Raw genomic sequence first — 53983 nt, 5'->3', positions numbered from 1 at the left:
GAGTGACTTGCGCGCCGCCACAATCGAACCGAGCGCCGCCGTCACCGCCCAACGATGAGGGTCGGTCTCGGTCAGCCGAGACAGCAGGTGCTGGCCGGCACCCTCCAGCACAGTGACGGGGCCAACGAGATCGGCCACTTGATACGTCGCCGCCTGCAACAGCGCGGACATGTCAGCGTCCATCAGAACAACATCCCTTCAGGTACCGGCACCGCGTGCCGAATGTGATCGGACCCAACGAGAGTCAGGCCGCGTGAGTATCGAGCCGCCGCCGCCAGATACAGGCCGGCCTCGGGCAGAGTGATCGGTTCGCACCGACGAATCGGTGAGTTGTACATGTTGGCGAACAGCACGGTGTCTCGGTTGTGAGCAGCGGTCGATACAACGAACGATGCAGTCTCGGGGCGTGGTCCGGTGCTGTGCTCGAAATCGAAGTCATGTTCCGCACATACGGATTCGACTGCCTTCACTATCGAGGGCGACGAACTGTAGAGACGTACAACGATCGTGCTCACCTATTGCTCCTTCCTATGGTTCCGAGTGGGTCACCCAACCGAAGACGGAATGGGGGCCTTGCTTGGGGACCTCCCAAGCCACCTCCCAAATTTCCGAACCCCGTTTGTCCGCGCCAACGCCTCTAGCCTCACGTCCACTGGGACGCAAGGCCTTTCAGGTATTACCCACGTCGCAATGATCAGTTGCGGGCAGGTCCCAGCAGCTAGTTCTGCCGAGCTTCGTAAGGGTCCACATGACTAGAGCGGTCGGTTAACGTCGGACTCACCAGATAGCGACGTACAGCCGTTTATGGGGATTTATGGCGCTGCGGCATCACCGTCCAACTGAGAGGGATACGCAAGCCTGTTCATCGCATCGCGGCAGTCACGGCACACGTGCGGTACGGGAATGATTCGCTTCGGGTTGAACGGGCGCTCGCACACGTCGCACACGACACGCTGCAAACGGTCTCCGTGGTCGATCATCGAGCCACTGCCCAACGAGCAGTGTTATGACTGGTCTTGCATGCTGCGCACCGGCAGCCGTACGCGTTGTAGGCAGTGGTGGTGCCGTGGCGCGCTGTGGGATGAACGAGCACGCCGGCCACGTCGATGCGCTCCGCACGCCGTGCAGAGCGGAATGCAGCCTGGACAGCAGCGTTCGCCGCCTTGCACTCGACACAGCGGCAAGCACGATTGGTGTACATCGAGACCGTGCCGTGCTCGCTCATGGCTTGTCTCCAGCCGCTGTCTGCCAGTAGTGCGCACGGTCGAGCTGGTGGGCCTGCTCGATCGTGTCCGACTCCACGTAGGCCAACTCGGCGCGCCTGTAGGCGGCAGCAGCGAGCACCTGGCATTCGTGAGCCGTCAGTGCAAGCGTGCGGAGCGCGGCCCGGTCGTCGGGATCTGCGGGGTGGCTTCTCACAGTTCGCCGGCCATCGTCGTCCAGAACGACCAACGGCGCGTCGCCCTGAGCTTCTGCTCGGGCGACGCGCCATCGGTCTCACCAACTGACAGAGCCAGCTTCGCCAGCCCCTCAGCTTCGGCTCGTGTCAACCCCAGGCCACGAGCCGCGTCTACTGCCGCCATCGAGACGACAGGCCACCTGTTCGCCATCACAGCAGCCAGCCACCGGGAAGGGGCCGCTGATCGCTCACCTTGCGGATCGGCACCAGATGCGGACCACGGACACCGAGCACGACGGCGCTGTCCTCGCAGCCGAGCCACCAATACTCGACGTCGATGCCGTTATCCATCGCCACGGAGAAGGGGCACTCACGGACATCGCGGCCGCTCTCGATGCACTGGTGCGAATGCAGAATGTAGACGCGCTGGTCTTCCGATACGGCACGACCAAAGTGCAGATTGCGGGCACGGGGAGCGCCGACGATCTTCTCGATGTCCTCGGCCGGCACGATCTCACTCATCCCTGACCGCCCGCCAGGACGTAGCCAGCCAACAGAGCGAGCAGGATGCACGCGAAGCCACACGACGGCAGCAACCACCACAGGAACGCCTTACGGGCCAACTCGCGCAACTGCGCGCCGGTGGGCCACTGCGGGCGGGCAGTCGGCGTCACGTACCGGCCGGCCATCAGGTGATCGGTCATCGCGACACCGCCGGCATCAGAGCGGCGACGTCAGCAGGGTCGTATAAACGAGCACCTCGCTCGCCTGGTCCCTGCACAACCGGAGCGAGTACACCCCGCTGGACGTAGCGATTCACAGTTGCGACCGACTTCCCAAGACGGGTCGCCACTTCTGCGGTGCTCAGATAGGCATCAGTTGGCATGCCGCACAGCATTGCGCATTTGAGCAATCAGCGCAAGAACGGTGCGCAACGTGTCGCATTGCCACTTGTCGTACCTAGCGCGTAAGGTTGCGCACATGACTAGAGCAGTTATCAGTGGGGTGGTCCCGACTTGGAATCTCGCGGACCGACTGGTGAAGGCGCGTACGCACGCAGGGCTGAGCCAAACGGAGCTGGCCGAGGCCATCGACTTGGGCCGGCGATCCATCACAGGCTACGAAAACGGCGTACGTGAGCCACGACGGCCAGTACTGCTCGCATGGGCTCTGGCCACGGGCGTAGATCAGCAATGGCTGATGTACGGCAGTGACCAACCGTCCGATCCGGACGGTGCTGGTGCCCCCAGTAGGACTCGAACCTACGACCTGCGGATTAAAAGTCCGTAGCTCTACCAACTGAGCTATAGGGGCGCGGCTCGAAAGTGTAACGGGCCGCGCAGCGCCGACGGCATGTACCCCCGACACTGCTACCGATGGGTCAGCGTCCGAAGCTGCTGCACCCGCTCGGCGCAGGAATGCCGGCCAGACGGTCGTCGATCCAGGCGAACGCACCGGGTATTCCGGTCACCGCGACGACGAGATGCTCGCCGACGTATTCCTCCAATCGGACGCTCGCGCCGTTGGCGCACCACTCGTCGTACAGGTTCTCGGCCCCTTTCGCGGGTATCCAGAACTCTTGCTGCCCGTGATAGATGAAGACGGGGACGGTCGGTGTCCTGTCTCCACCCATGCGTGTCGACGCGATGATCTGCTCGGCGATCGGCGTCCGATCCACGTCCGGAATGTCCGAAAGAGCTTGTGCTGGAATGGGAGCCACCAGGCCTCCCGGGGCGGTGAGATAGATGCACATGTCCTTGGCGATGGTGGCCAGGCGCAGACCGTTGGCGTTCATCAACGAGAACATCTCGGGATACTCTCGGGCGACTCCGAGCGTGGCCGACAGGAACAGTGTCGACCCCACCGTTCCGTTGAGCGAGTGCAACAGAATGCGGTAATCGGTGGGTGCACCGCCGAACGCCACGCCGACGAGATTCACGTCCGGGGCGTAGGTGGGAGCCAGCTGCGCGGCCCATCCGGAGGCGATGGCACCCCCGGAATATCCCGTCGCGGCGATCGGAGACTCTGCGGGCAAGCCCAGCTCGGGCAGTTTCACCATCGCGCGGAGGGCGTCCAGGATGGCGTGGCCCGCCATCGGTCCCGCCGCATATCCTTGCCGCGGCCCCTGATGATCGGTGACGACGACGGCGTAGTTCTTCGCCAGGAACGACTGCACCGGAACGATCTCCGGCGCGATTCCGCGAGGGAGGGTCCACGACGGAGCGCAGGTGTTTCCGAGTGAGTCGATGGCCATGTTGTACGCCACTACCGGCCGGCTACCTGGTCCCGTCCACGGTGCCGAGGGCACGATGATCGTGGTGACACCCGTGACCGGCCGATCCTTGGAATCGTTGGTGCGGAACAGGATTTGCGTCGACCTGACGGGGGTGAACAGCGGCCCGACGGTGACGGGTCGGGTTGCCAGGACGGACCCGGGTGGTTGCTGTTCGTAGCCGGCGGGCGGATCGAACCAGGGCTCGCCGAGCGGGGTGGGCAAGTAGAGGGCAGAGTCGGGAACGGGGGCCACGAAGTTGCCGAAGGGGTCTGCGATCGCCGTGCTGGTTGTCGGGATCAGCAGAAGCGAGACGGCGAAAAGTGTTGTCATGGAACGAAATATTCGGACCGATCCCCTCATGGCGTGCACTCGTTTCCGATAGGCAGAGCCGGATGTGTGATGCAGCTCACAGTAAGCCGATGCGATCGCGAGGGATGTGCGATATGGCGAAAGTGTCGAAAACGTTATCTGCTGGTCTCTTCGATATCGATTATCCAACTTGACATTTGACCGTAGTCGGCAAACTTGTGTGCGTAAGGCGCTGGTGTGCAATAGATTTGACACGCTAACGAGATTGGCGAACCAATTGATCTCGAGACTTGTTATGGGCAAATATAATTCGGCTTTCAACTGAAAGCGAGGCAGGTGCCCGAGACTGTCGGGCAACGCGTCGACGGTTTCGTTCTCTAGGTGTCGATCGGGCGATGCGCGCGCTTTCGGCCTCGGATCCGGTGACGGCACGGGTGGTCGCGGTAGAGGTGCGGCGCGGTGGAGGTGTGATGAGGACAGGTGGTTGTCGATGGGTGGTACCCCGGTAGTGAAGCGGCTCGAGTGCGCACCCCCTGCAGCGCACTCGAGCCGCGCAGACCATACCATCAGGCTTGTTTTGGTTGCCTAATCAAATTTTCTGTCGGCGGTGCCCGTCGAACCGAACCGCTGGTGAGTCGACTCGTGTGTCGTTCGGGTGAAGTACTCTCTATCTGTACTACCTGTGGATACGCAGGGCGCTTGGGCTCGGAGGCACGAAGTAAATGGCACAACAGGAGCGCGCACGGCGGACCCGGGCGGCCATCGTAGAGGCGGCGGCGGCGGAATTCGCCAAGCGTGGATACGCAGCAGCATCCGTCAACACCATCTTGGAAGGCTCGAACGCCACCAAGGGTGCGATGTATTTCCATTTCCAATCCAAGGAGGATCTGGCCAGAGCGGTGCTCGCGGCCGGGTTGGATCGGTATGTGGCGATAACGGAGAAGTGGGCCGACACCACCGCACACCCCTTCTATGTCATCCGGGGCATCGTGGACGACATAGCGCAGAACTTCCAGAACGACGTGATCGTGCGTGCCGAATTCCGGCTGATAGTCGAGCCCGAGTTCTACGCCGAGGTGCATTCCGGCGGCGGTCGAGTATGGGGAGCGCAAGGTCACAAGCAGGCCGAGCGTGCTCTGGCGATGGGGGACCTCAAGCCGGAGTTCGACGCGGCCAAGTTCGTCCGCGTGCTCGCTGCGTCGATGGCAGGCCAGCGCTACATGTCCGATCTGGTGGCCGACAACGCGGATCTGCGCGAGCGGTTCGAGGAGTCCGTCGAGGTCGTTCTCCTGGCCATGGCGTCCGAGCGTTGGCTCGCGGAATTCAAACTGCACGGGTGGGAGCACTACGGCGAAAACTGCGCGAAAACCACCTCTGACCTGCCGGTTTGAGATTTACAGCGAAAGTGTCCTAAGCTATCCCAGCTCCCAACGGAACGCCGTTGAGGGTAACGTCGAAGCAGTTCGGCGGGCCCCCTTCGTCTAGCGGCCTAGGACGCCGCCCTTTCAAGGCGGTAGCGCGGGTTCGAATCCCGTAGGGGGTACGTAGGAAGAGATCGGTTTGACAACCCGGTCGGCAGTACAGCAGTCTTCGTCTCGCTCTTCACGAGGTGCGGATTTGCAGTTCGGAGAGTTACTGCGCTAGAAATAGCGCGGCAACAACAGCAAGGCCCTGTGGCGCAGTTGGTTAGCGCGCCGCCCTGTCACGGCGGAGGTCGCGGGTTCGAGTCCCGTCAGGGTCGCAACTTCGGTGCGAAACCACCGACATTGCGATGGCATTGTTTTACCGGTGCCGCCCGGCCAGGTAGCTCAGTTGGTACGAGCGTCCGCCTGAAAAGCGGAAGGTCGCCGGTTCGATCCCGGCCCTGGCCACCACGGTTTTGGATCGACATGCACGATGAAAGCCCCTTCCGTCATCGGGGAGGGGCTTTTTCGTGGTCACGACGCCTCCGTGCCGAGACGACAGCACTCGTCGAGCGATATGGTCGACGCGTGGACGTGATCGATCGAGCGCAAGAGGATCTGGCGCGTGGAGACACCATCGGTGCTCGGGATCGGCTCGTTCGCGCCCTGCATCGGAACCCGGCCTCGCCGGGCATTCTAGAACTGCTCGCGTACACCCATCTTGTGCTCGGCGACCGCGCGGCCGCAGGCGCAGCATGGTTCCTCACCGACAAATCCGACGACGATCCAACGGCGTCGGCTGCATTCGCCGCACTGCAGAGGCAGTACCGGTCACCGTTGGCCCTGGCCGAGGCCCTTCCCATCCACGCGCCCTCGGACTGGTATCCGGGCCGGGCTCGGGTCCGCCTCGAACGACTCGAGGCCGCTGTCGAAGCCAACGGTCAGCGCTGGGTGCCGCCGCGTGACGTCGTCTACTTCGACGAAGACGGGCTGAACTCCGACGACTTCTACGGATCGGACGGCGATCAGGACGACGCGGAGTACGACCGCGCAGGGTCGAGTTACCGAACGGTGCGGCAGCGCGCGATCGCGGCGACCATCGTCATCGCCATTGCTGCCACCTCGGCATCGGTGGTCCTGGCGCTCGTCTTCGGCTGATGCCGGTTCACGGACGAAGTATCCGACGCCGGGCGTAGAGTCGCGAAAGAAATTCCGGCCGACGATCGAGGGTGACGAGTTTTCATGGGCACAGCGAACGGCGCGCCGTCACCGGCTCCGCGAGACGACAACTATGCCGTCAACCTCGAACAGGCGAGGGTCTTCGCCCGAGGATTGGCCGAACACATTCAGACGTGCTCGGCGTCCATCGAAAGCGCACAGTCCAAGGCATTTCGAGCTCGCGCGGACCGCGCAGAATCCCGAGCCCGAGCGTTCGAGTCCGAGGCGTCGACGCTCCGGGCCGAGCTCTACGAGATGTATCGCCATATCGATGCGATGACGGCCCGGTTTCCGGAACTGCGCACCGACCCGGCTGTGCGCGGTTAACCGGTCTGCGTGGGTCAGACCGCCGCAGAATCGGTGACCGAGCCGAACGTAGCCTCGGCACCGCGTCGGCCGAGGGCCGAGCCCCACACCGCGTACACAGCATCGGTGGTCGAGGATCGCTCGATATCGCGGCCCTCGGCGACGGTGATGAGCGTGCGGGAGAGCTCGAACAGACTGACCCGGTGATTTCTCGCGGTCGTGAACAGCTCGTCGATGGCGTCGGCAACGGATCCACCGTGGATCCCGATGAGCACTCCGGTTGCGATGTCCACGTGGGTGCGAGATGCAGGCGATTCGGGAAGTCTGTCGGTCATCTTTTTCCTCGAGATGGTGTGGTCGGTGCGGATGACCGAAGCGGATCCTGGCGTCGAGCGGGCTTCACTGTCTCACACCGACATGACATTTCATACCGTCGGTTTCGCCCGCACGTGCATCCGCTCGCCCTGGGGTCCGAACAGGCTCAGCAGCTCCACCGGCCGGTTCCCGACGGCACCGAACCAGTGCGGTACCCGGGTGTCGAATTCTGCTGCCTCACCGGGTTTCATCGTCAGATCGTGCTCGCCGAGAATCAGCCGCAGGGTGCCGTCGAGCACGTAGAGCCACTCGTACCCCTCGTGCGTTCTGGGGCGAGGCTCGGAGTCCTCGGGTCGGACCAGAAGTTTGTAGGCCTGCAGTCCGCCCGGGCGCAGAGTCAGGGGAAGAATTGTCACGTGTTCGCGAACGGTGGCCGTCGTACGCACCCGAGGGTCGGCGACAGGCGGCGCAGTCACCAGATCGTCGAGCGCCATCTGATGGGCCCGGGCTATCGGCCACAGGAGTTCCAGGCTCGGTTTGCGGTCGCCGGATTCGAGACGTGAGAGCGTGCTGATCGAGATTCCCGTGGTCTCGGACAGTGACGCCAGGGTGGTGTTCTTCTCCATCCTGATGCGTTTGAGGCGGGGACCGAGGCCCGCGATGACCTCGTCGAGGCTTGCCGCTGCTTCCTTCATCCCTGTATTGCAGTTTCAGCAAACGAATTTGTCAAGTCTTACAGGGGTGGACCGTCGAAAACTGCCCGTGGACGGCGGCGGACGGCACATACTCGCTTCATGACCGCTCGTGCTGGGCGCGTACGACGTAGGGGCGTGATTCGTGACGCCTACGGTAGCCCCGCGTCCGAGGCCTTCATGGTCGTGGCCATTGCGACCATTCTGATCACCAGGGCGTACCTGGAGGCGACCCATTACCCCCAGGTCGGTGGCAAGTCGCTGCACATCGCGCATGCCCTGTACGGCGGCGCGGCGATGATGTTGGCTCTGCTGGTCGGCTGGATGTTCATCGGGTTCGGCGTTCGAGTGTTCACCGTGCTGCTCGGCGGTGTCGGGTTCGGGTTGTTTCTCGACGAGGTGGGCAAGTTCGTCACCAAGGACAACGACTACTTCTACGGCCCGTCCTCGGAAATCATGTACGTCCTGGTGGTCCTGCTGTTGGTGTTCAGCAGGATCGTCCGCGAGTTCCGTCGGCCCTCCCGGGGCGAGTCGCTGGCCAACGCGGCAGCGATCGCCGCCGATGGCGTCGGGCACGGACTCCCCGATCACCGCCGCGACTGGGCGCTGCGGATGCTCGTGCGGGCCGAGGCGGAGGGAGCCGATCCGGACACCGTGGCCGGCATCAGGATGGTGCTCGGCACCTGTGGTCGGTCGACGTCACGCACCCATTCCTTGCGTCAGTTCGTTCCCCGGCTGATCCCGGCGTTCTTCACCAGTGCCCGGTGGGTTCCCGTCGTCGGCTGGGGGCTGGTTCTGATCTCCGGTGCAGGCGTCGTGTTCGGGATCGTCGAACTCGTTCTCGGAGACCTGCACATCGATCGCCGAGACCTGACGATCGACGTCGACGGAATGGGCATCGCCAGCGGGATCCTGTTCGTCAGTGCGTGCATCACGTTCGCCTCGGCGCTCCCGGCGATGCTGCGGTTGCGGAAGGACGGTCAGCTCTGGCCGCTGCGCACCCTCCGCGTGTCGGCGTTGATCTTCACCTTGCTCAACGCGTTGGTGGATTTTGCTCAGGAGGGTTTCACCGCGCTGGGGAACGTGGCGATCGGACTGTTCGCGCTCGCGGTCATCTCGCATCGCATCACGGTGCGCACCACCGAGATCATGGAGAACTCGGTTGTGCTGCAGGAGGATCGAGACTCCGATTGCTCTCGAACCGTCGGATCAGACCAGTGAGGGGATCGACGAATTCGATCGAACGGGCCAGCAGCCGGAGCGGATCGGAGTAGTCGTCGCCGGCGACCTCACGGAACGAGGGATAGAAGTTGTCGCCGACGATCGGAATACCCAACGAGCACAGATGAACCCGAAGTTGATGCGTCTTCCCGGTACGGGGGTGCAGTCGATACAGGCCATAGGACCCGACGGTGTCGATCAGGTCCACGAGTGTCTCGGCATTGGGTTCGCCCGGTACCTCCACGGCCTGAAGAACGCCGCGCTCCTTGACGATTCGACTGCGCACCGTCAACGGGAACCGGAGTTCGTGAGCGAGTGGGGCGATCGCCTCGTACTGCTTGGTGATGGTGCGTTGAGCGAACAGCTCCTGGTACGGCCGGCGAGCCTGCTGCCGCACGGTGAACACCAGAACCCCCGCGGTGAGCCTGTCCAGACGGTGCGCCGGGCTCAGCTCGGGCAGGTCGAATCGGCGTCGGAGCAGAACGAGGGCCGAGCGAGCGACGTATGCGCCGCGCGGAGTGGTGGCCAGAAAATGCGGCTTGTCGACCACCAGTAGATTCTCGTCGCGATGGAGGACGTCGAGGGAGAACGGAACCGTCGGCTCCACCGGCGGGTCGCGGTAGAGGTAGATGTCCGCACGTGGCCTCGCGACCGTCGCCGAATCGATGGGTATGCCTGCCGCGTCGACGATTTCGCCGCCCGCCACCTTCTCGGTCAGCCTCGCCGCGTCCTGCGGAAACCGTGCACACAGGTACTCCAGCACGGTGGCCCCGGTTGCGATCTCGGGCATCCGGACCCGAGTGGGGTCGAGGCCGTCGCGCAACGGCAGGGGAGCGGCGGGCATGGTCACGACTGTAATCGGTCGACATGGAAACACCCCGGCCGGAAATTCCGGCCGGGGTGTGGTCTGCGGTGGAACCGTTCGGGTCCGACCTAGATGGTGACGACCATCTTGCCGGTGTTCTCGCCCTTCATCAGACCGATGAACGCCGAGGGAGCGTTGTCGAGACCGTCGACGACCGTCTCGTCGAATTCGATGGCACCGCTGCCCAGCCACTCGGTCATCTTCGTGCGGAACTCCTCGGTGACGTGCGCGTAGGAGCCGACGATGAAGCCCTTGAGCGTCAGCTCCTTGCCGATCGCCAGCGCGAGGTTGCGCGGAGCGGGAGTCGGCTCGGTGGAGTTGTACTGAGCGATGGCTCCGCACATGGCAATTCGGCCGTACTTGTTCATCGAACCGATGGCGGCTTCGAGGTGCTCGCCGCCGACGTTGTCGAAGTACACATCGATGCCGTCCGGTGCCGCCGTGCGGAGCTGTTCGGCAACCGGGCCGTCGTGGTAATCGAATGCTGCGTCGAAACCGAGCTCGAGCAGGCGGGCGACCTTGGCGGGAGATCCGGCACTGCCGATGACGCGGGAAGCGCCGAGCGCCTTGGCGATCTGGCCGACGAGTGACCCGACTGCTCCGGCAGCGCCGGAGACGAAGACGACGTCACCCTCCTTGAACGAGGCGACCTCGGTCAGCCCGGCGTATGCCGTCGTTCCGGTCATTCCCAGTGCACTCAGGTAGGCGGATGCTTTCGCGGCCGAGAGGTCGACCTTGCTCGCTCCCTTTCCCGGGACGATGGCGAGATCGCGCCAGCCCTTGCCGTGCAGAACCGCGTCGCCCACCGCGAAGCCCTCGGCCTTGGACTCGACGATCTCGCCGACGGCACCGCCGTCGAGCGGGGCGTCGATCTGGAACGGCGGGACGTAGGACTTCACGTCGTTCATCCGACCACGCATGTACGGATCGACCGACATCACGATGTTGCGGACGAGGATCTGCCCGTCCGCGAGCTCGGGGAGATCGACGACCTCCGCGCGAAAGTTGTCTTCGGTCGGCCAGCCTTGTGGGCGGGACGCGAGGTGAATTTCGTGTGCCTTCATGGTGTTTCCTCTTACTCGTCTTCGGTGACTGTGACGGTGACGTCGATGTTGCCGCGGGTGGCGTTGGAGTACGGGCACACCTGATGGGCCTTGTCGGCCAGGGCCTGCGCGTCGTCGCGGCTCAGGTTCGGCAGCGTCACCTCGAGGGTGACGGCGAGCTGGAAGCCGCCTGCGTCGTTGGGGCCGATGTCGACACGAGCGCCGACGGCCGAATCGGTGACGTCGGCCTTGTCCTGGCGCGCCACCATCTGCAGTGCGGAATGGAAGCACGCGGCATAGCCGGCGGCGAAGAGCTGCTCGGGGTTGGTGCCGTTGCCGCTGCCGCCCATGGCCTCCGGGATGGCGAGGTCGAGATCGAGACGTCCGTCGGAGGTGCGGGCGTGACCATTGCGGCCCTCTCCGGTCGCGAGGGCTTCGGCGGTGTAGATGGTCTTCATGATTCTCCTTCTGTCGGGCTCGAATCGGGGTGATGCAGAGCGCTCGTCAATGCGTCGAGCGCTTCTTTGAGTCTGACGAGATCGTCGATTCCCATGCCGGTCTTCTCGGCCAGCTTGCGTGGGATGTCGAGTGCCTTTGCGCGCATGGCGCTTCCGGTCTCGGTGAGGTGGATCTCGACGCGGCGTTCGTCGGTGCTCAGGCGTCGACGCTCGATGAAACCGAGGCCTTCGAGTCGCTTGAGCATCGGTGAGAGAGTGCCGGTGTCCAGGTCGAGTTCGGCGCAGATCTCCTTGACGCCGCGCCCGTCCTTCTCCCACAGCACCAGCAGCACGAGGTACTGCGGATACGTGACGCCGAGCTCGTCGAGCATCGGGCGATACACCGCGGTCGTAGCCCGCGATGCGGAGTACAGCGCGAAGCACACCTGACGGTCGAGTGCGAGTTCGTTGGTCACGGGAAGAACAGTAGTGCACGGTTAAGTTGTGCGCAACCTATCTCGCCGAGGTGCATGGAACTTCGTAGTGGGCTACGAAGTTCCATGCACATGGGGGTCAGCCCTGCAGGGCGCTCTTCAGGCCGTCGAGCACGATCGTTGCCGCAGTCGGGCCTGCATTGAGGTACCACGGGTCGTCGTCGACGCGCACGATGTGGTTCTCGGTGGCTGCGCTCATGCCGGTCCAGAGCGGGTTGGTGGTGTACGACGCGGCGCTCGAATCGGCTCCCGCGTCCTGGCTCGATACGAACACCCAGTCGGCGTTCGCGAGCTGAATTTCCTCCTCGCTGAAGTCCTGCGAGGTCTTGTCGAACTGCTGACTTTCCGGCCGTGCCAGACCGGCGTCCCAGGCGATGTAACCGGCGAACGAGGGGACGCCGAACACTCGCGCTCGATCCGCGGTGAAGCGGACGAAGGAGACCGTAGGGGTGCCGCTGGTGCCGGCAACCGAGTTACCCAGTGCTGCAGCGTCGGAGGTGAAGGTGTCGATGAAGGTCTGCGCCTGCTCGGTTCGGCCCAACGCGTCGGCCAGCAGTAGGAAGTCCTGCTTCCAGTTCACTCCGGTGCCTTCGGTGAGCACGGTCGGCGCGATGGTCGAGAGCGTCGGGTAGATGTCCTCGGAGCCGGTCTTGTTCGCCAGGATGAGGTCGGGTTCGATGGCGGCGATGGCCTCGATGTCGACGTCCTGTCGGTTACCCACATTCACGAATTGCGTCATCCGGTCCGCGTACTGGGGGAACGAGAAGCTGATGTAATCGGGCACCAGTTCGGCTCCGTCGCCGTACGCGACTCCGGTCGGTACGACGCCCAGTGTGAGGGCTGCGTCGAGCTGACCGGTGGCAATGACGACGACCTTCTTCGGTTCGGCAGGGATCTCGGTGGAGCCGCCGAAGTGGCCGACGGTGCGTGGGAACACTCCGTCGGCCGCTCCCGAACCCATACCGTCGGGGATGCCTGTCGGTCCCGGTGCGTCCGTCACGGCGTCGACGGTGGCAGATTCTGCGCTGGTGGAGGGCGAGGCTGTCTGCTCGGCGGTGCCGCCGCAGGCGACAGTGGTCAGCGCGGTGACTGCGGCGATCGTGGTGGCCAGGAGTAGACGTTTCACTTCGTTCTCTTTCACAGGACGGGCGTAGGCAGGTAAGCCTAGCCTGTACCTCGCGACCGAGGTGAGCGGAACTTCGTAGCAGGGGTCGAAGTTCCGCTCACCTGGGGTCAGCGCAGCGCGGCCGCCGCCTGCACCATGTTTCTCAACGACCGCTCCACCTCGGCCAGGCCACGGGTCTTGAGTCCGCAGTCGGGATTGACCCAGAGTCGTTCGGCTGGAACGGCTTTCAATGCCGCCCGTAGCGATTCGGTGATCTCGTCGACGCTCGGCACCCGCGGTGAATGGATGTCGTAGACGCCGGGGCCGACACCGAGGTCGAATCCGACGGAGTTCAGGTCGTCGAGTACCTCCATGTGCGAGCGGGCCGCCTCGATCGACGTCACGTCGGCGTCCAGGTCGACGATCGCGTCGATGATCTCACCGAACTCCGAGTAGCACAGATGCGTGTGAATCTGAGTGTCGTCGGACACCCCGGATGTCGAGATCTTGAACGATCGCACGGCCCACTCCAGGTACGCCGTTGTATCTTTCGAGCGCAGCGGGAGAAGCTCACGAAGGGCAGGTTCGTCCACCTGGACGATGCGAATCCCCGCTCCCTCCAGATCGATCGTCTCGTCGCGAATCGCCAGGGCGATCTGGGCTGCGGATTCGGCCAACGGTATGTCGTCTCGGACGAACGACCACGCGAGAATCGTCACCGGGCCGGTGAGCATGCCTTTGACCGGCTTGTCGGTGAGCGACTGCGCATACTCGGACCAGTGCACGGTCATCGGTTTCGGACGCGAGACGTCGCCGTACAGAATCGGCGGTCGGACGCATCGAGATCCGTACGACTGGACCCAGCCGTTCGACGTGGCCGCGAAGCCACTGAGCTGCTCGGCGAAGTACTGCACCATGTCGTTTCTCTCGGGTTCGCCGTGGACCAGCACGTCGAGGCCGATGTTCTCTTGCAGTGCAACGACATCGGCGATCTCGGATTGCATCCGGGACACGTATTCGGCGTCGTCGATCTCACCGGTGCGCAGGGCTGCCCGAGCGAGTCGAATCTGTGTGGTCTGCGGATACGAACCGATGGTGGTCGTCGGCAACGACGGCAAGTCCAGTCGCACAGCCTGAGCCCGGCGGCGTTCCTCGGCCGGGGTGCGGTCGACGGTAATTCCCGCTTCGAGACGTGCCCGAACGGCCGCGTCGTGCAGACGAGGGTCGGTGCGACGAGTCTCGAAAGCAGTCCTGGCCTGCTCGAGCTCGGACGACACCGATGCGGTCCCATGTCGTAGTGCCCGGGCGAGGACGGACACCTCGGCAACCTTCTCGGCACCGAAGGCCAACCAGGATCGGAGCGGATCGACGATGTCGGTTTCTCCGTCGAGGGTGTACGGAACATGCAGCAGCGAGCACGAACTCGACACCGCAAGCGTGCCGGCACTACCCAACAGGCTCGCCAAGGTTGCCAGCGCCTTGTCGAGATCCGACCGCCAGATGTTGCGCCCGTCCACGACGCCCGCGACTATGTGCTTGCTCGCGAGCGCAGGTACCACGGCAACGTGCTCCACGGTGCCCGGCACCGTCAGATCGATCGACAATCCCTCGATGCCGGTCGACGCGAGCACGGGCAGTACGGCACCGAGGTCACCGAAGTACGACGCCAGCAATATGGCAGGCCTCGTCGACACCGCGCTCAGGTAGTCGTAAGCCTTCTTCGCACAGTCGATCTCGCTCTGGGTGCGATCGGCCACGAGCGCAGGTTCGTCGAGCTGGACCCACTCCGCCCCGGCATCGGCGAGGTTGGTCAGCAGCTCCGCGTACAGCGGCAGAATCTCGTCGAGGCGGTCCAGTAGCGGGGCGCTGCTGCCGACTGCCTTCGACAGCAACAGGAACGTCACCGGTCCTAGGACGACCGGTCGAGCCGGGACATCGAGCGCGCGAGCTTCTTCGAGCTCGGCGAGCACCTTCTCGGGGTGCAGGGAAAAGGTTGTCGCGGGGGAGATTTCGGGCACGAGGTAGTGGTAGTTGGTGTCGAACCACTTGGTCATCTCGAGTGGTGCGACGGTCTCGTTGCCTCGGGCGGCGGCGAAACAGCGGTCCAGCTCGCTGTCGATGCTCCGAACCCGCTCGGGTAGTGCACCGAGCATGACCGCGGTGTCGAGCACGTGGTCGTAGTACGAAAAGGTGTTCACCGGAACGGAATCGAGTCCGGCGGCGACGAGTTCTCGCCAGGTGTTCTCGCGCAATGTCCGCGCAACGGATTCGAGTGCGGGTGCGTCGAGCGTTCCGGCCCAGTAGGATTCGACAGCTTTCTTCAGTTCTCGGTTCGGTCCGATACGGGCCGAACCGAGCACGGTGGCGGTGAATTCGATACTCACGGTAGTTCTCCAGGTGACTGCTGCATCGATGGCGCACCGCCTTCTCGGGCGCGCGCATCCCGGAGAGCCCCACGAGCAGCCGTACCAGGGTTACGCGCCCATTCCACGAGGCGGTGAACCGCTGCGCACGGCGTGCACAGCACAGACGGCAGGTATTCGGACTCGCGGGCACGTGGACGAAGAGCCCACTCCTACTGGCCGTCGCTTCCCGAAGAGGCCTCTTCAGTGCTGTTGACGGCGGTCGTTCCTGCATACCGCTGCGGGACAGTCCCGGATTCTCACCGGGTTCCCTCTCACGACGCGCCGGAACTTCCGCGCATCGCTTCGGCGCCGTGGTGAACTTCGGGGCTCCTCATGACCACCTGGCGAACCGACTGCAGGGACGAGCATAGATGCATCGTCGGCGCGTCTGTTACGGTGCTCTCCATGCAGCGCACGTATTTCTGGTTTAGCAGGCCGGCCCCGGGTGGGTCAGCCAGCGACGCCATGCGCTGACCTCCACCCCACGAGCCGGATACAGACCGGCTCGAAGTGCGCGTGGAGCATGCTGAGTCGGCCTGGGAACAGGAAACCCTCTCATGACGCTCTCTCTGGACACCCCGTCACTCGATGATCAACGGACGATCAGTATCAGTCCGCTGGTTGCGCCGTCGGTGTTGCGCCGCGAACATGCCGTGGACGACGCGATCTCCGCGACGGTCCGCTCCGGACGCTCCGGCGTGGTCGACATTCTCGACGGCCGCGACGATCGACTGATCGTCGTCGTCGGCCCGTGTTCGGTGCACGACACCGATGCTGCCCTCGATTACGCGCGGCGCCTCGCTGCCACGGCAGCCGAACTGGGCGATCGACTGCACATCGTCATGCGGGTCTACTTCGAGAAGCCCCGGACGACGCTGGGATGGAAAGGACTGATCAACGATCCGCACCTCGACGGCAGCTTCGACATCAATTCCGGACTACGGGTGGGACGCCAACTGCTGCTCGATATTTCGGCGCTCGGCCTGCCTGTCGGATGCGAGTTCCTCGACCCGATCACTCCGCAGTACATCGCAGATCTGGTGAGCTACGGCGCGATCGGTGCACGGACCGCTGCGAGCCAGGTTCACCGCCAGCTGTGCAGTGCGCTGTCGATGCCGGTGGGGATCAAGAACTCCACCGAGGGCGACGTCCAGGTGGCGGTCGACGGCACCCGCGCCGCCGCGGCGAGCCATGTCTTCCCCGGAACCGATCTGGACGGCCAGGCAGCGCTCGTTCGGACCGTCGGAAACCCGGACTGCCACGTCATTCTCCGCGGGGGCGTCGACGGACCGAACTACGATGCCGAATCGGTCGCAGATACCGTGGCGCGCCTGCGTAAGTCGGGTCTGCCGGAGCGCGTCGTCATCGACGCCAGTCACGGCAACAGCCGCAAGGACCACAACAAGCAGGTCGACGTGGTCACCGACGTGGCCGGCCGAGTCGCAGCAGGCGAACACGGCATCGTCGGGCTCATGCTCGAAAGCTTCCTGGTGGCGGGGCGTCAGGATCTCGAACTCGGCCACCGCGACGACCTGGTGTACGGGCAGTCGATCACCGACGCCTGCCTCGACTGGGACACCACGGCAACACAATTGAACGTGCTGGCCGCGGCGGTCGACAAGCGTCGGGCATCGAACCCTGCGCATTGAAAAACCCAGCGCGTCAACGAACCCCGCGCGGTCGGAACTGCACGCTGATGCGTGGGCCGATCGCGCGGGTGGACTTGGGAATCGCATGCTCCCACGTGCGCTGACACGAGCCTCCCATCACCACCAGATCGCCGTGCCCGAGCGTGAACTTGAGCGACGTACCGCCGCCGCGGGGCCGAAGCATGAGTTGTCTTGTCGCGCCGAGTGAGACGATCGCCACCATGGTGTCCTCGGTCGCGCTGCGGCCGATGTTGTCGCCGTGCCAGGCGACGCTGTCGGAGCCGTTGCGGTAGTAGCACAGCCCTGCGGTGGCGAACGACTCACCGAGTTCGGCGCGGTAGTGGTCGTCGAGCGCGTCACGCGCCTCGTACAGTGCCGTGTGCGGCCAACGCTCGTGTTCGGCGTAGAAGCGGACCAGGCGTGGCACATCGACTACACGGTCGTACATCTGCCTGCGTTCGGCGCGCCAATCGACGTCGGTCACCAGCGAGTCGAAGAGACGGGTATCGGACAACCATCCCGGGCGCACGTCGATCCAGGCACCGAGCGTCAGCTCTCGTCGGGTGACGGACTGCAGCGACCCGACGCCACCGTCGTCGTCACCGAACAACGAGCCTTGCATCGCGAGCGACATGCATCGACTGTATCGAACAGGTGTTCCCATTTACACTGTGCGGCGGTATCTTCGTCGCATGGGCTATCGATTTCAGGTCGTCGTGGACAGTGCCAACCCTCATGCGCTGGCGAAATGGTGGGCACAGACGCTGGGTTGGCAGTCCGAACCCAGCAACGAGGACTTCATTCGCGAGATGGTCGCTGCGGGTCATGCTCGCGAGGAGGACACGACCACCTTCGAGGGCGTTCTGGTGTGGCAGGCGGGCGCGGGAATCGTCGATCCCGACTCGCCCGGCTCCCCGCGGGTGCTGTTCCAGTCGGTAGCCGAGCCGAAATCGGTGAAGAATCGGTTGCACCTCGACATCCGCGTCGGTGACGAGCGTGAGTCGGTGGTGACGGAACTCGAAGCGCGGGGTGCGGCGGTACTTCATCGGGGAAATCAGGGTCCCAGCGTCTGGATCACCATGACCGACCCCGAGGGCAACGAGTTCTGCGTCAACTGAGACGGTACGAGCCGGGGGTCTGACCGGTCCAGCGCTTGAAAGCACGGCGGAACGCGCTGGGCTCGGAAAAGCCCAGGCGAGCCGAGATGTCGTCGACACTGTCCCCGCGGCTCAACCCGGAAATCGCTGCATCGCGCAGCACTTCTTCGCGCAGTTGGTTGATCGAGGTGCCCTCCTGCCGAAGCACACGTCGAAGGTGCGGAGGGCTGATGTTGAGCATCGCCGCGATGTCCTCGGTTCCCGGTGCGCCGCCTTTGAACCCGGTTTCGAGCGCTCGGCGAACCTGGCTCGACGCGGTGCTGTCGTAGTCTCGGGACGAGAACAGCAGATTGGGTGACTCGGCCAGATACTCGGCGAGGGTCTCCTCGGTCTGCACTATCGGTGCTCGCATCACCGCGCTGTCGAATTCCAGTGTGGCACGGTCGGTTCCGAACTCGACATGCGTCCCGAAGATGGAGTCGTACATTTTGCCGGCCTCGGGCCCGGGAAGCGGGTACGGCAGTTGCACCGACAGCAGTTTGACGCGGTTGCCGATGAGCCACGCCGCGAAGCGGTGCAGCAGAATCAACAGGAAGTCGGTGAGCAAGCGTTCGGCGAGGGCGTTGGCTTCCGGGCTCAGATGAGTCGTGGGCGTGACGTGCACCGTCAACACCGTGGAGTCCTCGGTGCGGTCCAACGTCATGGGGCGAACCGGAATCAGCACCCGCATGGTCTCGGACATCCTGATCAGAGCCGCCCAGAGGTTCTCCGAATGAATCAGGGTCTGACAGATCACGCGAAAGCTGCCGCGCCGCACAGGTACTGCGGCAAGGCCGAACAACTCGTCGCCGGTCATCGCCCAGACCGCCTGGGTGAAGGCCGTGACTTGGCGGGTGGTCAGCCGTTCCGCCGGGTTCCCGAGAATGGTGGGCCCGATCCCGGCCATCGACAACGGGTAGGTCAAGTCCATCCCGCCGCTCGTCGCGAGGTCGACGGCCTGTCGGACGAAATACGCCGGGATCGTCGGTTGCGGAGTCACAATCTCCGTAACCTCTCGGCTGCGTCGGCGAGTACCTCGTCCTGCTTGCAGAAAGCGAAGCGTACCAGGGACTTCCAGGGAGCTGGTTCGTCCACGAAGGCCGTGACCGGAACCGCTGCGACGCCCACCAGATCCGGCAGGGAGCGGCAGAATTCGTACGCGTCCCCACGCCCGATGGGCGCGACGTCGGCGCACACGAAATATGTTCCCGCGCTGTACTTCACGTCCGCGCCTGCGGCGTCGAGTGCAGCCGAGAGCGTGTCCCGCTTGCGCTGCAGGCCGTCGCGCATCGAGGCGATCCACGGCTGCTCGTGCTCGAGGGCATAGGCGACGGCAGGTTGGAAAGGGGTACCGCCGACGAAGCTCATGAATTGTTTGGCGGCGCGCACGGCATCGATCAAGTGGGCCGGGCCCAGCGCCCAGCCCGTCTTCCACCCCGTTGCGTTGAAGGTTTTCGCCGCACTCGAGACGGTGACGGTGCGCTCGAACATCCCCGGCAGTGTCGCGATCGGCGTGTGTACTGTGCCGTCGAACGTCAGGTGCTCGTAGACCTCGTCGGTGAGGACGAGCAGGTCGTGTTCGACGGCGATCTCGGCGATGCGGATCATGGTGGCGCGGTCGAAGACGGTACCGGTGGGGTTGTGCGGGGAGTTGACGATGAGCATGCGTGTTCGGGGACCGACGGCACGATCGAGGGCCTCGGTGTCGACCGTCCACCCGTTGCCGTCGGGAACCAGCGGCACGGCGGTACGGGTCGCTCCGGCAAGGGCAATGGCGGCCGCGTAGGAGTCGTAGAGCGGCTCGATCAGCAGCACCTCGTCGCCCGGCTCGATCAGGCCGAGCAGTGATGCCGAGATCGCCTCGGTGGCACCGACGGTGATCAGTACCTGCGAGTCGGGGTCGTAGTGCAGCCCGAATCGCCGTTCCCGGTCGGCGGCGACGGCGCTGCGTAGCACCGGCATACCGGGGCCGGGGGAGTACTGATTGAGTCCGTTCGCGATGGCCTCACGTGCGGCCTCGAGCATGGCAGGCGGCCCGTCGGTATCGGGAAAGCCCTGACCGAGGTTGACGGCATTCTTGGCCACCGCGAGAGCGGTCATTTCGGCGAATATCGTCGATGCGAACGGGCGCAGGCGCGCCACGGTGCGCGAGGGCGGCATCTCGGACATTCGTCCAGCGTAGTTCACCGGCCGGAACCGGTCTTTCGTCCTGCGTCTGTACTGTGCCTGTCATGCGATTCGGATTGTTCGTTCCACAGGGGTGGCGCCTGGATCTGGTCGGTATCGACCCCGCCCGGCACTGGAATGTGCTGCGTGACCACGCGCTCGCCGCCGAGGCCGGTCCTTGGGAGTCCCTGTGGGTGTACGACCACTTCCACACAGTTCCCACCGCAACCGACGAGGCGACCCACGAGGCATGGTCGCTGATGTCCGCACTGGCTGCGAGCACCTCCCGGATCAGGCTGGGGCAGATGTGCACTGCGATGTCGTACCGCAACCCGGCCTACCTCGCCAAAGTTGCTGCCACGGTGGACATCATTTCCGGCGGACGCGTCGAGATGGGCATCGGCGGCGGCTGGCACGAGCACGAGTTCCGCGCCTACGGCTACGGGTTTCCCTCTCCGGGTGAACGATTGGGTCGGCTCGACGAGGGCGTGCAGATCTTCAAGCAGGCATGGACGACCGGCGAGGTGTTCCTCGACGGAAAGCACTACCAGATCGACGGTGCCGTGGTGCGGCCGCTGCCGCTGCAGGAGGGTGGAATCCCGCTGTGGATCGCGGGCGGGGGCGAGAAGGTCACTCTGAAGATCGCCGCGAAGTACGCCAACTACACCAACTTCGATGGAACCCCCACCGGATTCGCCGCCAAATCGGCTCTGCTGCGCGAGCATTGCTCCACCGTGGGTACCGACTTCGATGCCATCGTCCGCTCGGCGAACTACAACGTCGTCATCGCGGCGACCGAGTCGGAAGTGGAAGACAAGCTACGCGCCCTGGAGAGTCGGCTCACCGATTACGTGGGTGCGGACAAAGCCGAAGGAGCCCTGACGGCGTTCCGCGGCATGCCGGCCGTCGGAACCCCAGAACAGATCGTCGACAATCTGACGGCGCTGCAGGAGCAGGGGATGACGTACGGAATCTTCTACTTCCCGGAAGCTGCCTACGATCGCTCCGGAATCGAACTCTTCGAGCGCGAGGTCATCCCGGCTCTCCCGTAGCTCGTCTCAGGTCGTCGGGAAGATCTGCCGGGTCGATGAGCAACTGTTGGTTCTTTGCCTTGCGTACCTTCTCGGACAAGCCGATGTTCGCGTGCAACAGCGCCCACTCGCCCTCGGGGATCTCGTCGGTTGCGCGCGCGAGAACCGTGGTATCGGGAGTGCCCCAGGCGATGGGCATCGCCGAGACCAACTGCCACGTTCGCCCGCCCGTGTTCGCGCCGCGGTCGGCGAGAACCGACACCGAGGGCACCTTCGCTCCCCGCTCCATCGCGTGGCCGGGCAGGGCTCGCACGACCCGGGTGATCAACACGTAGTGCGGATCTTCGACACCCGGCTTCGCGATGTCGACCAAGGCCAGCAACAGCGCTCCGTCAGGTAGTTTCTCGGCCACCATCGCAGGAACCAGATCGCCTGCAGCATATTGCGATTCGATGGACCCCATCTTGCGCGGTGCCCACAGCATCACCCACAGTGAGGTGGCCGCGCCGATGCAGAACACGGCACCGAGGATGTACGACCACGGGGTTGCGATCCAGATGAACCACACCCCCAGGGCAGTAAGGATAACGGCAGTGAGCGCCGCCGAGGCGCGCAGCCGGCGAAGCTCGGTGAACGTCTCGTTCACCGACTTCGCGTGGGCTACGTCTACTGGGAACTGGAATCGGCGCACACAACTATTCCTAGCACGCCGCCCATGCCGACAGAAGCGTCAGATCGCCGGACCGAGCAAGTCGTCCGCGTCGGTGATGCGGTACGCGTACCCCTGCTCGGCCAGGAAACGCTGACGGTGCGCGGCGTACTCGGCGTCGAGAGTGTCGCGCGACACCACCGAGTAGAAATGGGCCTGACCGCCGTCGTGCTTGGGTCGGAGCAGTCGGCCCAGTCGCTGCGCCTCCTCCTGTCTCGATCCGAATGTGCCCGAAACCTGTACTGCGACAGATGCTTCGGGTAGATCGATCGAGAAGTTCGCCACCTTGCTCACCACGAGCGTCTGAATCTCGCCCTTGCGGAACGCGTCGAACAGCACTTCACGTTCCTTGTTCTTGGTCGAACCCTGAATGACCGGAGCGTTCAGGGCCTCACCGAGCTCGTTCAACTGGTCGAGGTACGCGCCGATCACCAGCGTCGGAGCGTCCTGGTGTTTGGCGAGGATCGACTTCACGACGGCGATCTTGGTATGAGCCGTCGAGCACAGCTTGTAGCGCTCTTCGGGTTCGGCCACGGCATACGACATGCGCTCGGCATCGGTGAGAGTGACGCGAACCTCGATGCACTCCGCCGGTGCGATCCACCCCTGCGCCTCGATGTCCTTCCACGGCGCGTCGTATCGCTTCGGGCCGATGAGCGAGAAGACGTCACCCTCGCGACCGTCCTCGCGGACGAGCGTTGCAGTAAGACCGAGACGTCGACGCGACTGCAGATCTGCCGTCATGCGAAACACCGGGGCGGGGAGCAGGTGGACCTCGTCGTAGATCACCAGACCCCAGTCGCGGGAATCGAACAGTTCCAGGTGCTTGTATTCACCCTTGGTGCGACGCGTGATCACCTGGTACGTGGCGATTGTCACAGGGCGAATCTCTTTGCGCTCTCCCGAATACTCGCCGATCTCCTCCTCGGTGAGCGAGGTGCGCGCGATCAGCTCGCGCTTCCACTGCCGACCGGCGACGGTGTTGGTGACCAGAATCAGTGTGGTGGCCTTGGCTCGTGCCATCGCCGCTGCGCCGACCATCGTCTTGCCCGCGCCACACGGCAGTACGACGACGCCCGAGCCTCCGGCCCAGAACGAATCCGCCGCCATCTCCTGGTAGTCGCGCAGCGTCCAGTTGCCGCCCTCGGTGTCGAGTTCGATGGGGTGAGCTTCGCCGTCCACGTATCCGGCGAGGTCCTCGGCAGGCCAGCCGATCTTGAGCAGCATCTGCTTGAGGTGGCCGCGCTCGCTGGGATGGACGATGACGGTGTCCTCGTCCACCATGGCACCGAGCATCGGCGCAATCTTCTTGTGGCGCATCACTTCTGTGAGCACAGCGCGGTCGAGACTGATCAGGGCCAGGCCGTGGATCGGGCTCTTGACCAACTGCAGTCGGCCGTAGCGTGCCATGGTGTCGACGATGTCGACCAGCAGCGGCTGCGGCACCGCGTAACGCGAGAAGTTCACCAGCGCGTCGACCACCTGCTCGGCGTCGTGGCCCGCAGCGCGCGCGTTCCACAGGGCCAGCGGGGTGATGCGATAGGTGTGCACGTGCTCGGGGGCACGTTCGAGCTCCGCGAACGGTGCGATGGCCGCCCGCGCTGCACCCGCGAGTTCGTGATCGATCTCGAGCAACAGCGTTTTGTCGGACTGAACGATCAGCGGGCCGTCGGTCACGGTTCCTCCTAGAGACTTCCGCCGCGCCCGAAAGAGCGCAACTTCTCCATTGTCCACAGGTAGGGGCGCGCGTGCACGTGAGCGTCGAACTACTCGACCAGAGCGACCGACGTTATGCGATGCAGGGTGAAGCGGCGAACCCCTCCGGTAGCGGGATCGAAGGCGTCGAGTTGGCCGCCGCCGATGCTGATCGGATCGACGATCCGGTGGGTCGCGACACCCTGTGCATCGACGTAGCCGATGCTGACGCTGCGTTTGACCTTGGCTGCGGTCTGCAACAGCGTCATCGTCGCGGTGCTGCTGGCGCGAGACCCGTCGGCGCGCACCACCGTACCGCCGTTGCCTGCCGCCCGGTCGGCCGCGCGCATCCCACGCACCAACGAACCCAGCTGTTCCTCGGTGGGAACAGCCGGAGTTCGGAACGTCTGGCGTGGCCGCCGCGCCGATACCCGCGACCCGCGGGCGCGCAGATCGACGATGGTTCCGGACGAGTCCTCACCTGCAGGCGCGAAACCGGCCCCGGCCAGCACCGTGAGCACCTCGGCGAGCGGGGCCTGCGAGATCGCGACGGTCGGGGCGAGGGCTCGAAGGGCCAGCGATTCCGCCGCCGGGGACGCCATCACCTCCGCCAGCAACGCCGGATCTTCGCATCGGACGAACGACGCGGCGACGCCTGCCCGCAGCCGACCGTGTCGACGCGCCACGTCGTCGATGAGATAGGTCAAGGCCTGCGGCACCGGTGTGCGTGAGTGGGTCGCGAACAACGCGTGCAGCTCGGACGCGCTCAGTCCCACATCGAGGGCGCGTCGCAGGCTCGTGTCGCTGATCCGGTACATCGTCGCTGCGCCTGCGGATTCGACGTCGGCGACCAGTTCGATCCGATCGTGCAGGTCCGGCTCGAGCGGACCGGGTGCCACCAGCGTGAGGTCTGCCTGCACCAGGACGTAGTCGATGGGCTCGGGCAGGGCCGCGCGCATGTCGGCCTCGGCGTTGCCGTCGTGCAGCAGCGATCGTCCCGGGGTCGACATCGCTCCGCGGCCGACGATTCCCAGCGCGGTTGCTTCGGCGATGACGTGTCCGACGGGTGTGACGCCGAAGCGTCCGGACCATCGGGGACGACGCCACGCCAGGATCCGGGCGAGATCCGCCGGCTGGGCCGAGTGTCCGCTGCCGAGTTCGGTGAGCAGTTCCAGGATCATCCGTCGATCCCGCGGTGCTGCCGGAGAGCGAACTTCCTCGGACAGGGCGGCGATGGGCTTGTCGTTGGGGTCGCGCATACCGATGACCCACGGCGCCCGCGGCACCTCGAGCCAGGCGGAGGCGAGCGTGTGCCAGCGGGCCGCCGGGGCAGCGGTGAGCCAGGCATCGACCGCCGGTGTGGGAGCCCAGTAGTCGTCGCCGGTGTCGGATGCGGGAACCGGGTCCGGTGTTCCGCTGGAGATCAGATGCGCTGCCGCCAGCAGTTCGATGAGGATGCTGACTCGGTCGTCGTCGAGGCCGGTCGCCTTGGTGATCTTGCGGAGCTCGCGCACGCCGAGTCCGCCTGCCTTGAGAGCAGGAGCAGGCGACGCGGAGAGGGCTTCGATGATCAGGACGCAGTGCCTACCCAATTCGAGGGCCTCGCCTGCGGCAGCGGCATCGACGTCGGTGAGCGACTGTGTCGTGGTGGCGAGCTTCGGCTCGGCGAGCGACCGTGGATCGGACATCGGCTCGCCGCGCAGAATCTGCCCCACCTGGACGGGCAGTTCGACGGTTTGCTCGTCCAGCCAGATCAGCAGGCCGGCGGCGAGCAGCTTCTGGACCGGCCGGTCGGGCGGAGTGCCCGGTGCCGCGTCTCGGGTGCGGCCGGTCGGGGACGATCTGGCGAGGGTGTCGAGCAGATTGCGTTCCCCCTCGCCGAGTTCGGCGAGAGCTGCGGTGATGTGCGACTCGGTGAGATTGTCGACCGGATCGAGCGCGCGTCCGATGCGCCACGGCACGGCGTCCGCGGCGGTCGCGCTGATCCGGAGGCCGGACGCGTCGCCCCACACCAGCAACCGCTCGCGGAGCTGGGCCAGCGCCTTGTCGACGCTCTTGGCCGGTGCCCGTTTCGCCACGACGGCCAGTAGTGCGGTGCGAGTGACCGGCCGTTCGTAGGCCTCCTCGATGGCGAGGATCTCGAGGACGGTCAAGGCGAGTGTGTCGAGGGTGTCCGCGGTGTGCAGAATCGACCGTCGCTGCTCGGCCCGTCCGGCGAGTACGGCCAGGGAGGCGGGCGGCGGAGCGGTCAGATCCGGACGCAGCGACATGGCCTTGATCAGCTCGGCGTCGGAGCGAGCTGCGATCCACTGCGGTAGATCGGGGGGCGTGTCGGTGTGTCGAGGCACAGTCGTGTCGGTCATCGTCTATCAGATTAGAGACCTGGGCTGGTGCTCGCCGCAGTGCAGGTGTCAAAATAGGCGCATGGTGAACAAGTCGAAGAAGCCCTATGTCGATCCAGGCTGGCCGGACACCGCTCGCGGTGACCACGCGGTGACCGAACTCTCGTCCGCTCGATCGGGTGGCTTGTCGCCCTTCGGCGAGGACACGGAGTTCCCGCTGCCCGTCGAAGACCTGCCGTACGCGCATCCGGTGACCGTGGTCAACCGCTAGCAAAGGCCACGCAGTACCGAAAAAGCCCCCGACGATGTCGGGGGCTTTTTTCGTACGAGATGCGAACCGTCGCGGGCGCTTACTGGGGCAGGAATGCCTTGTTGGCCTGGTAGAAGTTCACGACCTGCGGATCGAGCTGAATGCCCTGCGCTGCGTTCTGGACGAACGAGGCGATCGCCGGATCGTTGGTGAGGTTCTGGACGGCGGTGACGATGCCGTTGACGACCTCGGCCGAGCTGTCGACTGCCGGGATGGACGACAGATCGGGAAGTGCGGGAACTTCCGGTGCCTTGGGGGTGACCGGAACGCTGCGCTCGGTCGGCGCGCTGCTCAGGCCGAGGCTCGAGGAGCAGGACGGCCATGCGCCCCAGCCCTGCGAGTCGAGGACCTTCTCGGCGACTGCGATCTGCTCTTCGCGGCTGGCCTGGTTGGCCGTGGCTGCGTACTGCTGGCCGCCGTGTGCGTTCCAGGTGCTGGGGGAGAACTGCAACCCGCCCTGGAAGCCGTTGCCGGTGTTGATGCCCCAGTTGCCGCCGGCTTCACACTGTGCAAGGCGATCCCAGTCGGAATCCGGTGCCGCGTTCGCGGTGCCGGTGAAGGCGATGCCCGCGGTGCCCATGATGGCTCCGGTGACAGCAACCTTCGCGACGGTCTTGCCAGTGGTGCTCGGCTTGCGATGACGTCCGCTCATACGAGTTGAAATCCTCTCCACACGCGCCTGCGAGGTCAGCTGTCGGGTTCGGGCTGAGAGGTAGCCCGGCCTTTTCGCTCATTCGTCTCGAATGGGCAATTGGGCTTCACCCCAAGGGAAGTCGGTGCAACTTCGTGAGTTGCGACAACTTCCCGGTTGTCCGTGGAGGACGTGGGTCCCCCGTCCTCGTCCCCTGGGTGATCGTCGAGGGTGTTCCGGTATCCGCGGGACGAGGTTTGGCGCTGCGGACCGGAGTTCGGCCGAACTTTCCGGCCGCTGCTGACCGTACTGAAATTCCCGGCTTACGTCACTATTTGGTAACTGTCGATTTCGCGGCGTCGTCTCGAGCACATTTCGTACCTCTTTCGGGCCTCTCGCGTCCGCCCAGCTAGTGGGCGTTGCGGGCAGTGAACCCCGGTCCGTTGCCGGCCTGTTACCTCAGCGTTATGTGATGGAAGTCACAGGCAGCGAGAGTCGTCCGGAAAGTCACCGAACGGCAACGATGTCTTTGCCGAGGGGCATCAGAGATACGGGGATCAACTTCAGGTTCGCGATCGCGAGTGGAATGCCGATGATGGTGATCGCCATTGCGACAGCGGTGACCACATGAGTGAGCGCCAACCACCAGCCGGCGAGGATCAACCAGAGCACGTTCCCGACGAGCGCGCCGGACCCGGACCCTGGCTTGTCGACGATCGTCGACCCGAACGGCCACAGTGCGTACACACCGATACGGAACGACGCGATGCCGAACGGGATGGTCACGATCAGGATGCACAGCAGAAGGCCGGCGAAGAAGTAACCGATGGCCAGCCACAGCCCACCGAAGACCAGCCAGATGATGTTCAGGATCAATCGCATGATCTACCGAGCCCGCCGTCCGGACGCCAGCGCGTACACCAAAGCCAGCACGAACCCGGCCGGTGCCGAGAACATGGCCGTCAGATACAGGCTCAGCGGGGGCTTGGAGTCGGAGAAGATCGGAAACAGCAGGATCGCGACGATGGCGACGAGGCCTATCGCGAACAGTGCGAGCGCGATGCGCAGCAGAACGGTGCTGCTCTTACGGGTCGGTGTGTCCACGTGCACCACGGTAGTGCGAAGTGCGGGGTGCGAAGAACTCGAATGCTTCATCGGTACTCACCGCGCTAGACTGGTGTATTCGCGTCCTACGTTTTCGTGGGGCGCGAAATTTGTGCAGACCGCAGGTCCGAACATCGGGCCGGCGGACAACGAAACGACCGACAGCAACAGATGAACGGGTGAGCTCAGTGCCGACCGGCAAGGTGAAGTGGTACGACGTCGACAAGGGATTCGGATTCCTCTCTCAGGAGGAAGGCGAGGACGTCTACGTGCGTTCTTCGGCGTTGCCGGAGGGCGTCGAGGGCCTCAAAGCCGGTCAGCGCGTCGAGTTCGGAATGGCCGCGGGCCGTCGCGGACCACAGGCGCTGAGCTTGAAGGTGCTCGAGCCTGCACCGTCGGTGCGGCAGAACACCGGCAGCACGCGCCGTGAGCCCGTCGAGCGCAAGCACACACCCGACGAGCTGCACGGGATGGTCGAGGACATGATCACACTGCTCGAGGCGACGGTGCAGCCCGAACTTCGTAAGGGGAAGTACCCGGATCGCAAGATCGCGCAGCGAATCTCCGAGGTCGTTCGGGCCGTCGCCCGTGAGCTCGACAGCTGACATCCACCGAAACTACGGGCGGGTGCCGATCGACCAGATGGCGTGGCTGACGAACCCTTCCTGATTGGTATCGGTGTCGATGATGCCGGTGGGCAAGCGCACCTCGATGCCGAGCAGCGTCCGGTTGCTGTCGTCCTTCGTGGGAACCGTGACGCTCAGCTTGGTGTCCGGCTCGTTGAACTCGGTGTTCTCCACCACGTCGCCACTGTCGTCGCCGTAGACCACGGCGAGCACCCACGGGGCTGAGTAGATGGGGGCGGGTAGCGAGAGCTGCACCGTCCTGGCGTTGCCGACCTGGACCTCGGTGGTCTCACCGACGTTGGTGCACAGTGGGTCGCTGACAGCGCAGTACAGATACGGCTCCACCACGACGGCGCGGCCGTTGGCGTACGCGGTGACGGTCGGTTCCTTCTCCGGTGCTCTCCCGATCAGCAGGGCGAGCACCGCGACGAACGCGACGGCGATGACGACGAGACCGGCGACGGTGATCGCCGCGATCTTCTTGGTGCGGGGAGCGAGATTCACTTGGTCACGTTTTCGCCGAAGGAGCCGTCGGACATTTCTTGTTCGACGTGATCGGGGCGGTTGCCGCCGAAGCCGGGTAGGAGCGATCTGCCGCGGTAGGTGAGGAAGGTCTGCACGAGGCCGATCGTAAGCAACACCGACACGACGGTGAAACCGAGCCAGTATTCGGTGGGGAGCAGCACCCCGAGCGTGCCGCCCAGAACCCAGCACAACTGCATGACGGTTTCCGATCGGCCGAATCCCGACGCGATCGATTCCGGCGGCAGATCGGCCTGCAGCGACGCGTCGAGGGAGACCTTGGCCAGCGCGCTGGCACTCGACGCCACCAGCGCTGCCACGGCTGCGGTGAGCAGGCTGTCGGTGATCGCAGCGACGACTGCCACTACCGTCACCGCGATGGTGCACCGTAGGACCACCAACGACGGCCGGCCGAGCTTGATCCTGGCACCGAGCGCGTTACCCGCGAAGTTGCCGAGACCGGCGGCGGCTCCGACGAGTCCGAGCATCGCGGCCTGCTGCAGCGGCTCGTGTTCGGTGCGGGATTTGGCAACGAACGCGATGTAGAGCGTCAGGAAGCCGGTGAGGATGCGGATGGTGCCGTTTCCCCACAGTCCCACGATGACGGCACGTCCCAGGGGCTGTCTACGGTTCTTCGCTTTGCTCGGCGGCGTGCGGCGCAGATTTTCTGTCGGGGCACTGCTCCCGGCGAAGTCGCTGCCGTTGTGCTGGTCGGCGTGGTAGCTCAGGGTGGCCGGCACTTCACCCTCGGTGATCTCCACCCAGGACGGGATCTGCATGCTGAGGTAGCCGCCGAGCACGGTGATCGCGGCGACGAACCACAGCGCGCCGGGTGAGCCTGCGAAGAAGGCGATGCCGCCGGCGACGGCCCCTGCCGCGATGGTGCCACCGAGCAGACCGAAGACGGTGAGCCGGGAATTGACGCGGACGAGGTCGATCTCCGGCGGTAGCACCCTCGGTGTGACCGCACTCTTGAGGACTGCAAAGGACTTGCTGAGTACGAGCATCCCCAGGGCAGCGGGGTACAGCACCCAACTGTCGAAGTTGAACACCAGCACTACCGCCAGCACGGTGCGCAACCCGAACGATGTGGCCAGCGCGATGCGTCGACCGTGTTGAAGGCGGTCCAGCAGCGGTCCGATCAACGGTGCGATCAGCGCGAACGGCGCGATGGTGATGACGAGATAGAGCGCGACCTTGGTCTTGTCCTCACCGGTGGCCGCAGAGAAGAACAGTGTGTTGGCCAAGGCGATCGCCAACGCCGCGTCCGACGCGAAGTTGGCCATGGTCGCGTAGGTCAGTGCCGTCAGCCCGGACTTGTCCGCACCGTCGGCTTTGGCAGCTCGCTGGAACGACGCGATGCCCTTGCCGGTGAGCTCGCGGCCGCGCATGGCGGCGACGCGAGTGACGGTCAGCTTCTTCGGCATGGGTGGAGGCTTGCGAGCGCCGGTCCGGCCACGCGGAGCGGTGATCTTCTCGGTTCGCGGCGGATGCAGCGGCGGCAACGGTTCGCGGCGACTCGGAACATGGGCGGAGTGAGCAGGTGCGGGCGGGTAGTTGGCCAGACCCGGATGATCCGAGTGATCAGGAGCGGAGCCTGCGGAGTGACCGGACACGCCGTTCTGTTCGGGGTCGTCCGCACCCGGTGGGGTGTGGGGGAGACGGGGATCGGTCACGGGGTCAATTCTGTCCTACGGGCGCGGTATCGGTGAATCGCACCTCGAAGATCTTGGGCCAGAATTTTCCGGTCACGAGGAATCGGTCGGTACCCGGAATCTGTGCAATGCCGTTGAAGACGTCGGCTCCGCCTCGATCGGAGTCGGACATCGAATTCCACAGCGGTGTGCCGTCGATGACGGCCGTCACTTTGCCGGTCTCGGGGTCGATGCGCATGATGTCGAATGTCTGCCACACATTGGCGTAGATCGAGCCGTCCTCGGCACATTCGAGCTCGTTGAGCCGTTCCACCGGATTGCCGTCGAGTGTGACGTCCACCGTGTCGACGGCGTCGAAAGAGGTGGGGTCGCGGAAGGTCAGGGTGGATGTGCCGTCGCTCATGACGAGGCGGTCGTCCGGTTTTCCTCGACCTTCGGTGCAGAGTCCCCAGCCTTCGCCGTCGTAGTTCACTCGACGCTGCTCGGTCAGGGTGTCCCGGTCGCGGGCGATGGCGACTCCGTCTTGCCAGGTGATCTGCCACAGGGTGTCCCCGTCGACGGTGATCCCTTCGCCGAACAGGTCGGACGGCAGATCGACCCGCTCCAGCTCGGTCATGTTCTCGAGTGAGGTGCGCCTGACGAACGACGAGCCTTCCAGCCCGGTGCCCTCGTAGAGCACGTCACCGTCGATTTCGAATCCTTGAGTGAACGCGTCGTCGCCGCGGTCGTATTCGCGCACGACGTCTGCAGTCAGGGTCTGCACCGAGTCCGAGGTCGTCGGAGCTGCGGTCGTCGATCCCGATGGCGACGAGCAGGCGGTGACCGCGAGTGCAGAGATCAGGACGGCGGCGAAGGTACGAGCGCGGACGGTCATTGCATCCATGATGGCAGCCCGAACTGGGCGTCACCGAGTCGATGCGGCAAACTGAATGTGTGAGTTTCGTATCTTCTCCAGAGCTCGATTCCATCCGCCCCGTCTTGACCGATGCCGTGGACCTCGCGCGGCAGGCTCTGCTCGACCTGGGAGAGGGAGGTGTCGGCGAGTATCTCGGGGTCACCGTCGAGGACGCCAGCGCGGCCACTCACCGGTTCGCCAGCGATCTCGAGGGCTACCGAGGGTGGCAGTGGGCCGTCGTGGTCGCGGCCCCGGAGGACGCCGACCGCGCCACGGTCAGCGAGTTGGTTCTGCTGCCGGGCCCCGACGCTCTGGTGGCACCGTCCTGGGTGCCCTGGGACGAACGTATCCGTCCCGGCGATCTGGGACCTGGCGATCTGCTGTCTCCACGGCAGGACGACCCACGACTCGTGCCGGGTTACGTCAGCTCCGGTGATCCCGCCATCGACGACGTTGCCGGCGAGATCGGTCTCGGTAGAACGAAGGTCACCAGCCTCGAAGGACGTCTCGACGCCGCCCAACGCTGGCACGACGGCGATTTCGGTCCCGATGCCGAGATGGCCAAGGCCGCGCCGTCGACCTGTGGGCTGTGTGGCTTCTACCTACCCATCGCCGGATCGTTGTCTGCCGCATTCGGTGTGTGCGGCAACGAATTCGCCGCCGACGGGCGCGTGGTGCATGCGGAGTACGGCTGCGGAGCGCATTCCGATACCGAACTGCCCACCGGAGCAGGATCACCGCAATTCGAGCCGTACGACGACGCGGCTCTCGACGTCACCGTAGCGCCGACGCCTCCGGCCGAGACAAGTACTCCGGTCGAGGCGACTGCGTCGGACGAGACCGCTTCCACGGGCGAGACCACCGACAGTGTGGACGGGTCCGACGGATCGACCGAGGGAACAGAAACGTCGGCCGAGGCCGAGGCCGAGGCCGTGCAGGTGGAGGCAGTTCAGGAAGCAGACGTACCGGCCGGTGAAACGGCTCCGGTATCTACCGAGTCTGTGGAACCCGAGGTGGCCGATGAGACTGAGCACGAAGAGGATTCGGTATCGCCGAGCTGATCGACCCGTTCGATACCGGGTCGCTGCGCGAGTCGATTCTCGCGGCCTGGGGTTCGTCGCCCACGCGACTTCGTGAGGATTCGGCGTCCGAGTCGGATCTGGCGCGCGGAGGCTACCGCGATCGGCTGTTGACCGAGCTCGCGCAGAACGCCGCGGACGCGGCGTCGCGGGCGGGTGTTTCGGGACGGTTGGCTGTCTGGACCGATGACGCCGGTTCCATTCACATCGCCAATACCGGTGCTGCGCTCGATGTTTCCGGTGTACATGCACTGACGGCCCTGAGAGCGTCGGCCAAGTCCGCTGCAGATGGAGGCGTCGGGCAGTTCGGAGTCGGTTTCACCGCGGTGCGATCGGTGTCCGACGAGATCGAGGTGCGATCGCTGGGCGGCGGGGTGCTGTTCAGTGCGCGGCGCACCTCGGCTGCGCTGCGCGAGCGCGGGATGGCCATGCCCGAGGCGGGCGTGCCGGTATTGAGGTTGGCGTGGCCGGTGGCGGAACCGCCCGCTGCGGGGTTCGACACGGAGATCGTGTTGACGCCGCGAACGGATGCGGACGCGGACTCCTTTGCGTCCGGATGTTCGGACGAGGCCGTGGATTTGCTTCTCGAACTCGAAGCGCTGGACTCGATCGAGATCGAGGGCGTTGTGATCGACTGTGTCAGAACGACACTCGATGCCCAGAGTGCCGACATCGCGATCGGATCACGAACATGGCGACAGTTCACCACCCCTGCCGCGCGCTGGCTGGCTCCGGTGGTCGACGGTCTACCGGTTCCTGCGTCACCCGACGTGTTGCGGGCTCCCACCCGATCGGACGAGCTGTTGTCGTTGCCCGCGTTGGTGATTGCCGATGTGCCGATGCAGCCGGACCGGCGGCGCGTGCTGCCGGGTGCCTCGTTCGATGCGGTGGCACGCGGGTACGCAGAATTCGTAGCGTCACTGCCTGCGCCGTCGCGGGTGACGTTCGTGCCCGAGGTCGGATTCGCTCGAAGCGAGGTCGATGGGCAGTTGCGAGAGCTGATCTTCCGCCGATTGTCCAGTGCGCCATGGCTTCCCGGTGCGCACGGACGCGACCTCGTACCCGAGCGGTCGAATGTCGTCGCGGACGCCTCCGAGGAACTCGCCTCGGTGCTGATCGACGTCGTACCCGATCTGGTCGACGCGACGCTGTCGGGAGCGCGCCACGCGTCGGCGCTCTCGGCAGTGGGGGTGCACCGGATCGGATTGGCCGGGCTGGCGGAGATGCTCGGTGGCCTGGATCGCGAGCCGCAGTGGTGGCAGCAGTTGTACGACGCGTTGACGCCCCTCGTCGTCGACGGTGTTGCTGCGGAAGAGCTTGCTGCCCTGCCTGTTCCGCTGGCAGATGGCCGCACGGTGACCGGTGCACGAACAACGGTGATCGGCTCCGACGCCTCGGCAGCGGTGACGTGGGTGCGTCTGGTGCATCCGGGTGCAGTGAGTCCGCTGCTGACGCGGCTCGGTGCCCGCGCGGCAACTGCATTCGAATTGCTGACGGACCCGGCCCTCGAGGCGGCACTCGACGATCTCGACTGGGACAGCCACGACGACGTCGAGACTCTGGTGAATGCCGTTCTCGCCCTGGCCGCAGAGGCGGGTGAATTGCCCGGCTGGATCGGCGGCCTGCCACTCGAAGACGAGCACGGCGAGCTGCGCAGTGCCGACGAATTGTTGCTTCCCGGAGCGCCGTTGGCGAAGCTGCTGGTGCAGGATTCACCGTTCGGCGTACTCGCGCCTGCGGTGGTGACGAGGTTCGGTGAACGGGCGCTGCGCGCGGTGGGCGTCGGGTGGGGTTTCTCGGTGGTACGCGACGAGCTGCCGACGGGGCCCGATCACGACCTCGACGACGAGTCGGCGTGGTGGTCCGGCCTGTCCGCGGAACCGGACACGCTGCTCGCAGTCCGAGATCTCGATCTCGTTCGTTCGGACGCATGGTCCGAGGCGTTGACCGTTCTGCTCGACGATCCGAGTACCCGTGCGGCTCTGACCGATCGGGACGGCTACACCGCGTGGTGGCTCAGGCGTCATGCGCGAATGCAGAGGGTGCCCCTGAGTGCGTTCCGTGCGCCGTCCGACGAGACTTTCGCAGGCCTGCTCGATCCGCTGGATCACCCGCGCGCCGACGAGTTGGAGGCGGTGCTCGCCGCGCCGAAGTGCGAGAGCGTCGAGACAGCTCGTGTACTGCTGCAGGCTCTCTCGGATCCGCAGAGGCATCCGAGTCCCGCGGTGATCGCACGTACTCACACGCTGATCGCGACCGCAGTTGTCGACGGGCGCATCGACGTCGCCGACATCGATCCACCGGATCGAGTTCGCACTCTCGGCGGAGCAGTCATCGACGCGTCGGACGCGTTGGTGATCGACACGCCGTGGCTGGCAAGCGTCGTACCGCCGGAGGTTGCAGTTCTCTCGGACATCTCTACCGCGGCCGCTCTGGCGGACGTTCTCGACATCAGGCCTGCGTCGGAGGCGATCAGCGGAGAAGTGCTCGGAGTCGGACGTGTCAGCGCCTGGGACCGCGAACCAGGAGCGGTATTGGCCTGTGCAGTAATGGGATTGCCGCTGCCATCAGGAGGGGTGGTGGTGCACCGGGAACTGGTGGTCCGATCGACCGGGGACGTCAGTGGTGACCACGCCGTGCCGTTATGGGTTACCGCAGACGGAACCGTCCATTGTGCGGCGAGTTGGGAGCGACCTCGTGGGCTTTGACGCGACAGTGCTGGACTGGATGGTCGGGCATCGAGTCGACTGGCTCACCACAATGTTCTGGATCATCACCACACTCGGCAACACGGTGTCGATGTTTCTGTTGTCCGCGGTGGTCGTCGTTGCGGTGCTTCGCGTCGGACGCAAATCGGATGCCGTGGTCGTCGCGGGGTCGATGCTCACCGGCTGGGGTCTGATGAATGCGCTCAAATTCGCGTTCGCGAGGGAGCGCCCACCGATGCCGGAGCGGCTGGTGGATATTGCGAGCCATTCGTTTCCGTCGGGCCACGCGATGATGTCGATGTTGCTTGCCACGGTGGCGATCGCGGTGATGATGCGATCGCCGCATCCGTGGCTGCATCGGCCGGTACTGCGTGCGCTACCGGTGGTCGCGTCCCTGCTGATCGGGTTCTCTCGGATCTATCTGGGTGCGCATTGGACCACGGACGTGCTGGCCGGCTGGGTGTTCGGTGCCCTGTGGGGGCTGGGATGGATCTATGCCGTCAGGCTGATCAGCGCGAGAAATCAGAGCGCTGGGCGATGACGAGCAGCTCGTCGCGCATGGCCGGGCTGGAGACAGCATTGGCGCGTGCGTAGAGGGCGCGGAGCGAGCGGACGTGGTTGCGACGGTTGCGGTACTGAGAGACGAGCTTCATGGCCTGGCTTTCGTGGATCAAGAGGTTGTTTAACTGACATAACCCATGGTCCACGTTAACTTTGTGTTACTCAACCGGCTGAGGGGTTAGTTTGCCCACGTCAGGGGCGGTGTGGTGATCGGGCTAACGTGATGCTGGTCTCAATCGAGGCCGCGCTGGGCGGTTTTGCTCCCACGACGTGACGCGGCTCTCTGCATCAGGAAGATTCCGAACCCTACGGCACCGACCGCAATGCCGGACCAGCACGTGGCGAGCGCATCGCCGGTGCGGTCTCCGGTGGCGGTGAACACGACCAGCGCGACGATCCAGCCGAGTATGCCGATCGCCAACACCGGAACCGGATCGGTGAGGCTGCGCGGGATCTGGGGGAGGTCGGCCACAAAATCACGCTACGCCACCATATTTCCCCAAGTCTCGCAGTGTGCTTTATCGTTCGCTCATGCAATTGTCGTCGCGGCTACTCGACAACTACTTCAAGATCACCGAGCGCGGCTCGACGGTGGGGTCCGAGGTACGGGGAGGCGTGGTCACCTTCGTGGCCATGGCCTATATCGTCGTCCTCAATCCGCTCATTCTCGGCAGCTTCTCCGCCGACGACGCAGCGGCCAAGACCGACGTGCTCGGCAACATTCTGCCGGTGGCCCAGGTTGCCGCTGTGACAGCGCTGGTGGCCGGGTTCATGAGCATCGCCTTCGGCATCATCGCGAACTACCCCTTCGGTATCGCGGCAGGCCTGGGCATCAACACGTTGCTTGCCGTGACCATCGCACCTCAGGTGACGTGGCCCGAGGCGATGGGGCTGGTGGTCATCGACGGCATCATCATCGTGTTGCTGGCTGTCACCGGGTTCCGCACGGCGGTCTTCAACGCGATCCCGGCGGAGCTGAAGGCAGCGATCGCCGCCGGTATCGGCGCGTTCATCGCGTTCATCGGGCTGGTCGACTCCGGCTTCGTGCGCCGTATCCCCGACGCCGCAGGTACGACGGTTCCCGTCGGGCTCGGCATCGACGGGTCGATCGCGTCGTGGCCGACGGTCATCTTCGTGTTCGGGCTGCTGCTGATGGGTGTACTGGTGGTGCGCAAGGTCCGCGGCGGACTGCTGATCGGCATCGTCGTCACGACGATCTTCGCGGCGATCGTCGAGGCCGTCACCGATGTGGGACCCTCCAACGGCGTCGACCCCAAGGGGTGGAATCTGTCGGTGCCGCAGTTGCCGAGCCAGTTGGTGCAGTCTCCCGATCTGTCGCTCGTCGGCAACGTCGATCTCTTCGGAGCGTTCACACGCATCGGCGTGCTGGCGGCAAGCCTGCTGGTGTTCACGCTCGTGCTCGCCAACTTCTTCGACGCGATGGGCACGATGACCGGCTTGGGCAAGGAAGCGAATCTGGACAAGGACGGGAAACTGCCGAACATCGGTAAGGCTCTGGTGGTCGAGGGTGCCGGCGCGATCGTCGGTGGCGGTGCGTCGGCGTCGTCGAACACCGTGTTCGTGGAATCTGCGTCCGGAATCGCCGAGGGTGCCCGCACGGGGCTGGCCAACGTGGTCACCGGATTACTGTTCTTGCTGGCCATGTTCTTCACTCCGCTCACGGCCGTCGTCCCGATCGAAGCGGCCGCTCCGGCGCTGGTCGTGGTGGGTGCGCTGATGATCGGGCAGGTACTCGACATCGACTTCCGACGCTTCGATTACGCGCTGCCCGCCTTCCTGACCATCGTGGTGATGCCGTTCACCTACTCGATCGCGAACGGGATCGGCGTCGGTTTCATCACCTGGGTGGTACTCGCGGTCGGATCCGGCCGTGCCAAGTCGGTACATCCCCTGTTGTGGATTGTTGCACTGCTGTTTGTTGCATATTTCGCGGTGGGACCCATCACCGAGGCGGTTACATGACGCGCGGTCGGTACCAGGGCGTATTCTCTGCGCTGTGACGTCGGGAAACGTAGTTAAAGACAACCGGGAATTGGCAAGCGATCTGTCGCTTGCGGTGGTGAGGCTGACTCGCCACCTTCGAGGTAGGCGAGTGGACTCGCAAGTATCACTGACGCAGCTGTCGGCTCTGGCCACGCTGAGCCGGGAGGGCGACATGACGCCCGGTGCGTTGGCTGCGCGGGAGAGGGTGCAGCCGCCGTCGATGACGCGAGTGATCGCGTCGTTGGCCGAACTCGGCCTCGTGGTGCGCACTCCGCACCCCACCGACGGGCGCCAGGTGATCGTCTCGCTCTCGCCTGCCGGTCAAGAGCTCATTGCCGACGAGGCGAGCGCGCGCGAAGCGTGGATGACCGCCCAGCTCGCGGGCCTCACAGCCGAGCAACTCGACATCCTGCGTGACGCGGTGAACATCATCGGTGCCCTGGTGAGCGACTCCGAGTAGTTACCTAGGTTTATTATCTGAATGGTGGCCCCTGCTTCCTCTACATCCGGTTCGTCGATGTTCGCTGCTCTGAAGACTCGCAACTACCGATTGTGGGCGTCGGGGCAGATCGTCTCGCTGGTGGGAACGTGGATGCAGCGGGTTGCCCAGGACTGGCTCGTGCTGACGCTGTCCGGCGGCAACGGCTTCGCCGTCGGCATCGTCATGGCCCTGCAATTCGGGCCGACGCTGTTTCTCTCGGTCTGGGGTGGGGTACTGGCAGACCGGTACGACAAGCGCAAGCTCCTCATGATCACCCAGGTGTTCGCCGCAGTCTGTGGTCTGGTGCTCGGCGTGCTCGACGTCGGCAACATGGTCGAGCTGTGGCACGTCTACGTCATTGCCTTCATCCTCGGCTGCTCGTCCGCCATCGACGCGCCGGTGCGGCAGTCGTTCACCATCGAGATGGTCGGCAAGGAAACTCTCTCCAACGCGATCGCGTTGAACTCGATGACGTTCAACATGGCGCGGATCGTCGGGCCTGCGGTGTCCGGAGTTCTCATCACCCTCGTCGGTACCGGCTGGGTGTTTCTCATCAACGCGGTGTCGTTCGCCGCGGTGTTCGGTGCCCTGGTGGCGATGAACGTCGGCCAGCTCTTCCGTGTCGAACCGGCCCCGCGAGCCAAAGGGCAGGTGCGTGAAGGCTTCCGGTACGTCTGGGGACGGGGAGACCTTCGCGTGCTGCTGGCGACGGTGTTCATGGTCTCGACGTTCGGACTCAACTTTCCCCTGAGTCTGTCGGTGTTGGCGCGCAACACGTTCGGCAGCGGAGCCGACGCATACGGATTGCTCTCGACCACCCTCGCGGTCGGCACGTTGGCGGGAGCGACCCTGGCGGCCCGGCGCGCCACGGCTCCGCGATTGCGGCTCTTCATCGGTGCCGTCATCGCGTTCGGGCTGTTCGAACTGCTCGTGGGGTTGATGCCCAATTACGTTCTGGTGGCCATTCTGTTGGTGCCCACCGGCGCGTTGACGCTGACGTTCACGACGTCGGCGATGAACATTCTGCAGATGTCGGTACCGTCCGACATGCGCGGGCGCGTGATGGGCATCTACATGCTGTGCTTCCTGGGTGGAACCCCGCTGGGCAGCCCGGTGCTCGGCTGGCTCGCCGACGTCCTCGACCCTCGCGCACCGCTCGTGTTCGGCGGCGTCATCTCACTGGCGACGGGTCTCTTCGCAGCCGTGTATCTACTGCGGCACAACAACTTGCGGATCACCGTGGTGCCGCCTGCAGACGGTCACCGGCTGCCCACTCTCGACACGGTGGCCGTCGGAAGCAAGGTCTGACGCTCGTCAGATCCACCCGTGGCGTCGGGCCAGTGCGCAGGCCTCGTGCCGGTTCGCCGCCCCGAGTTTCGCGGCCGCCGCGGACAGGTAGTTACGAGTGGTCCCCGGCGACAGATGCGCGCGCTGTGCGATCTCCGCGATCGACGCGCCGTCGGCGGCGAACTCGAGCACATCGGCCTCACGCGGTGTGAGCGGTGAGTCCCCGGCCCCGATGGCTTCTGCGGCGAGTGTCGGATCGACGTAGCGCCCGCCGCCGTGCACGGTGCGCACCACCTCGGCCAGGGTGGCGGCCGAGGTGGTCTTCGGCAGGAACCCCCGCACGCCTGCTTCGAGCGCCTTCTTCAGGTAGCCCGGCCGACCGTGACTGGTGACGATGATCGACGCGCAGGCGGGCAGTGTCTCGGCAATCTTCTGGGCCGTCTCGATGCCGTCGATCCCGCCCATCTGCAAGTCCAGCACCGCCACGTCGGGTGTGTGGGTGGCCGCCACGGTCAGTGCCATCTCGCCGGAGTCGGCTTGACCGACGATCTCGATATCGTCCTCCAGATCGAGCATGGTCGCCAACGCCGATCGAATCAGATTCTCGTCGTCGGCCAACAGGACTCGGATCATGGTGTGGTCCTCGGGTTCTGGGTTGATGTCGGCAAAATCGCCGTGAGGGTGAAGTCGTCGCTGGTCTGTTCCGCGGTCACGGTGCCTCCGACTGCGACCAACCTTTCGCGCAGTCCGCTCAGGCCGGTGCCGTCGTCGCGACCGGTCGATGGTTGCGGATGATCGTTTATCAGTCGAATGCTGTTGTCGGTCAGCTCGATCCGGCAGTAGGTGGCCGCGGAATGTCGCAAAATGTTCGTCACTCCCTCGCGGACCACCCAGGCGGCCGCCTCGGCCGCACGCTCGGACAGGACCGAGGTCTCGTCGACCAGTTCGGTGGAGATGCCTGCCGCGGACAGCAGTGATCGAGCTCCGTCGAGTTCCGACGCCACATCGACCGATCGGTAGCCCCGGACCAGCTTTCTGGCGTCGGCCATGGATTCCTGGGCCAGAACGCGAACCTCGTCCATCTGGCCGGCCGCTCGGTCGTCCCCCCGACGAGCCAGCGTCGCGGCGAGTTCGCTCTTGACGGCTATGGCCGAGAGTGCGCGTCCGACGACGTCGTGCAGATCTCGCGAGAATCGCAAACGCTCCTCGGCCACCGAGAGGGCGGCGGCGGCGTCGCGGGTGGCGTCGAGTTCGGTGACGATGCGCAGCAACCACGCCGACAGTTGCACGGTGAACGCCATGAAGGCGATGAAGATGCCGAGTATCAGAGTTTCCACTGCCGGGGTTCCCAGAGCCGCAGCAAGCGCAGCGGCGGCCACGGCCGCGGCCAGGGACCATCGCAACGGAATCAGGGTCGCGACCGCAGTGGTGACGAGTACGGCGGCCCACAGTGCGTTGCTCGTGGTCCCTCCGGCAACCAGCACTACAGCGGCGACGGCCATGATCGCCAACGGGATTCGTGGGTTGGCCGTCGACTCGCCGCCGAGTGCGGGGGTGCGCTGCACAACTACGAAAGCGGCGGCGGCACACACTGCTGCCGCCGCCGTCGATAGATAATCGTCGTACTGAAGCGTTGTCAGCATCGCGCCGCCGGCAACACCGACGGTGATGAGCAGGAAGGACTGGCGGGTGTAGACGCGTACCTTGTCCACTGCACTGCTGTCGTTCCAGCCGTGCAGTGGATTGAGGTACTCGTACAGCTTCATGATCTCCAGCCTTGCAGACGGACGGCGACAGGTGCGATCTAGGACCGCGGTTCCCAGCGGAAGTGCGTACGGGCGATCAGGACGCTCCCGACGATCCAGGCGAGCATCACCGCGAGAGGCATAACGGCCTCGCCGAAGGTGCCGGCGAATCCGATCGACGTGTCGCCGGGCGTGGTGGTACCGAACCAGCCCAGATTCAACAGGTCCGACACGGCCGCCATCGGAGTCAGTTCGATGACCTTGCTCAGCGAATCCGGAAGTACGTCGCGCAGCAGGGACGAACCGGCCATGGCGATCAGGATGACCGGCAGGCTGGTGATCTGCGCCGCTTCGGCGTTGCGGGTGAAGGCAGACGTGATCAATGCCAGAGCGGCGAACAATGCGGCACCGCCGAGAAGGGCAACGGCGACGAGCAAAGCATTGGCGGGAACCGGGCCGCCGAAGGCCACCACAACGGCACCGACGATCAGACCGAGTGCGACGGTGAGAATCAGCGAGGGTATCGCCGGTCCGAGAAGGATCTGAACGTCCGAGCTCTCCCCGGTACGAAGTCGCTTGAGCACCAACTCGTCTCGACGTGTGGCGTAGATCGAGAGCATGTTGTAGTAGACCATGAACACCAACAGGAACAGGGCGAAGATCTCGAGCGCCGCTCCGACGCCGGTGTCGGTCAGTCCGTCGTCGCCCCGGCTGCCGACGATCAGCAGCACGACGGGGAAGATCAACGGCATGACGACCGCGTTGAACAGCAGTACTCGGTTGCGTCCGAGCAGCGTGAACTCTGCTCGCGACAGGGCGGTCATCGTGTTCATGCGCTCATCACCTTCTGGTCTGTGAAGTCCGGCTTGTCGAATTCATCTGCGATGGAAAGGAATACGGTCTCGAGTGATGCCGCTCGGGCGTCCAGGCCGTGGAGCGTCACCCCTCTGGTGCGGGCCCACAGCAGCAGATCGGTCAGCGTCTCCTGAACCGAGGACGTCTGGATCGAGATCGTGTCACCCGAGACGTCCATCGACGTGCCCGGCAGCGACGGCAGTGCCGTGCCCGGGGCCTTCAGTTCGATCTTCGCCGGATGGTCGGCGACCACCTCGTCCACGGTGCCACTGCGAACAACCCTGCCGCGGTGCATGATCGCGAGTCGATCGCACAGCGACTCGGCCTCGTCCAGGTAGTGCGTCGTCAACATGATCGTCACGCCGGAGTTCTTCAGCTCCTGAATCAACCGCCATGTGTTGCGGCGACTTTCGGGATCGAGACCGGTGGTGGGCTCGTCCAGGAACAGGATGCGCGGACGGCTGATGATCGCGCAGGCGAGGTCCAGCCTGCGCTGCTCGCCGCCGGAGAGAAACTTCACCCGAGTATCGGCGCGATCGGCTAGGTCGACGCGACCGAGTACCTCGGTCACCGGCAACGGATCGCTGCAGGTGCCGGCCCACATTCGCAGACTCTCGGCGGTCGTCAGATCCTGTGGCAGGCCACCCTTCTGCAACATGATGCCCAGAGCCGGCCGCACCTTACGGCGATCGGCCACAGGGTCCATTCCCATGATCCGTACCGTGCCCTTGCTGGGCCGCGAAAGACCCTGAATCACTTCGAGAGTCGAGGTCTTGCCGGCACCGTTGGTGCCCAGTAGTCCGAACAGCTCACCTTCGGCGATATGCAGATCGAGAGCCTGGACGGCCTCGTATGCGTTCTTGCCCGAGCCGTAGCGACGCGTCATGCCGTCGACGTCGATGATGGTCATGATTGCTTTCCCCACTGGCGCAGTCCGATGACGAACCGGACGCCCATGAAGGCGACGATGACGCCGAGTGCGACGAACGCCGGAAGCGACCTACCGACGACCGCGAACAGCACGGCGACAATGGCAAGGCTGATGACGATGACGACGATCTCACGCGCCATGGTCGGAGCCGGTCCGAGCTCCATCAGATCGGTGAACAGATTTCCTTCGTCTGGTTGCTTCATGACTACGAGTCTGCTGCGCCCGAACCACCGAAAACAGTGCAGCGCATCATGACCTGAAGTGACACCGTCACGGTCCAGCCATGACAAAAGTCATGACTGTCGTTCTCCACCCGATCTCCACCCGTGGGTCGATTCGCCAGCACCGCGATCTTCGTAGCGTTACTGCCATGAACATTGCAACGATTGCTCTCGTAGTCCTCCTGGTCGGATACCTGCTGGTGCGGCGCATGACCGGCCAGCTCATGGAAGCCCGGCGCATGCTGGTGCTGCCGGCGATTCTGGCGCTCGTCGGGTTGGCATCACTGAACTCGACGGACCTGTCGGCCACGGCCATCGGGTTCCTGCTCCTCGGCTGCATCGTCGGCGTGGGCTTCGGCGTGATCCGCGGCTACACCGTCAGAATCTCCGAGCGGGACGGGACGGCCTGGATGCGGTACTCGGTCGCGTCGATCGGCCTGTGGATCGCCGCCATCGCCGTCCGCGTGCTGCTGATTCCGGTGGAGAGCGCCATCGATCCGACCGCGGCGTCCGTCGCCGGTCAGGCCACGATGCTGGCCGTGGGCATCGGATTCCTCGCCGAGTCGATCGCCGTTCTCTACCGCGCCATGCACTCCGACGCCACCATCGTCTGGCGCGCCGACAAGTCCGGTCACCACACGATCTCGCCTACGCTGTCCGACATGCACAATCGGGTTCGCGGCGGAGGAACGAAGATTCGGTGACATCGGCACCCAACCCCGACGTACGGTTGCCCACGCTCGACAGCCTCAGGCTGTCGAGCCGGCCGTATGTTGCGGCCATCGTGATCGTCGCGGCCTTTGCCACCTCGGACCTGAGCAATCCGATTCTGCTCGCGCTGCTCGTCGTCAACAGTGCCGTGCTGATGGCATCGGCGATTCCGCGGCGGTTCGTGGGTCCGCGTTCGTCTCTGGTCGGTGCGGGTGTCGCGCTGGTCGCGTCTGCAGCGATGCTTCCCCTCGGGGGCACCACTGCGGCAACGCTGTTCCCGTTTCTGTTCGCGGGACATGCGGGGTGGCGATTCAAGCCGTCGATCTCGTTCCCGTTCGCGATCGCGCTCAGCGTGGCGTGCGCAACCGCGCTGTGGATCGCCGAGCACAATGGTGTCGACGGATGGCCATGGGCTACAGGGCTGTTCGCGGGTTGGCCGGTGCTGATCGGGTACTCACGGCGCAGTCGGCTGGACGCACTGCGTAATGCGCGCCGCGCCACCGATGCCGAACTCCGCGAGCATGCCCTGGCCGAGCGTGCCCGCATCGCCCGCGACATTCACGACGTACTCGCGCACTCGCTGTCCGGGGTCAACATGCAACTCGAAGTCGCCGACGCGTTGCTCGACGCCGGCCGCGCCGAGGAGGCCAGAGCGGCAGTGGGCAAGGCGCAGAGTCTCGTTCGGGAAGGACTCACCGAGACCCGCCGTGCCGTACAGACTTTGCGTCAGGATGCGCTGCCCCTCGTGCCGACGTTGGCCGCTCTCGTGGGCGAGGACGCGAGCTTCCGTGTCGACGGCACGGCGTGCGATCTCGATACTCCGCAGGCCCAGTTCATGGTTCGGTGCGCGCAGGAGGCGATGACCAACGCACGCAACCACGCCCCCGGGGCTGCTGTCGATGTAGTGCTTCGGTTCGATGCCGGATCGGTCGAACTCTCCGTGGCCAACGGACCAGCCCTGTCGCCACCGGACCCGGTCGAGAGCACAGGAATGGGGCTTGTCGGTATGCGCGAGCGCGCCGCGCTCGTCGGCGGGTCGGTCACTGCCGGTCCCGACGGGCGCGGTTGGATCGTGCGTGCCCGGGTTCCTCTGCACAACCGCGCAGAACCGGATACGGAAACGAGAGCATGAGCATTCGGATAGTGATCGCCGACGATCAGGCGTCGGTGCGTGAGGCGCTGGCCACGATGTTGGACCTCATCGAGGACATCACCGTGGTTGCGACCGCTGCCGACGGAGCGAGCGCGGTCACCGAGGTGACCGCGGCGATGAGCGACGATCCCCTCGACGTGGTGCTGATGGATCTGCGGATGCCGGGAACCGACGGAATCGAAGCCACGCGAATCCTGAAGGGGCGCTTCCCCGACTTGCCCGTGGTGGTGTTGACGACCTTCTCGGACGAACGCTCGATACTCGATGCACTCGGCGCTGGCGCACGCGGATATCTCACCAAGGACGCCGGACGGGTCGAGATCGCGGCGGCATTGCGAGCGGCAGCAGCGGGGCAGGCGGTGCTGAACCCGGAGGTCCAGGCACGATTGCTCGGAGCCGTCGAAGCGCCTCGCACGCAGCAGATCCCGGCCGGGTTGACGCCACGCGAGCTGGACGTCCTACGCGCGATCGCCGCCGGCCTCTCGAATCGGGAGATCGCTCAGCAGATGTTCGTCAGCGAGGCGACGGTCAAAACACATATCAATCATCTGTTCGCCAAGGCACAACTACGTGACCGGGCTCAGGCCGTGCACTTCGCATTCACCCACGGTTTGGCGGGATAAGCGGCTCACCTGCGGGAACGCACCTGTTCGGGTACTTTCAGCTCGTGAATCGCACCGACCCGGCGAGGCCGGCAGTTGGACCCGGCCGTCGTACACAGATGCGCGTCATTCTGGTGGGCTCGGTGCCCAACCTCGTGCAGTGGTTCAACCTGTACCTCTACGCGACGTTCGCGCCGTACTTTCGGACCGAATTCTTCGATCCGGCCTCGACGAACTCACTCGTGTACGTCTACGGACTCTTCGCACTGACCTTCGTCGTGCGCCCGCTCGGCTCGTGGCTGTTCGGCAGGCTCGCGGACGTTCGAGGCCGACAGTTCGCGCTCGTCGCGGCGGTCACGCTCATGTCGGCCGGATCGGTTGCTCTGGCGGTCACTCCCACGATCCACGACATCGGTGCCTGGGCAGCGGTGATCCTCGCGGTCGTGAGCATCGTCCAGGGCATCGCAACCGGTGGCGAGTACGCGGCGGCGACGGTGTTGCTCTCCGAGTCGGGCACCCGAGGTCATCGCGGGTTCTTCGCCTCGTTCCAGGCCGCGACCATCGTCGGCGGCCTCGTGCTCGCGCAGACGTGCCTACTCGTGCTGCTCGCGAGCACCGACCGTGCGGCAATCTCCGAGTGGGGCTTTCGCCTCGCGTTCGCCGCGGGAGGCGCGGCCGGCCTGGCGTCTCTGTGGTGGGCGCGCGGACTCGATCGCGCCCCGCGAGAACCGACGGCACCGCAGGCGGACCGGGACGCCACGATGGGAGCGCTGTTTCGCGATCACTGGCGTCCGCTGTTGTGGGTGTTCCTGCTGACCGCGGGAGGAAGCGCGGCGTTCTACACCTACACCGTCACGGTTCCCTCGATCGTTCGCGAGACGTTCTTCGCCGCGGACGGGGCCAGGGGAGAGCTCACCGCGACCGGCCTCGTACTCGCGGCCTTCGTTGTGCTCATGGTGCTGCAGCCGGTCGGCGGTGCACTGAGCGACCGCATCGGCAGAAAGCCCTTGCTCGTCGTATTCGGGTCGCTGGGGATACCCGCTACCGGGGCGTTGGTGCTGGCCACCACCCGGGTCACGTCCCCGCCCGCGGTCTTCGTCATCCTGGTGTGCTCGTTCTTCGTGCTCACCTGCTACCTGTCGGTGAACGGCATCGCCAAGGCGGAAGTATTTCCCCCACACATCCGAGCGCTGGGCGTCGGCTTCGGCTACGCCGTCGCGAACTCCCTCTTCGGGGGCACGGCACCGTTGATCTACCACGCCACGAGCGGCCACGGCAGTGCCGAGTTCATCGCCTACATGACGGTGTTGCTCGCGGTGACGCTGTACGCCGCCCTCCGGATGAAGGGCGGCTCGGCGACTGCGCTCGACAAGCCGAACGGGACGGTCTAGAAACCCCAACCCATGACGGCCGGGCGTGCTGTTCCGAACGTCAGATCCAGCGCATGCAGAGATTCCTCGTTGCGGGCGGTGAGGCGATTGGCCGCGGCGAACAACCTGGCCCGGTGCGTGCCGAAGTAGATGCTGGCGAGCACATCGATGTCGAGTTCGATGTCCGGTTCGGATTCCACCCGGGTGCAGGTCGCCTTGCCATCGGTCACGGTGAACGAGTAGGTACCGCCGGCGTCGAGGAACGGATCTCGCACGGCGATGATCAGCGACGTGTCGAGAGCGTACGTGCGCGCCTCGAGCGCTGCCTCGACGTGCATGATGCGGGCCCACAGAGCGTCGTGGTGAGCCGTGACCTTCGGTAGCCGGTTGTTGGTCAGCAGGAACGGCAGTGCTTCGTCCCGTGCCTGCCTGACCTCGATGGTGTCGACCAGGTCGACCCCCACCAGGATCTGCCACAGCGCGGCGTACGCGTCGTCGGTCACGGCGATGAATTCCTGCACCACCACCCGACTGGGATTGCGTCCGCGGCGGTAGGCGACGTAGCCGTCGGCATGGACGATGAAGAACAGTGCGGTCAGTCCGTCGCGTCGGTTCTCGCGATCGGCGAAGAAGCGCTCCCAGCGGATCGGCGGCTTGGGCTGGGCACCTGCGGTCTGCTGCTGCCACCGGTGGTAGATGTCCGGGAGCAGCTCGGTGGCCTCGGCCGATTCGATCAGCCGCACACCCGTCGCCGGGGGAGCGTCCTTGCGGAACTGCGCGAACCGGCGGTCGATCGAGACGCTGATCTCCTCGGTCACCGGCCCGTACCCGAAGCGTCCGTAGATCGTCGCCTCGCTGGCTGTCAGCAAAGACAGCGGCGCACCCGCGTCGTTCAGAGCGCGGTGCTGCTGGGTGAACATCGATCGCAGGATGCCGCGTCGGCGATGCGTCGGTGCGACCGACACCCAGGAAACTCCGGAAGCCTCGACCTGCGCGCCACCCGGAACGGTCACCGACATCGGGAAGTGCATGGCGACACCCACTGGGGTCTCGCCGTCCCACGCCAGGTACACGTGCTCGGACTTGGTGAGGATCTGCGTCTCGGCGAGATCCTCGGCGTTCTGGTGCTCGCCGAACGCGTGGGCGTCGAGTAGCGCGACGGCATCCCAGTCGTGGTCGGAGGCGGTGCGGATGGTGATCGATTCGTCGGTAGTCATCGCTCTTTACTTTTCCATACAGATGTAGGCCTTCGCCGACGGACTGCCGGAAAGGCCGGGTGACAAGATGAGCGGGTGGTTCATGTAATCGATGTCGACGATCCTTTCGACCCCCGGCTGGACGATTTTCGCGACCTCAACTCCTCGGACAGGCGACCCGATCTGCCCGAGGGCAAGGGTTTGGTGATCGCCGAGGGGGTGCTTGTCGCGCAGCGCCTGTTGACCTCGCGTTTCCCGATGATCAGCCTGCTCGGCGTGGATCGACGACTCGACGCGTTGCGCGACGATCTCGCAGAATCGGATGTCCCGTTCTATCGGACGTCGGCCGAGGTGATGGCCGAGGTCGTCGGCTTCCATCTCAATCGTGGAGTGCTGGCGGCGGCGAACAGGCCGCAGGCCCTCGAACTGGACGAGGTGCTGGCCGGCGCGAACACGGTGGCGATTCTCGAGGGCGTCAACGACCACGAGAATCTCGGGTCGATGTTCCGGAATGCGGCCGGCCTCGGCGTCGATGCCGTGCTGTTCGGTGCCGCGTGCGCCGATCCGCTGTACCGGCGGTCGGTACGGGTGTCGATGGGGCACGTTCTGCGCGTGCCGTTCGCGAAGGTGCCCGAGTGGCCGCGTGGTCTCGATCGTGTTCGCGCGCACGGTTTTCAGCTGATCTCACTGACGCCCAATCCGAAGGCCGTATCGCTGGCCACGGCGATGACGGGGGAGAAGGTCGCGTTGCTGCTCGGCGCAGAGGGTCCGGGTCTGACCGAACATGCCATGCGCGCCACAGACATTCGGGCTCGTATCCCGATGGCACCGGGTACCGATTCACTCAACGTCGCGACGGCTGCGGCAATGGGGTTCTACGAACGGGTGCGTCTGACGTGACCGACCGCGACCCGGGTGTTCGCTGGACCGGTCTTCCGATCGCCCTGATCTCGGCGACACTGGTGGCAGTGGCCCTGACGGTATTCGGCCTGGAACTGGCCAGAATTCAACCACTGCTCGCGATCGGCTTGAACATCATCGTCGTGGCAGGCGCAGCCCCGACGGTCCTGCGGTGGCTCGCCGTCCCGGTCTGGCGCTGGGCCGTCTACGGTGCGAGTGCCGGTGCGCTACTGAGCTTCGTGGCACTCGCGGCCCTGGCCTTCTGACTCGCCTATTTGCGCGAGAACCAACGCTTCTTCGGTCGCGGTGCCGTCTGGTCCGAGGCGTCCGGCATGGGGGCCTGGCCACTCGATCCGTTCGAGCCTCGGCTCTGCTGGTTCGGCGGCGGTGGCTCCTGCCCGGGAACGTACATCGTGAAGCCGCAGACCGGCAGTGTGGCCGGATCGAATTCACCGGGGTGCGGGGCACCGGTGTAGCGGAATCCGAGCCATTGGGCGTTGGCGGCCTCGGCGAATTCCTGCGGGTGAAACGGCAGAGACTGAGGATCCGGCATCACTCCGGGGGGATAGATCAGCGGATGCTCACCGGCCCAGAACGACCGCTCCCACACCAGCGGTAGGCCCGCGTCCTCGTAGATGTACACCGGAGTAGCGCTGAACGATCGACGAAATTCACCGCGTTCCCAGTAGGCGAACGCGCCCCACGCGTGCTGGGGATCCGATGCGACGAGATAGGTGTGCTCGGATGCCAGGGGGCGAGTGAAGGATTCGGGAAGCGTCGATGGTGTCGGGACCGAAATATTGGACCCGCACACCACGGTCACGCCCGGATAGCAGCCGATGAAGACGTGATCGTCGTCCACACCCGCCGATGTCGATATCGGACCCTGGGCGAGGGGCACAGCGGTCAGGTGGGGGTACAGACGGCCGACGAGGGCCGTCGCAGCATTCCAGTCCGAGGTGGTCGCCTCTCGGAGGACAGAAATCGGATCCGGTGTGTCCACGTACCAGATCGTTGACGCTTTGGCCCCCACTGCCGGCACCTCTCTCTCCGTAAGCTTCGTCGGAAGCCTACGGCGTGAGCGTCGGCAATTTGTCACCGAGCGGTAAATCGGTCATTCGACGAAGTCAGTTGTGCATCGACGAAGTCAGTTGTGACCGCTGCTACGGACGCCGAGCAGGACGTCTTCCCAGGACGGCATGGCCGGCTTGCCGCGTTTGTCCTTACCGCCGTGACCGGGTGCAGCTTTGGGCGCGGGCTTGGGGTCTCTGGCCACCGGCTCGTGCGGCTGATCGACTTCGGGGGCCGGGGTCTCGTCGGCCTCGATCTCGACCGTCTCGGCGTCGAGTTCGCTGTCCGAGGTGGTTCCGTAGTACTCGTCGAAGCTCTGCTGCGAGGCCTCGTCGTCTGCCGTTGCGGGCGCGAGGGCGCGTACCGGAGCGAGGCCACGTAGCTGGCGTCCGAAGTCGGGGTCGATCAGTTCGTGTGCGGTGTCGTCGAGCGGCGCTATGGTGCCGCCGTGTCCGTCGGGCAGGAACTGCCAGTGCGCCTTGTTGGTGGTGCGTCCCGCCTGCCACTTCAGCTGTGCGACCCACTTGTTGTCCTCGTCGCGCCACGCGTCCCACTCGGCGTCGTCGAGATTGTGGCCACGAGCTCGGAAGGCAAGAGTGACGATGTCGAGCAGAGTCTGGACGGCGGGTCCGTCGTGGCGCAGCGGATGACCGGCCTGAGCCATCGACGCGGCCTGCGAGCGTTCGAGCAGAACGGGGTGAGCGAACACCTCGACGCGGCTGACGGCCATTCCGGAATCGGCGGCGACCTGTTCGATGGTCGCTCCACTTCGAATTCGAGCCTGGATTTCCTTCGGCCGAAGCAAGCTGTCCATTTCGATCTCAATCTGTCCTAGTCGAGCGATGTCGCCGCGTGAGGCCGCGCGGAGTTTGTCGTCGGCCGGAAGCCGGAATCTGTCGCCGGTCTTGGGATCTGCGCACACGACGAACTTTCCGTCGGCCTCGAGACCCACCACGTGTAAGTCTCGCACTGTGACCTCCTCATCGCGCCGGCTCGCGATACCGTCGAATTCGACCATAGTTCACCGGGTGTCCTCGGTGGGTGTTCGACACGCGTCGCTGCGCCGGCGATCGTTTCTCCATCAGAGAGTAGACAGCTGCGGGCTCGGCTGCACTCGATCGGCCGATGTTGCGTCAATTGTCTTGTGACGCAACATCGATGCGTCCCTCTGTAAGTACAACGTGCCCAGGCCGAGGCCGATGCTCAGGGCGACCGCGTGTCCGACGGCGGTGAACGACGGGTTCGATATTCCGCTGACGGCGACGACCGCGATCCAGAGCGCGGCCCAGCCCAGCCGCCACGGCATCGGTAGGTAACGAATCATGGATCCGGCCACCGCTGCAGCTGCGTAGCTGACCCCGACGTCGACTGCCATTGCCAGTGAGTCGGCCAACCAATCGACGCGTATGCCGATGAACAGTCCGACCGCAACCAGAGCCGTCGCGCCGATTTGGCCGGCGCTGAACGTGACCAGGAATCGTCGCCAACCGGATATCCATTCGGCGACGGCGAACAGGAATGCGACTCCGGCGAGCCACAGCCAATTCACCCGACCCTCGGTGAGGAAGACGCTCGTGACGAGGGTGGCGAGGTGGCCGTCGGTCAGATTGTGGAGGTTGGTACTCGCCGCATGCAGCACGTGCCACCGGTCGTGCGGCCCGATCTGGCCGAGCGCTACCGTGCCTGCCGCCGCGAGGATGCAGTAGACCAGCGTCACGCGAATCCGCAGCGCGAATGCCAGGAGCCTGAACATACGAGCGCTCCCTTCGAGGTCGTTACGCTTGCGTACTTGAATGCAAGTGTAGGCCTCGAAGGGAGCACCCCAGCTGGGAGCTTGCTGGCAACTAGCTCACAGCGCGGAGACGACCCAGTCGATGCTCTTCGTCAGTGCGGTGATGTCGTCCGGCTCGATGGCCGGGAACATACCGACACGCAACTGGTTGCGGCCGAGCTTGCGGTACGGCTCGGTGTCGACGACGCCGTTGGCGCGCAGGATCTTGGCGACCTGAGCTGCGTCGACCTTCTCGTCGAAGTCGATGGTTCCGACAACCTGGCTGCGGTGATTCGGGTTCGTCACGAACGGCGTTGCGAACTCGCTCTTCTCGGCCCAGTCGTACAGGCGCGAGGACGAATCGGCGGTGCGCTTGGTGGCCCAATCCAGGCCGCCCTTGCCATTGAGCCACTCGATCTGATCGGCGAACAGCAACAGTGTCGCCACCGCCGGGGTGTTGTACGTCTGGTCCTTGCTGCTGTTGTCGACGGCGATCGGCAGAGACAGGAAGTCCGGAACCCACCGGCCGCTGGAGGCGATCTCGTCGACGCGGGCAAGCGCGGCGGGGCTCATCAGCGCGACCCACAGTCCACCGTCGGCGGCGAAGCATTTCTGCGGCGCGAAGTAGTAGACGTCGGAGTCGGCGACGTTCACCGGAAGACCGCCCGCACCGGAGGTGGCGTCGATCGCGATGAGGGCGTTCTCGGAGCCGGCCGGACGGCTGACCGGGATGGCCACGCCTGTGGACGTCTCGTTGTGTGCCCAACCGATGAGGTCGACGGACGGGTCGGAGGTGGGCTCGGGTGCACTGCCCGGCTCGGCCTTGACGACGATGGGATCGCCGATGAAGGGGTTGTTCTTGGCCACCGAGGCGAATTTCGAGCTGAACTCGCCGTTGGTGAGGTGCAGCGACTTCTCGCGAATGAGGCCGAACGCAGCGGCGTCCCAGAACGCGGTGGTGCCACCGTTGCCGAGCACTACCTGGTAGCCCTCGGGGAGCGAGAACAGGTCCTTCAAGCCACTGCGTACGCGTCCGACGACGTCCTTGACGGGCTTCTGTCGGTGGCTGGTGCCGAACACGGACGCGCCGACGTCGACCAGGGATTGCAGCTGCTCGGGGCGAACCTTGGACGGGCCGCAACCGAAGCGTCCGTCGGCGGGCAGGAGATCGGCGGGAATGATCGGCAAATCGGCCATGGAGTAGCGCGTCCTAGCGTCGATGGAATATGGCACCCATAGGCTAGTCGGGTGCCGCCGCGGCTTCGACTACCGGATCAGTTCCCAGCCGTCGACGGACTCGGGGGTACGGGGTTCGGGGCCGGTGTACAGGGCGGCCGGGCGGACGAGCTTGCCCAGACGCTTCTGCTCGAGGATGTGCG

Annotated in this window: 61 protein-coding genes, 4 tRNA genes, 2 pseudogenes and 2 riboswitches (1 of these 69 cut by a window edge); of the genes and pseudogenes, 25 read left to right on the top strand and 42 right to left on the bottom strand. The window is 65.0% G+C overall.

Translation table 11 applies throughout. From position 1 onward, the window contains the following. From CH305_RS03045 to CH305_RS29725, 7 genes are all read right to left on the bottom strand, one after another. Positions 1-171: the 5' portion of a hypothetical protein gene (locus CH305_RS03045; RefSeq protein ID WP_143545229.1), read on the bottom strand. It extends 273 nt beyond the left edge of the window; only the first 171 of its 444 coding nucleotides appear in the window; the start codon lies at positions 169-171; its stop codon lies off the left edge, out of view. A gap of 11 nt (positions 172-182) precedes the next feature. Further along, on the bottom strand, positions 183-515 hold the full coding sequence (locus tag CH305_RS03040) for a hypothetical protein (protein WP_143545228.1): 333 nt from the start codon (positions 513-515) through the stop codon (positions 183-185). Between the two features lie 706 nt (positions 516-1221). Beyond that, entirely contained in the window at positions 1222-1419 is a 198-nt protein-coding gene (locus CH305_RS03030) for a hypothetical protein (protein WP_094702578.1), read from the bottom strand. Further along, the gene (locus CH305_RS28895) at positions 1416-1583 is read right to left on the bottom strand and encodes a hypothetical protein (protein WP_179278162.1); all 168 of its coding nucleotides are present in this window, start codon (positions 1581-1583) and stop codon (positions 1416-1418) included. The genes CH305_RS03030 and CH305_RS28895 overlap by 4 nt, the downstream gene beginning before the upstream one ends. Positions 1584-1609: 26 nt before the next feature. Continuing rightward, positions 1610-1921, bottom strand: coding sequence for a hypothetical protein (locus CH305_RS03020; RefSeq protein WP_094702574.1), 312 nt, complete (start codon positions 1919-1921; stop codon positions 1610-1612). Continuing rightward, positions 1918-2103 carry a hypothetical protein gene (locus CH305_RS03015; protein WP_094702572.1) on the bottom strand — a complete coding sequence of 62 codons (186 nt, stop codon included), beginning with the start codon at positions 2101-2103 and terminating at the stop codon, positions 1918-1920. The genes CH305_RS03020 and CH305_RS03015 overlap by 4 nt, the downstream gene beginning before the upstream one ends. Next, positions 2100-2285 (bottom strand): helix-turn-helix domain-containing protein, encoded by a 186-nt coding sequence (locus CH305_RS29725; RefSeq protein ID WP_179278161.1) that lies wholly within the window; start codon positions 2283-2285, stop codon positions 2100-2102. The genes CH305_RS03015 and CH305_RS29725 overlap by 4 nt, the downstream gene beginning before the upstream one ends. A gap of 95 nt (positions 2286-2380) precedes the next feature. Between CH305_RS29725 and CH305_RS03005 the strand changes: the two are divergent. After that, positions 2381-2596 (top strand): annotated as a pseudogene (locus CH305_RS03005) (helix-turn-helix transcriptional regulator); the annotation flags it as partial. Positions 2597-2637: 41 nt separating this feature from the next. Here CH305_RS03005 and CH305_RS03000 read toward each other — a convergent pair. Both CH305_RS03000 and CH305_RS02995 read right to left on the bottom strand, forming a co-directional pair. Next, a tRNA-Lys gene (locus CH305_RS03000) sits at positions 2638-2713 on the bottom strand. Between the two features lie 67 nt (positions 2714-2780). Further along, positions 2781-4004 (bottom strand): lipase family protein, encoded by a 1224-nt coding sequence (locus tag CH305_RS02995; protein ID WP_256983496.1) that lies wholly within the window; start codon positions 4002-4004, stop codon positions 2781-2783. A 701-nt stretch (positions 4005-4705) separates the two neighbouring features. Here CH305_RS02995 and CH305_RS02990 point away from each other — a divergent pair. The 6 genes from CH305_RS02990 to CH305_RS29275 all read left to right on the top strand — a co-directional run bounded on the left by CH305_RS02990 (position 4706) and on the right by CH305_RS29275 (position 6931). Further along, complete coding sequence (locus CH305_RS02990; protein ID WP_032377441.1) at positions 4706-5374, top strand: TetR/AcrR family transcriptional regulator; 669 nt, start codon at positions 4706-4708, stop codon at positions 5372-5374. A 79-nt stretch (positions 5375-5453) separates the two neighbouring features. Beyond that, a tRNA-Glu gene (locus CH305_RS02985) sits at positions 5454-5526 on the top strand. 124 nt (positions 5527-5650) lie between these two features. Continuing rightward, a tRNA-Asp gene (locus CH305_RS02980) sits at positions 5651-5724 on the top strand. A gap of 56 nt (positions 5725-5780) precedes the next feature. Further along, positions 5781-5857 (top strand) — tRNA-Phe (locus tag CH305_RS02975). 117 nt (positions 5858-5974) lie between these two features. After that, positions 5975-6544: a DUF6584 family protein gene (locus tag CH305_RS02970; protein ID WP_094702566.1), complete on the top strand. Its 570-nt coding sequence runs from the start codon at positions 5975-5977 to the stop codon at positions 6542-6544. A gap of 84 nt (positions 6545-6628) precedes the next feature. Continuing rightward, positions 6629-6931: a hypothetical protein gene (locus CH305_RS29275; RefSeq protein WP_032377439.1), complete on the top strand. Its 303-nt coding sequence runs from the start codon at positions 6629-6631 to the stop codon at positions 6929-6931. A gap of 14 nt (positions 6932-6945) precedes the next feature. On the opposite strand, the gene CH305_RS02960 is transcribed toward CH305_RS29275, so the two are convergent. Together CH305_RS02960 and CH305_RS02955 are read right to left on the bottom strand one after the other, a co-directional pair. After that, positions 6946-7245 (bottom strand): ANTAR domain-containing protein, encoded by a 300-nt coding sequence (locus CH305_RS02960; protein ID WP_032404421.1) that lies wholly within the window; start codon positions 7243-7245, stop codon positions 6946-6948. A gap of 90 nt (positions 7246-7335) precedes the next feature. Continuing rightward, positions 7336-7920: a helix-turn-helix domain-containing protein gene (locus tag CH305_RS02955; protein ID WP_032377437.1), complete on the bottom strand. Its 585-nt coding sequence runs from the start codon at positions 7918-7920 to the stop codon at positions 7336-7338. Between the two features lie 99 nt (positions 7921-8019). On the opposite strand from CH305_RS02955, the gene CH305_RS02950 reads away from it, so the two are divergent. Beyond that, positions 8020-9138, top strand: coding sequence for a hypothetical protein (locus CH305_RS02950; RefSeq protein ID WP_256983495.1), 1119 nt, complete (start codon positions 8020-8022; stop codon positions 9136-9138). On the opposite strand, the gene CH305_RS02945 is transcribed toward CH305_RS02950, so the two are convergent. From CH305_RS02945 to metE, 6 genes are all read right to left on the bottom strand, one after another. Beyond that, positions 9065-9982: a pseudouridine synthase gene (locus CH305_RS02945; protein ID WP_037154942.1), complete on the bottom strand. Its 918-nt coding sequence runs from the start codon at positions 9980-9982 to the stop codon at positions 9065-9067. The two genes, CH305_RS02950 and CH305_RS02945, sit on opposite strands and share 74 nt — an antisense overlap. 89 nt (positions 9983-10071) lie before the next feature. Further along, entirely contained in the window at positions 10072-11067 is a 996-nt protein-coding gene (locus tag CH305_RS02940; protein ID WP_037154945.1) for an NADP-dependent oxidoreductase, read from the bottom strand. Positions 11068-11078: 11 nt separating this feature from the next. Continuing rightward, a complete protein-coding gene (locus CH305_RS02935; RefSeq protein WP_032377436.1) occupies positions 11079-11504 on the bottom strand; it encodes an organic hydroperoxide resistance protein in 426 nt (141 codons plus the stop codon). Continuing rightward, complete coding sequence (locus CH305_RS02930; RefSeq protein WP_094702564.1) at positions 11501-11959, bottom strand: MarR family winged helix-turn-helix transcriptional regulator; 459 nt, start codon at positions 11957-11959, stop codon at positions 11501-11503. The genes CH305_RS02935 and CH305_RS02930 overlap by 4 nt, the downstream gene beginning before the upstream one ends. A gap of 97 nt (positions 11960-12056) precedes the next feature. Beyond that, complete coding sequence (locus tag CH305_RS02925; RefSeq protein ID WP_094702562.1) at positions 12057-13103, bottom strand: iron-siderophore ABC transporter substrate-binding protein; 1047 nt, start codon at positions 13101-13103, stop codon at positions 12057-12059. Between the two features lie 107 nt (positions 13104-13210). After that, positions 13211-15466, bottom strand: coding sequence for a 5-methyltetrahydropteroyltriglutamate--homocysteine S-methyltransferase (gene metE, locus CH305_RS02920; RefSeq protein ID WP_094702560.1), 2256 nt, complete (start codon positions 15464-15466; stop codon positions 13211-13213). Between the two features lie 129 nt (positions 15467-15595). Next, a riboswitch (cobalamin riboswitch) is annotated at positions 15596-15805 on the bottom strand. A gap of 239 nt (positions 15806-16044) precedes the next feature. Here metE and CH305_RS02915 point away from each other — a divergent pair. Next, positions 16045-17136 (top strand): 3-deoxy-7-phosphoheptulonate synthase, encoded by a 1092-nt coding sequence (locus CH305_RS02915; RefSeq protein ID WP_094702558.1) that lies wholly within the window; start codon positions 16045-16047, stop codon positions 17134-17136. Positions 17137-17149: 13 nt separating this feature from the next. On the opposite strand, the gene CH305_RS02910 is transcribed toward CH305_RS02915, so the two are convergent. Further along, positions 17150-17770: an alpha-ketoglutarate-dependent dioxygenase AlkB gene (locus tag CH305_RS02910; RefSeq protein ID WP_094702556.1), complete on the bottom strand. Its 621-nt coding sequence runs from the start codon at positions 17768-17770 to the stop codon at positions 17150-17152. 58 nt (positions 17771-17828) lie between these two features. Between CH305_RS02910 and CH305_RS02905 the strand changes: the two genes are divergently transcribed. After that, complete coding sequence (locus tag CH305_RS02905; RefSeq protein WP_094702632.1) at positions 17829-18254, top strand: VOC family protein; 426 nt, start codon at positions 17829-17831, stop codon at positions 18252-18254. Here CH305_RS02905 and CH305_RS02900 read toward each other — a convergent pair. Together CH305_RS02900 and CH305_RS02895 are read right to left on the bottom strand one after the other, a co-directional pair. After that, complete coding sequence (locus tag CH305_RS02900) at positions 18247-19272, bottom strand: AraC family transcriptional regulator (protein WP_037154954.1); 1026 nt, start codon at positions 19270-19272, stop codon at positions 18247-18249. The genes CH305_RS02905 and CH305_RS02900 overlap by 8 nt on opposite strands. After that, the gene (locus CH305_RS02895; protein ID WP_094702554.1) at positions 19269-20441 is read right to left on the bottom strand and encodes a pyridoxal phosphate-dependent aminotransferase; all 1173 of its coding nucleotides are present in this window, start codon (positions 20439-20441) and stop codon (positions 19269-19271) included. The genes CH305_RS02900 and CH305_RS02895 overlap by 4 nt, the downstream gene beginning before the upstream one ends. A gap of 62 nt (positions 20442-20503) precedes the next feature. Here CH305_RS02895 and CH305_RS02890 point away from each other — a divergent pair, with 62 nt between their 5' ends. Beyond that, the gene (locus CH305_RS02890) at positions 20504-21490 is read left to right on the top strand and encodes an LLM class F420-dependent oxidoreductase (RefSeq protein WP_094702552.1); all 987 of its coding nucleotides are present in this window, start codon (positions 20504-20506) and stop codon (positions 21488-21490) included. Here the strand turns inward: CH305_RS02890 and CH305_RS02885 are convergent. From CH305_RS02885 to CH305_RS02875, 3 genes are all read right to left on the bottom strand, one after another. Then, complete coding sequence (locus tag CH305_RS02885) at positions 21471-22115, bottom strand: DUF3239 domain-containing protein (protein ID WP_094702550.1); 645 nt, start codon at positions 22113-22115, stop codon at positions 21471-21473. The genes CH305_RS02890 and CH305_RS02885 overlap by 20 nt on opposite strands. Positions 22116-22199: 84 nt before the next feature. Continuing rightward, entirely contained in the window at positions 22200-23855 is a 1656-nt protein-coding gene (locus tag CH305_RS02880) for a DNA repair helicase XPB (protein WP_094702548.1), read from the bottom strand. An 89-nt stretch (positions 23856-23944) separates the two neighbouring features. Further along, complete coding sequence (locus CH305_RS02875) at positions 23945-26236, bottom strand: helicase-associated domain-containing protein (RefSeq protein ID WP_094702546.1); 2292 nt, start codon at positions 26234-26236, stop codon at positions 23945-23947. 61 nt (positions 26237-26297) lie between these two features. On the opposite strand from CH305_RS02875, the gene CH305_RS02870 reads away from it, so the two are divergent. Continuing rightward, on the top strand, positions 26298-26486 hold the full coding sequence (locus CH305_RS02870) for a hypothetical protein (protein WP_032395857.1): 189 nt from the start codon (positions 26298-26300) through the stop codon (positions 26484-26486). Between the two features lie 79 nt (positions 26487-26565). Here CH305_RS02870 and CH305_RS02865 read toward each other — a convergent pair whose 3' ends face one another. The 3 genes from CH305_RS02865 to CH305_RS02855 all read right to left on the bottom strand — a co-directional run bounded on the left by CH305_RS02865 (position 26566) and on the right by CH305_RS02855 (position 28260). Continuing rightward, positions 26566-27177 (bottom strand): transglycosylase family protein, encoded by a 612-nt coding sequence (locus tag CH305_RS02865; protein WP_032377425.1) that lies wholly within the window; start codon positions 27175-27177, stop codon positions 26566-26568. Positions 27178-27185: 8 nt separating this feature from the next. Next, a riboswitch (cyclic di-AMP (ydaO/yuaA leader) is annotated at positions 27186-27394 on the bottom strand. 269 nt (positions 27395-27663) lie between these two features. After that, positions 27664-28038, bottom strand: coding sequence for a YccF domain-containing protein (locus CH305_RS02860; RefSeq protein ID WP_032377424.1), 375 nt, complete (start codon positions 28036-28038; stop codon positions 27664-27666). Positions 28039-28041: 3 nt separating this feature from the next. Then, positions 28042-28260, bottom strand: coding sequence for a hypothetical protein (locus tag CH305_RS02855; RefSeq protein ID WP_032378319.1), 219 nt, complete (start codon positions 28258-28260; stop codon positions 28042-28044). 188 nt (positions 28261-28448) lie between these two features. Here CH305_RS02855 and CH305_RS02850 point away from each other — a divergent pair, with 188 nt between their 5' ends. Beyond that, positions 28449-28865 (top strand): cold-shock protein, encoded by a 417-nt coding sequence (locus CH305_RS02850; protein ID WP_008719325.1) that lies wholly within the window; start codon positions 28449-28451, stop codon positions 28863-28865. 12 nt (positions 28866-28877) lie between these two features. Here the strand turns inward: CH305_RS02850 and CH305_RS02845 are convergent, their stop codons facing one another. From CH305_RS02845 to CH305_RS02835, 3 genes are read right to left on the bottom strand one after another with little or no spacing between them, the layout of a single operon-like run. Next, entirely contained in the window at positions 28878-29390 is a 513-nt protein-coding gene (locus CH305_RS02845) for a DUF2771 family protein (protein WP_094618865.1), read from the bottom strand. After that, positions 29387-31084, bottom strand: coding sequence for an MFS transporter (locus tag CH305_RS02840; RefSeq protein ID WP_179278159.1), 1698 nt, complete (start codon positions 31082-31084; stop codon positions 29387-29389). The genes CH305_RS02845 and CH305_RS02840 overlap by 4 nt, the downstream gene beginning before the upstream one ends. 4 nt (positions 31085-31088) lie before the next feature. Next, positions 31089-31937: a glutaminyl-peptide cyclotransferase gene (locus CH305_RS02835; RefSeq protein WP_373454531.1), complete on the bottom strand. Its 849-nt coding sequence runs from the start codon at positions 31935-31937 to the stop codon at positions 31089-31091. Between the two features lie 41 nt (positions 31938-31978). Here CH305_RS02835 and CH305_RS02830 point away from each other — a divergent pair, with 41 nt between their 5' ends. Genes CH305_RS02830 through CH305_RS02820 form a run of 3 tightly spaced genes read left to right on the top strand, consistent with a single transcriptional unit; the run spans position 31979 to position 36286 of the window. Continuing rightward, entirely contained in the window at positions 31979-33019 is a 1041-nt protein-coding gene (locus CH305_RS02830) for a DUF3027 domain-containing protein (RefSeq protein ID WP_094702542.1), read from the top strand. Next, on the top strand, positions 33016-35745 hold the full coding sequence (locus CH305_RS02825; protein WP_094702540.1) for a sacsin N-terminal ATP-binding-like domain-containing protein: 2730 nt from the start codon (positions 33016-33018) through the stop codon (positions 35743-35745). Before CH305_RS02830 ends, CH305_RS02825 begins: the two co-directional genes overlap by 4 nt. Beyond that, the gene (locus tag CH305_RS02820; RefSeq protein ID WP_179278158.1) at positions 35735-36286 is read left to right on the top strand and encodes a phosphatase PAP2 family protein; all 552 of its coding nucleotides are present in this window, start codon (positions 35735-35737) and stop codon (positions 36284-36286) included. Before CH305_RS02825 ends, CH305_RS02820 begins: the two co-directional genes overlap by 11 nt. Here CH305_RS02820 and CH305_RS28890 read toward each other — a convergent pair. Next, positions 36255-36398 carry a hypothetical protein gene (locus tag CH305_RS28890; RefSeq protein ID WP_155289340.1) on the bottom strand — a complete coding sequence of 48 codons (144 nt, stop codon included), beginning with the start codon at positions 36396-36398 and terminating at the stop codon, positions 36255-36257. The two genes, CH305_RS02820 and CH305_RS28890, sit on opposite strands and share 32 nt — an antisense overlap. Positions 36399-36538: 140 nt before the next feature. After that, on the bottom strand, positions 36539-36778 hold the full coding sequence (locus tag CH305_RS02815) for a DUF2530 domain-containing protein (RefSeq protein WP_032377420.1): 240 nt from the start codon (positions 36776-36778) through the stop codon (positions 36539-36541). Between the two features lie 59 nt (positions 36779-36837). On the opposite strand from CH305_RS02815, the gene CH305_RS02810 reads away from it, so the two are divergent. From CH305_RS02810 to CH305_RS02800, 3 genes are read left to right on the top strand one after another with little or no spacing between them, the layout of a single operon-like run. Further along, positions 36838-38289, top strand: coding sequence for an NCS2 family permease (locus tag CH305_RS02810; RefSeq protein WP_094608410.1), 1452 nt, complete (start codon positions 36838-36840; stop codon positions 38287-38289). 34 nt (positions 38290-38323) lie between these two features. Then, positions 38324-38770: a MarR family winged helix-turn-helix transcriptional regulator gene (locus CH305_RS02805; protein WP_032377418.1), complete on the top strand. Its 447-nt coding sequence runs from the start codon at positions 38324-38326 to the stop codon at positions 38768-38770. 57 nt (positions 38771-38827) lie between these two features. Further along, entirely contained in the window at positions 38828-40099 is a 1272-nt protein-coding gene (locus tag CH305_RS02800; protein ID WP_032377417.1) for an MFS transporter, read from the top strand. A gap of 6 nt (positions 40100-40105) precedes the next feature. Here CH305_RS02800 and CH305_RS02795 read toward each other — a convergent pair whose 3' ends face one another. From CH305_RS02795 to CH305_RS02775, 5 genes are read right to left on the bottom strand one after another with little or no spacing between them, the layout of a single operon-like run. Then, a complete protein-coding gene (locus tag CH305_RS02795) occupies positions 40106-40711 on the bottom strand; it encodes a response regulator transcription factor (RefSeq protein WP_032404407.1) in 606 nt (201 codons plus the stop codon). Further along, entirely contained in the window at positions 40708-41844 is a 1137-nt protein-coding gene (locus CH305_RS02790; protein ID WP_052077780.1) for a sensor histidine kinase, read from the bottom strand. Before CH305_RS02790 ends, CH305_RS02795 begins: the two co-directional genes overlap by 4 nt. Positions 41845-41882: 38 nt before the next feature. Beyond that, entirely contained in the window at positions 41883-42656 is a 774-nt protein-coding gene (locus CH305_RS02785) for an ABC transporter permease (RefSeq protein ID WP_094702537.1), read from the bottom strand. Beyond that, complete coding sequence (locus tag CH305_RS02780; protein WP_094702535.1) at positions 42653-43588, bottom strand: ABC transporter ATP-binding protein; 936 nt, start codon at positions 43586-43588, stop codon at positions 42653-42655. Before CH305_RS02780 ends, CH305_RS02785 begins: the two co-directional genes overlap by 4 nt. Beyond that, positions 43585-43812 (bottom strand): hypothetical protein, encoded by a 228-nt coding sequence (locus tag CH305_RS02775; protein WP_094702533.1) that lies wholly within the window; start codon positions 43810-43812, stop codon positions 43585-43587. The genes CH305_RS02780 and CH305_RS02775 overlap by 4 nt, the downstream gene beginning before the upstream one ends. A 167-nt stretch (positions 43813-43979) precedes the next feature. On the opposite strand from CH305_RS02775, the gene CH305_RS02770 reads away from it, so the two are divergent. The 4 genes from CH305_RS02770 to CH305_RS02755 are packed head-to-tail and all read left to right on the top strand — an operon-like array spanning position 43980 to position 47687. Next, positions 43980-44534 (top strand): CcdC protein domain-containing protein, encoded by a 555-nt coding sequence (locus CH305_RS02770; protein ID WP_032404404.1) that lies wholly within the window; start codon positions 43980-43982, stop codon positions 44532-44534. Next, entirely contained in the window at positions 44531-45673 is a 1143-nt protein-coding gene (locus CH305_RS02765; protein WP_094702531.1) for a sensor histidine kinase, read from the top strand. Before CH305_RS02770 ends, CH305_RS02765 begins: the two co-directional genes overlap by 4 nt. Further along, positions 45670-46317, top strand: coding sequence for a response regulator transcription factor (locus tag CH305_RS02760; protein WP_032404402.1), 648 nt, complete (start codon positions 45670-45672; stop codon positions 46315-46317). Before CH305_RS02765 ends, CH305_RS02760 begins: the two co-directional genes overlap by 4 nt. 44 nt (positions 46318-46361) lie before the next feature. Continuing rightward, the gene (locus CH305_RS02755) at positions 46362-47687 is read left to right on the top strand and encodes an MFS transporter (RefSeq protein ID WP_143545227.1); all 1326 of its coding nucleotides are present in this window, start codon (positions 46362-46364) and stop codon (positions 47685-47687) included. Here CH305_RS02755 and CH305_RS02750 read toward each other — a convergent pair. After that, positions 47684-48883, bottom strand: a complete 1200-nt coding sequence (locus CH305_RS02750; RefSeq protein ID WP_094702527.1) for a GNAT family N-acetyltransferase — start codon at positions 48881-48883, stop codon at positions 47684-47686. The genes CH305_RS02755 and CH305_RS02750 overlap by 4 nt on opposite strands. A gap of 75 nt (positions 48884-48958) precedes the next feature. Between CH305_RS02750 and CH305_RS02745 the strand changes: the two genes are divergently transcribed. After that, positions 48959-49762 (top strand): RNA methyltransferase, encoded by an 804-nt coding sequence (locus CH305_RS02745; RefSeq protein WP_094702525.1) that lies wholly within the window; start codon positions 48959-48961, stop codon positions 49760-49762. Continuing rightward, positions 49759-50028, top strand: coding sequence for a DUF2537 domain-containing protein (locus tag CH305_RS02740; protein ID WP_037154985.1), 270 nt, complete (start codon positions 49759-49761; stop codon positions 50026-50028). Before CH305_RS02745 ends, CH305_RS02740 begins: the two co-directional genes overlap by 4 nt. Positions 50029-50033: 5 nt before the next feature. On the opposite strand, the gene CH305_RS02735 is transcribed toward CH305_RS02740, so the two are convergent. From CH305_RS02735 to CH305_RS29355, 5 genes and pseudogenes are all read right to left on the bottom strand, one after another. Next, a complete protein-coding gene (locus CH305_RS02735) occupies positions 50034-50795 on the bottom strand; it encodes a hypothetical protein (protein ID WP_242640357.1) in 762 nt (253 codons plus the stop codon). A 114-nt stretch (positions 50796-50909) separates the two neighbouring features. Further along, positions 50910-51803 (bottom strand): septation protein SepH, encoded by an 894-nt coding sequence (sepH, locus tag CH305_RS02730; protein WP_094702630.1) that lies wholly within the window; start codon positions 51801-51803, stop codon positions 50910-50912. Between the two features lie 111 nt (positions 51804-51914). Further along, on the bottom strand, positions 51915-52586 hold the full coding sequence (locus CH305_RS02725) for a rhomboid-like protein (protein WP_094702523.1): 672 nt from the start codon (positions 52584-52586) through the stop codon (positions 51915-51917). A gap of 96 nt (positions 52587-52682) precedes the next feature. After that, positions 52683-53801: a phosphoserine transaminase gene (gene serC, locus CH305_RS02720; RefSeq protein ID WP_094702521.1), complete on the bottom strand. Its 1119-nt coding sequence runs from the start codon at positions 53799-53801 to the stop codon at positions 52683-52685. A 69-nt stretch (positions 53802-53870) separates the two neighbouring features. Continuing rightward, a pseudogene (locus CH305_RS29355) lies at positions 53871-53983 on the bottom strand (citrate (Si)-synthase); the annotation flags it as partial.

Source organism: Rhodococcus sp. 15-649-2-2 (assembly GCF_002258645.1).
In the GTDB taxonomy this organism is placed as follows: domain Bacteria; phylum Actinomycetota; class Actinomycetes; order Mycobacteriales; family Mycobacteriaceae; genus Rhodococcoides.
The sequence above is the reverse complement of the archived record's forward strand: the minus strand, read 5'-3'. Positions and strand labels throughout refer to the sequence as shown.

Bases quoted from the DNA above. Each gene is read 5' to 3' on its own strand.
- CH305_RS02905 (WP_094702632.1), top strand. From the start codon at position 17,829: ATGGGCTATCGATTTCAGGTCGTCGTGGACAGTGCCAACCCTCATGCG.
- CH305_RS02795 (WP_032404407.1), bottom strand. From the start codon at position 40,711: ATGATCCGAGTCCTGTTGGCCGACGACGAGAATCTGATTCGATCGGCG.
- CH305_RS02950 (WP_256983495.1), top strand. From the start codon at position 8,020: ATGACCGCTCGTGCTGGGCGCGTACGACGTAGGGGCGTGATTCGTGAC.
- CH305_RS02935 (WP_032377436.1), bottom strand. From the start codon at position 11,504: ATGAAGACCATCTACACCGCCGAAGCCCTCGCGACCGGAGAGGGCCGC.
- CH305_RS02775 (WP_094702533.1), bottom strand. From the start codon at position 43,812: ATGAAGCAACCAGACGAAGGAAATCTGTTCACCGATCTGATGGAGCTC.
- CH305_RS02860 (WP_032377424.1), bottom strand. From the start codon at position 28,038: ATGCGATTGATCCTGAACATCATCTGGCTGGTCTTCGGTGGGCTGTGG.
- CH305_RS02750 (WP_094702527.1), bottom strand. From the start codon at position 48,883: ATGACTACCGACGAATCGATCACCATCCGCACCGCCTCCGACCACGAC.
- CH305_RS02990 (WP_032377441.1), top strand. From the start codon at position 4,706: ATGGCACAACAGGAGCGCGCACGGCGGACCCGGGCGGCCATCGTAGAG.
- CH305_RS02910 (WP_094702556.1), bottom strand. From the start codon at position 17,770: ATGTCGCTCGCGATGCAAGGCTCGTTGTTCGGTGACGACGACGGTGGC.
- CH305_RS02945 (WP_037154942.1), bottom strand. From the start codon at position 9,982: ATGCCCGCCGCTCCCCTGCCGTTGCGCGACGGCCTCGACCCCACTCGG.
- CH305_RS02760 (WP_032404402.1), top strand. From the start codon at position 45,670: ATGAGCATTCGGATAGTGATCGCCGACGATCAGGCGTCGGTGCGTGAG.
- CH305_RS02940 (WP_037154945.1), bottom strand. From the start codon at position 11,067: ATGAAGGCACACGAAATTCACCTCGCGTCCCGCCCACAAGGCTGGCCG.
- CH305_RS02790 (WP_052077780.1), bottom strand. From the start codon at position 41,844: ATGAAGCTGTACGAGTACCTCAATCCACTGCACGGCTGGAACGACAGC.
- CH305_RS02890 (WP_094702552.1), top strand. From the start codon at position 20,504: ATGCGATTCGGATTGTTCGTTCCACAGGGGTGGCGCCTGGATCTGGTC.
- CH305_RS29725 (WP_179278161.1), bottom strand. From the start codon at position 2,285: ATGCCAACTGATGCCTATCTGAGCACCGCAGAAGTGGCGACCCGTCTT.
- CH305_RS02780 (WP_094702535.1), bottom strand. From the start codon at position 43,588: ATGACCATCATCGACGTCGACGGCATGACGCGTCGCTACGGCTCGGGC.
- CH305_RS02915 (WP_094702558.1), top strand. From the start codon at position 16,045: ATGACGCTCTCTCTGGACACCCCGTCACTCGATGATCAACGGACGATC.
- CH305_RS02960 (WP_032404421.1), bottom strand. From the start codon at position 7,245: ATGACCGACAGACTTCCCGAATCGCCTGCATCTCGCACCCACGTGGAC.
- CH305_RS02835 (WP_373454531.1), bottom strand. From the start codon at position 31,937: ATGACCGTCCGCGCTCGTACCTTCGCCGCCGTCCTGATCTCTGCACTC.
- CH305_RS02800 (WP_032377417.1), top strand. From the start codon at position 38,828: ATGTTCGCTGCTCTGAAGACTCGCAACTACCGATTGTGGGCGTCGGGG.
- CH305_RS02870 (WP_032395857.1), top strand. From the start codon at position 26,298: ATGGTGAACAAGTCGAAGAAGCCCTATGTCGATCCAGGCTGGCCGGAC.
- CH305_RS02770 (WP_032404404.1), top strand. From the start codon at position 43,980: ATGAACATTGCAACGATTGCTCTCGTAGTCCTCCTGGTCGGATACCTG.
- CH305_RS03015 (WP_094702572.1), bottom strand. From the start codon at position 2,103: ATGACCGATCACCTGATGGCCGGCCGGTACGTGACGCCGACTGCCCGC.
- CH305_RS28890 (WP_155289340.1), bottom strand. From the start codon at position 36,398: ATGAAGCTCGTCTCTCAGTACCGCAACCGTCGCAACCACGTCCGCTCG.
- CH305_RS28895 (WP_179278162.1), bottom strand. From the start codon at position 1,583: ATGGCGGCAGTAGACGCGGCTCGTGGCCTGGGGTTGACACGAGCCGAA.
- CH305_RS29275 (WP_032377439.1), top strand. From the start codon at position 6,629: ATGGGCACAGCGAACGGCGCGCCGTCACCGGCTCCGCGAGACGACAAC.
- CH305_RS02895 (WP_094702554.1), bottom strand. From the start codon at position 20,441: ATGTCCGAGATGCCGCCCTCGCGCACCGTGGCGCGCCTGCGCCCGTTC.
- CH305_RS02830 (WP_094702542.1), top strand. From the start codon at position 31,979: ATGCGGCAAACTGAATGTGTGAGTTTCGTATCTTCTCCAGAGCTCGAT.
- serC (WP_094702521.1), bottom strand. From the start codon at position 53,801: ATGGCCGATTTGCCGATCATTCCCGCCGATCTCCTGCCCGCCGACGGA.
- CH305_RS02785 (WP_094702537.1), bottom strand. From the start codon at position 42,656: ATGAACACGATGACCGCCCTGTCGCGAGCAGAGTTCACGCTGCTCGGA.
- CH305_RS02810 (WP_094608410.1), top strand. From the start codon at position 36,838: ATGCAATTGTCGTCGCGGCTACTCGACAACTACTTCAAGATCACCGAG.
- CH305_RS02725 (WP_094702523.1), bottom strand. From the start codon at position 52,586: ATGTTCAGGCTCCTGGCATTCGCGCTGCGGATTCGCGTGACGCTGGTC.
- CH305_RS02955 (WP_032377437.1), bottom strand. From the start codon at position 7,920: ATGAAGGAAGCAGCGGCAAGCCTCGACGAGGTCATCGCGGGCCTCGGT.
- CH305_RS02995 (WP_256983496.1), bottom strand. From the start codon at position 4,004: ATGACAACACTTTTCGCCGTCTCGCTTCTGCTGATCCCGACAACCAGC.
- CH305_RS03020 (WP_094702574.1), bottom strand. From the start codon at position 1,921: ATGAGTGAGATCGTGCCGGCCGAGGACATCGAGAAGATCGTCGGCGCT.
- CH305_RS02865 (WP_032377425.1), bottom strand. From the start codon at position 27,177: ATGAGCGGACGTCATCGCAAGCCGAGCACCACTGGCAAGACCGTCGCG.
- CH305_RS02875 (WP_094702546.1), bottom strand. From the start codon at position 26,236: ATGACCGACACGACTGTGCCTCGACACACCGACACGCCCCCCGATCTA.